Source organism: Limosilactobacillus pontis DSM 8475 (genome assembly GCF_001435345.1).
Taxonomy (GTDB): Bacteria; Bacillota; Bacilli; order Lactobacillales; family Lactobacillaceae; genus Limosilactobacillus; species Limosilactobacillus pontis.
The window spans coordinates 29,810-81,340 of the sequence record NZ_AZGO01000037.1 but is presented as its reverse complement, the minus strand read 5'-3'; the positions used below and the strand labels follow the sequence as shown (position 1 = coordinate 81,340).

General features: G+C 55.8%; 53 protein-coding genes, 1 tRNA gene and 1 pseudogene. 37 read left to right on the top strand and 18 right to left on the bottom strand.

Annotated elements, in window-relative coordinates; all coding sequences use genetic code 11:
* From FD34_RS08745 to budA, 3 genes are all read left to right on the top strand, one after another.
* Positions 1 to 201: hypothetical protein (locus tag FD34_RS08745; protein WP_235805969.1), on the top strand; the 201-nt coding region annotated here is incomplete at its 5' end.
* A 47-nt stretch (positions 202 to 248) separates the two neighbouring features.
* Positions 249 to 322, top strand: a tRNA-Thr gene (locus FD34_RS02580).
* 71 nt (positions 323 to 393) lie between these two features.
* A complete protein-coding gene (gene budA, locus FD34_RS02575; RefSeq protein ID WP_057806524.1) occupies positions 394 to 1,110 on the top strand; it encodes an acetolactate decarboxylase in 717 nt (238 codons plus the stop codon).
* A 54-nt stretch (positions 1,111 to 1,164) separates the two neighbouring features.
* Here budA and FD34_RS02570 read toward each other — a convergent pair whose 3' ends face one another.
* From FD34_RS02570 to FD34_RS08740, 5 genes and pseudogenes are all read right to left on the bottom strand, one after another.
* Positions 1,165 to 1,965 carry an SDR family NAD(P)-dependent oxidoreductase gene (locus FD34_RS02570; protein WP_057806522.1) on the bottom strand — a complete coding sequence of 267 codons (801 nt, stop codon included), beginning with the start codon at positions 1,963 to 1,965 and terminating at the stop codon, positions 1,165 to 1,167.
* Between the two features lie 75 nt (positions 1,966 to 2,040).
* Complete coding sequence (locus FD34_RS02565) at positions 2,041 to 2,595, bottom strand: hydrophobic protein (protein WP_235805968.1); 555 nt, start codon at positions 2,593 to 2,595, stop codon at positions 2,041 to 2,043.
* A 13-nt stretch (positions 2,596 to 2,608) separates the two neighbouring features.
* A pseudogene (locus tag FD34_RS02560) lies at positions 2,609 to 3,493 on the bottom strand (chloride channel protein).
* A complete protein-coding gene (locus tag FD34_RS08865; protein WP_240088101.1) occupies positions 3,469 to 3,735 on the bottom strand; it encodes a chloride channel protein in 267 nt (88 codons plus the stop codon). Before FD34_RS08865 ends, FD34_RS02560 begins: the two are co-directional and overlap by 25 nt.
* Complete coding sequence (locus tag FD34_RS08740) at positions 3,686 to 3,949, bottom strand: hypothetical protein (RefSeq protein WP_235805967.1); 264 nt, start codon at positions 3,947 to 3,949, stop codon at positions 3,686 to 3,688. The genes FD34_RS08865 and FD34_RS08740 overlap by 50 nt, the downstream gene beginning before the upstream one ends.
* 108 nt (positions 3,950 to 4,057) lie before the next feature.
* Between FD34_RS08740 and FD34_RS02555 the strand changes: the two genes are divergently transcribed.
* The 4 genes from FD34_RS02555 (at position 4,058) to FD34_RS02540 (ending at position 10,495) form a co-directional block, all read left to right on the top strand.
* Positions 4,058 to 5,215: a cation:proton antiporter gene (locus FD34_RS02555; protein WP_057806520.1), complete on the top strand. Its 1,158-nt coding sequence runs from the start codon at positions 4,058 to 4,060 to the stop codon at positions 5,213 to 5,215.
* A 129-nt stretch (positions 5,216 to 5,344) separates the two neighbouring features.
* Positions 5,345 to 7,660 (top strand): RNA polymerase recycling motor HelD, encoded by a 2,316-nt coding sequence (gene helD, locus FD34_RS02550; RefSeq protein ID WP_057806518.1) that lies wholly within the window; start codon positions 5,345 to 5,347, stop codon positions 7,658 to 7,660.
* 76 nt (positions 7,661 to 7,736) lie between these two features.
* A complete protein-coding gene (gene ndk / locus FD34_RS02545) occupies positions 7,737 to 8,180 on the top strand; it encodes a nucleoside-diphosphate kinase (protein WP_057806516.1) in 444 nt (147 codons plus the stop codon).
* 95 nt (positions 8,181 to 8,275) lie between these two features.
* Positions 8,276 to 10,495 carry an alpha-galactosidase gene (locus FD34_RS02540; RefSeq protein WP_057806513.1) on the top strand — a complete coding sequence of 740 codons (2,220 nt, stop codon included), beginning with the start codon at positions 8,276 to 8,278 and terminating at the stop codon, positions 10,493 to 10,495.
* A gap of 195 nt (positions 10,496 to 10,690) precedes the next feature.
* Here FD34_RS02540 and FD34_RS02535 read toward each other — a convergent pair whose 3' ends face one another.
* Genes FD34_RS02535 through FD34_RS02525 form a run of 3 tightly spaced genes read right to left on the bottom strand, consistent with a single transcriptional unit; the run spans position 10,691 to position 13,006 of the window.
* Positions 10,691 to 11,053: a hypothetical protein gene (locus FD34_RS02535; protein ID WP_057806512.1), complete on the bottom strand. Its 363-nt coding sequence runs from the start codon at positions 11,051 to 11,053 to the stop codon at positions 10,691 to 10,693.
* Positions 11,043 to 11,492, bottom strand: coding sequence for a hypothetical protein (locus FD34_RS02530; RefSeq protein WP_057806510.1), 450 nt, complete (start codon positions 11,490 to 11,492; stop codon positions 11,043 to 11,045). The genes FD34_RS02535 and FD34_RS02530 overlap by 11 nt, the downstream gene beginning before the upstream one ends.
* On the bottom strand, positions 11,489 to 13,006 hold the full coding sequence (locus tag FD34_RS02525; protein ID WP_476737613.1) for a Y-family DNA polymerase: 1,518 nt from the start codon (positions 13,004 to 13,006) through the stop codon (positions 11,489 to 11,491). The genes FD34_RS02530 and FD34_RS02525 overlap by 4 nt, the downstream gene beginning before the upstream one ends.
* A gap of 287 nt (positions 13,007 to 13,293) precedes the next feature.
* Here FD34_RS02525 and trpS point away from each other — a divergent pair, with 287 nt between their 5' ends.
* The 5 genes from trpS (at position 13,294) to FD34_RS02500 (ending at position 18,336) form a co-directional block, all read left to right on the top strand.
* Positions 13,294 to 14,316: a tryptophan--tRNA ligase gene (trpS, locus tag FD34_RS02520; protein ID WP_057806506.1), complete on the top strand. Its 1,023-nt coding sequence runs from the start codon at positions 13,294 to 13,296 to the stop codon at positions 14,314 to 14,316.
* Between the two features lie 167 nt (positions 14,317 to 14,483).
* Positions 14,484 to 15,425, top strand: a complete 942-nt coding sequence (locus tag FD34_RS02515; RefSeq protein WP_057806504.1) for a Ppx/GppA family phosphatase — start codon at positions 14,484 to 14,486, stop codon at positions 15,423 to 15,425.
* Positions 15,418 to 16,671, top strand: a complete 1,254-nt coding sequence (locus tag FD34_RS02510; RefSeq protein WP_057806502.1) for a hydroxymethylglutaryl-CoA reductase, degradative — start codon at positions 15,418 to 15,420, stop codon at positions 16,669 to 16,671. Before FD34_RS02515 ends, FD34_RS02510 begins: the two co-directional genes overlap by 8 nt.
* Positions 16,671 to 17,633, top strand: coding sequence for a hypothetical protein (locus FD34_RS02505; protein WP_057806500.1), 963 nt, complete (start codon positions 16,671 to 16,673; stop codon positions 17,631 to 17,633). Before FD34_RS02510 ends, FD34_RS02505 begins: the two co-directional genes overlap by 1 nt.
* 4 nt (positions 17,634 to 17,637) lie before the next feature.
* Positions 17,638 to 18,336 carry an NAD-dependent protein deacylase gene (locus FD34_RS02500; protein WP_057806498.1) on the top strand — a complete coding sequence of 233 codons (699 nt, stop codon included), beginning with the start codon at positions 17,638 to 17,640 and terminating at the stop codon, positions 18,334 to 18,336.
* A 103-nt stretch (positions 18,337 to 18,439) separates the two neighbouring features.
* On the opposite strand, the gene FD34_RS02495 is transcribed toward FD34_RS02500, so the two are convergent.
* From FD34_RS02495 to FD34_RS02470, 6 genes are read right to left on the bottom strand one after another with little or no spacing between them, the layout of a single operon-like run.
* A complete protein-coding gene (locus FD34_RS02495; protein WP_057806496.1) occupies positions 18,440 to 19,279 on the bottom strand; it encodes a transporter substrate-binding domain-containing protein in 840 nt (279 codons plus the stop codon).
* A 14-nt stretch (positions 19,280 to 19,293) separates the two neighbouring features.
* The gene (locus tag FD34_RS02490) at positions 19,294 to 20,157 is read right to left on the bottom strand and encodes a transporter substrate-binding domain-containing protein (RefSeq protein WP_057806494.1); all 864 of its coding nucleotides are present in this window, start codon (positions 20,155 to 20,157) and stop codon (positions 19,294 to 19,296) included.
* A 17-nt stretch (positions 20,158 to 20,174) separates the two neighbouring features.
* Complete coding sequence (locus FD34_RS02485; protein ID WP_057806492.1) at positions 20,175 to 20,873, bottom strand: amino acid ABC transporter permease; 699 nt, start codon at positions 20,871 to 20,873, stop codon at positions 20,175 to 20,177.
* A gap of 19 nt (positions 20,874 to 20,892) precedes the next feature.
* Positions 20,893 to 21,564, bottom strand: a complete 672-nt coding sequence (locus FD34_RS02480; RefSeq protein WP_057806490.1) for an amino acid ABC transporter permease — start codon at positions 21,562 to 21,564, stop codon at positions 20,893 to 20,895.
* Between the two features lie 14 nt (positions 21,565 to 21,578).
* Complete coding sequence (locus FD34_RS02475; protein WP_057806488.1) at positions 21,579 to 22,322, bottom strand: amino acid ABC transporter ATP-binding protein; 744 nt, start codon at positions 22,320 to 22,322, stop codon at positions 21,579 to 21,581.
* Positions 22,323 to 22,335: 13 nt separating this feature from the next.
* The gene (locus FD34_RS02470; protein ID WP_057806486.1) at positions 22,336 to 23,346 is read right to left on the bottom strand and encodes a uroporphyrinogen decarboxylase family protein; all 1,011 of its coding nucleotides are present in this window, start codon (positions 23,344 to 23,346) and stop codon (positions 22,336 to 22,338) included.
* A 760-nt stretch (positions 23,347 to 24,106) separates the two neighbouring features.
* On the opposite strand from FD34_RS02470, the gene FD34_RS02465 reads away from it, so the two are divergent.
* From FD34_RS02465 to FD34_RS02395, 15 genes are all read left to right on the top strand, one after another.
* Positions 24,107 to 24,955, top strand: coding sequence for a DUF72 domain-containing protein (locus FD34_RS02465; protein WP_152936790.1), 849 nt, complete (start codon positions 24,107 to 24,109; stop codon positions 24,953 to 24,955).
* Positions 24,956 to 25,032: 77 nt separating this feature from the next.
* Positions 25,033 to 27,063: a methionine--tRNA ligase gene (gene metG / locus FD34_RS02460; protein WP_057806483.1), complete on the top strand. Its 2,031-nt coding sequence runs from the start codon at positions 25,033 to 25,035 to the stop codon at positions 27,061 to 27,063.
* Between the two features lie 8 nt (positions 27,064 to 27,071).
* A complete protein-coding gene (locus tag FD34_RS02455) occupies positions 27,072 to 27,887 on the top strand; it encodes a TatD family hydrolase (protein WP_057806481.1) in 816 nt (271 codons plus the stop codon).
* Complete coding sequence (gene rnmV / locus FD34_RS02450) at positions 27,874 to 28,440, top strand: ribonuclease M5 (RefSeq protein WP_057806480.1); 567 nt, start codon at positions 27,874 to 27,876, stop codon at positions 28,438 to 28,440. Before FD34_RS02455 ends, rnmV begins: the two co-directional genes overlap by 14 nt.
* Entirely contained in the window at positions 28,437 to 29,330 is an 894-nt protein-coding gene (gene rsmA / locus FD34_RS02445) for a 16S rRNA (adenine(1518)-N(6)/adenine(1519)-N(6))-dimethyltransferase RsmA (RefSeq protein WP_057806478.1), read from the top strand. Before rnmV ends, rsmA begins: the two co-directional genes overlap by 4 nt.
* Before the next feature lie 93 nt (positions 29,331 to 29,423).
* Entirely contained in the window at positions 29,424 to 29,657 is a 234-nt protein-coding gene (locus FD34_RS02440; RefSeq protein ID WP_057806476.1) for a Veg family protein, read from the top strand.
* 133 nt (positions 29,658 to 29,790) lie between these two features.
* On the top strand, positions 29,791 to 30,642 hold the full coding sequence (gene ispE / locus FD34_RS02435) for a 4-(cytidine 5'-diphospho)-2-C-methyl-D-erythritol kinase (protein WP_057806474.1): 852 nt from the start codon (positions 29,791 to 29,793) through the stop codon (positions 30,640 to 30,642).
* A 140-nt stretch (positions 30,643 to 30,782) separates the two neighbouring features.
* Entirely contained in the window at positions 30,783 to 31,697 is a 915-nt protein-coding gene (locus tag FD34_RS02430; RefSeq protein ID WP_057806472.1) for a metal ABC transporter solute-binding protein, Zn/Mn family, read from the top strand.
* 1 nt (position 31,698) lies between these two features.
* Complete coding sequence (locus FD34_RS02425) at positions 31,699 to 32,364, top strand: ABC transporter ATP-binding protein (RefSeq protein ID WP_057806470.1); 666 nt, start codon at positions 31,699 to 31,701, stop codon at positions 32,362 to 32,364.
* A 4-nt stretch (positions 32,365 to 32,368) separates the two neighbouring features.
* Complete coding sequence (locus FD34_RS02420) at positions 32,369 to 33,169, top strand: metal ABC transporter permease (RefSeq protein ID WP_057806468.1); 801 nt, start codon at positions 32,369 to 32,371, stop codon at positions 33,167 to 33,169.
* 129 nt (positions 33,170 to 33,298) lie between these two features.
* A complete protein-coding gene (purR, locus tag FD34_RS02415) occupies positions 33,299 to 34,129 on the top strand; it encodes a pur operon repressor (RefSeq protein ID WP_057806573.1) in 831 nt (276 codons plus the stop codon).
* 19 nt (positions 34,130 to 34,148) lie between these two features.
* Positions 34,149 to 35,516 (top strand): bifunctional UDP-N-acetylglucosamine diphosphorylase/glucosamine-1-phosphate N-acetyltransferase GlmU, encoded by a 1,368-nt coding sequence (glmU, locus tag FD34_RS02410; RefSeq protein WP_057806466.1) that lies wholly within the window; start codon positions 34,149 to 34,151, stop codon positions 35,514 to 35,516.
* Between the two features lie 111 nt (positions 35,517 to 35,627).
* A complete protein-coding gene (locus FD34_RS02405) occupies positions 35,628 to 36,614 on the top strand; it encodes a ribose-phosphate diphosphokinase (protein WP_057806464.1) in 987 nt (328 codons plus the stop codon).
* Positions 36,615 to 36,755: 141 nt separating this feature from the next.
* Entirely contained in the window at positions 36,756 to 37,472 is a 717-nt protein-coding gene (locus FD34_RS02400; protein WP_057806461.1) for a hypothetical protein, read from the top strand.
* A 61-nt stretch (positions 37,473 to 37,533) separates the two neighbouring features.
* A complete protein-coding gene (locus tag FD34_RS02395) occupies positions 37,534 to 38,430 on the top strand; it encodes a linear amide C-N hydrolase (protein WP_057806454.1) in 897 nt (298 codons plus the stop codon).
* Between the two features lie 64 nt (positions 38,431 to 38,494).
* Here FD34_RS02395 and yidA read toward each other — a convergent pair whose 3' ends face one another.
* From yidA to FD34_RS02380, 3 genes are read right to left on the bottom strand one after another with little or no spacing between them, the layout of a single operon-like run.
* Positions 38,495 to 39,322, bottom strand: a complete 828-nt coding sequence (gene yidA / locus FD34_RS02390) for a sugar-phosphatase (RefSeq protein ID WP_057806450.1) — start codon at positions 39,320 to 39,322, stop codon at positions 38,495 to 38,497.
* Entirely contained in the window at positions 39,322 to 40,698 is a 1,377-nt protein-coding gene (locus tag FD34_RS02385; RefSeq protein WP_057806446.1) for an HD domain-containing protein, read from the bottom strand. Before FD34_RS02385 ends, yidA begins: the two co-directional genes overlap by 1 nt.
* Positions 40,699 to 40,703: 5 nt before the next feature.
* Positions 40,704 to 41,525 carry a lipoate--protein ligase family protein gene (locus FD34_RS02380; protein ID WP_057806444.1) on the bottom strand — a complete coding sequence of 274 codons (822 nt, stop codon included), beginning with the start codon at positions 41,523 to 41,525 and terminating at the stop codon, positions 40,704 to 40,706.
* Positions 41,526 to 41,611: 86 nt separating this feature from the next.
* Here FD34_RS02380 and FD34_RS02375 point away from each other — a divergent pair, with 86 nt between their 5' ends.
* The 8 genes from FD34_RS02375 (at position 41,612) to FD34_RS02340 (ending at position 49,393) form a co-directional block, all read left to right on the top strand.
* Positions 41,612 to 42,037, top strand: coding sequence for a YwiB family protein (locus FD34_RS02375; RefSeq protein WP_191980194.1), 426 nt, complete (start codon positions 41,612 to 41,614; stop codon positions 42,035 to 42,037).
* 45 nt (positions 42,038 to 42,082) lie between these two features.
* Positions 42,083 to 42,631, top strand: a complete 549-nt coding sequence (gene rpoE / locus FD34_RS02370) for a DNA-directed RNA polymerase subunit delta (RefSeq protein WP_191980193.1) — start codon at positions 42,083 to 42,085, stop codon at positions 42,629 to 42,631.
* A gap of 172 nt (positions 42,632 to 42,803) precedes the next feature.
* Positions 42,804 to 44,414, top strand: a complete 1,611-nt coding sequence (locus FD34_RS02365) for a CTP synthase (RefSeq protein ID WP_057806440.1) — start codon at positions 42,804 to 42,806, stop codon at positions 44,412 to 44,414.
* A 295-nt stretch (positions 44,415 to 44,709) separates the two neighbouring features.
* A complete protein-coding gene (locus FD34_RS02360; RefSeq protein WP_057806439.1) occupies positions 44,710 to 45,990 on the top strand; it encodes a UDP-N-acetylglucosamine 1-carboxyvinyltransferase in 1,281 nt (426 codons plus the stop codon).
* A 93-nt stretch (positions 45,991 to 46,083) separates the two neighbouring features.
* Positions 46,084 to 46,329, top strand: a complete 246-nt coding sequence (locus tag FD34_RS02355; protein WP_057806437.1) for a type B 50S ribosomal protein L31 — start codon at positions 46,084 to 46,086, stop codon at positions 46,327 to 46,329.
* 117 nt (positions 46,330 to 46,446) lie between these two features.
* Positions 46,447 to 47,754, top strand: a complete 1,308-nt coding sequence (locus FD34_RS02350; protein ID WP_057806435.1) for a PTS transporter subunit EIIC — start codon at positions 46,447 to 46,449, stop codon at positions 47,752 to 47,754.
* Positions 47,747 to 48,637, top strand: a complete 891-nt coding sequence (locus tag FD34_RS02345) for an alpha/beta hydrolase (RefSeq protein WP_057806433.1) — start codon at positions 47,747 to 47,749, stop codon at positions 48,635 to 48,637. Before FD34_RS02350 ends, FD34_RS02345 begins: the two co-directional genes overlap by 8 nt.
* A 48-nt stretch (positions 48,638 to 48,685) precedes the next feature.
* Positions 48,686 to 49,393, top strand: a complete 708-nt coding sequence (locus tag FD34_RS02340; protein ID WP_057806431.1) for a class A sortase — start codon at positions 48,686 to 48,688, stop codon at positions 49,391 to 49,393.
* Between the two features lie 81 nt (positions 49,394 to 49,474).
* Here the strand turns inward: FD34_RS02340 and FD34_RS02335 are convergent, their stop codons facing one another.
* Positions 49,475 to 49,939 carry a low molecular weight protein-tyrosine-phosphatase gene (locus FD34_RS02335; RefSeq protein WP_057806430.1) on the bottom strand — a complete coding sequence of 155 codons (465 nt, stop codon included), beginning with the start codon at positions 49,937 to 49,939 and terminating at the stop codon, positions 49,475 to 49,477.
* A gap of 136 nt (positions 49,940 to 50,075) precedes the next feature.
* On the opposite strand from FD34_RS02335, the gene FD34_RS02330 reads away from it, so the two are divergent.
* Positions 50,076 to 50,636, top strand: a complete 561-nt coding sequence (locus FD34_RS02330) for a LemA family protein (RefSeq protein ID WP_057806428.1) — start codon at positions 50,076 to 50,078, stop codon at positions 50,634 to 50,636.
* Between the two features lie 10 nt (positions 50,637 to 50,646).
* The coding region (gene htpX / locus FD34_RS02325) for a zinc metalloprotease HtpX (RefSeq protein ID WP_057806426.1) at positions 50,647 to 51,531 on the top strand (885 nt) is incomplete at its 3' end.

The following is a 51,531-nucleotide window of genomic DNA, read 5'->3' as shown; positions in this document are numbered from 1 at the left end:
GTCAACCTCCGTTCTAGGCTAGCCGTACAGGGCGCCGAGAAGCTTATTTCCCAGCCCCTTTCGTCGTCCTTAAGCTATCGTGCGGGGTGGCTAAACTATGAACAATTAAAGGGGAGAAGATGTCGCCAGGACGGACGCCTGCTCAAGCTGATGGACAGGCAGGAGAACGTCGAATTGACCAACCATACCATAACGCAATAATCACCTACAATTTGCCTTTTAACCATTGCTTCAGTTATACTTTAAACGCCGCCTTAGCTCAGATAGGTAGAAGCACATCCATGGTAAGGGTGACACGGCAGTTCAATTCTGCCAGGCGGCTTGGCAGTGGGAGAAACGTCGGTACTGGCGCTTCTCCCTTTTTAATAATTCCAATGAAGGGATCTGACAACAATCACAACATTATACGAACACGGTACGTTGGCCGCGTTGATGGCCGGAAACTTTGCCGGCACGATCACCGTGGGCGACCTGCTAAAGCACGGATCAACCGGGATCGGTACCTTTGATGGTCTCGATGGCGAGGTGGTTATCCTGGATAATGAGGTGTATCAGGCAGTCGCCAGCGGCCGGGTAAACCACATCACCGATCTGGACGCGACGATGCCGTTTGCCGCCGTCCATTTTCCAAAAGATCTGCAGCCCCTAACGCTGAAGGATGTTAATTTTACCCGGGTGAACCACGACCTGGTGGCAGCCCGCCAGCTCGACAACGTCTTTGCCTTCCTGCAGCTGCATGGAACCTTCATGCGAGTGCGGATCCGGATTGCCCCCAAGCAGCAGCGACCGTACCCGACCCTGCTGGCAGTCGCCCAGCACCAGCCCGAGTTTAGCGCGATAGACATCACTGGAACCATCCTCGGCTACTACGCCCCGGCGATCTTCGGCACGATTACCGCGGCGGGTTGGCACCTCCACTTCATCAGTGATAACCGCCAGTTTGCTGGCCACCTCCTGGACTTTGCCGCCCCGCAGCTGACGGGGAGCCTGGAGGTGTTCGACAGCCTAGAGCAGCATCTGCCGATCGAAAATCACGCCTTCCGGGAGAGCACGGTCGATATGCGGACCTTGCGCGAGGGAATCGCCAGGTCCGAGGGGAGCGCAGAGTGAAACATTGAATACAAAAAGGAGAAGCGTCGTTGGGCGCTTCTCCTTTTGTATTGACTATGGCCGCTGGCCGAGGCCACCTTCCAGGGTGATCGTCTCCCCGGTCATGTACTTGAAGTCCGGTGAGGCCAACTGGACACAGACCCGACCGATCTCCTTCTCGGCATCGCCAAAGTGGCCCATTGGTGGGACGTGGACGTTGGCCTTGAAGGCGTCCGGGAAGGCTTCCTTGAACTGTTCCAGCTTGGCCGTCCAGGCAAGCGGGCAGACAACGTTGGCGTTGACATTATCCTTGGCCCATTCCGTGGCGGCCACCCGGCTCATCCCCCGAATGCCCTCCTTGGCGGCAGCATATGCGCACTGCCCGTAGTTGCCGAAGAGCCCGGCACCGGATGCGAAGTTGATCACGCTTCCCTGGCTCTTCTTGAGGTGGGGGTAGCAGGCCCGCATGTAGTAGAAGGCGGCGTACAGGCCGGAGTAGATGGCGAGGTCAAACTGGTCGGTGGTGTGATCGGCCAGGGTTACTCCGGAGGCCGAGGCCTGGGCGTTATTGATCAGGACGTCCAGTTGGCCAAATTTCTGGATGGCCTGGTCGACGACGTTTTGCACGACTGCCGCGTTGTTTGCGTGGGCGTTGATGTCGGCAACCATCGGCAGAACCCGGATTCCGTATTCCTTCTCCAGTTCCTCCTGGGCGGCCGTCAGCTTGGCCTCATTGCGGCCGGTGATGACCAGGTTAGCCCCCTCCTTGGCGTAGGCAGTTGCGATCCCGTACCCGATTGAACCACTCTGGCCGTTGCTGAGGACGACCCGACCGGCTCCGGTGGCCAGGGCTACCTTATCTTTTAGAAAACTCATCTGTTCTGCCTCCGTATAAAATTATTTGTACCATTATTTTACCATTGGCAGGCCGATGGAGTGGTTAAACCTTTGTTAACTTTTCCGGTGGCGCCGGACGACCGCCTGCCGGATCTTCGGGTATCTGACCAGCAGGGTGATGCCATAGGCAAAACTGGTGGCGACGGTCAGCACCCAGACGAACCACTCGTTGCTGAAGCTAAAGAAGGCAATCGAGGAGAGGTCCTTCAGGATTTCCTTGATCAACTCCTGAAAGACCGCGTCCCCACTGATGCTGGCCTGGTCGGCGAACTCGATGGCAATGTCGATGACGAAGACGATGATCCAACCGAACAGGTAGGGCCAGTTGCACTTGACCTTGATGATCTGGCGCCCGTAAGGATCCTGTTCGTGGGTGTCGGTGACGGTCACCCGCGAGGCCTGGAAGAGCCCGATTAGGATCCCGACGACCAGGAGAAGGGTGGTCAGCAGTAGCTTATGGTTGAAGTCTTCTTCGGCCAGGGAGCAGATCATCATGACGAGCGCGTAGCCGGGGATAATCACCAGATTCTTCCGGGTGACGGGCTCGTCTTCAAAGGTCCCGCGAACAAACGAATAGATTAATAAGGCAAGTAGGATACTCATCCACATGGCGATTCCCTCCTTAGCTCTTGAATACCATCTGCTGGCGGAGGGCATTGTAGATCGACGGCCGGGCGCCGAGCAACATGCTAACGTAGTAGGCGATGAAGGTCAGCATCATCATTGGGAAGATCTGCTGGATTGACCCCACCATCTCGGTAACCAGCAGAATCGCAGAGAACGGCGCCCCCTCGGCAGCCCCGAAGTAGGCGGCCATGCTGATAGCGATGATGTTTAAATAGCAGCTGGCGGGGATGATGCCGGCGTGGATCATGATGATTCCGGCGATCGCCCCCAGGACGCTGCCAAGGACGAAGATCGGCATGAAGATTCATCCGGGCACCGTCGACCCGTAGGCCAGCATGGTGCCGCAGGACGAAGAAGAAGGTCATCATTTCCATGAGCGGCGCCCAGTCAGTATGCAAGCTCGTGTCGGCCACGTACATGATGAAGTTGTGGTTTCCGCCGAGAATGTGGGGGTTCCAGAGGCCGACGGGATAACCAACAGGAGGGGCAGGATGCTGTGGTAGTAGTTGGGCAGCAGGGGGAACTTCCGGTACCAGTACTTGAGACTAAAAATGAAGTACTGGAAGGGAAAGGCTAAGCCCCCTAGGACGAGACCGAGCACGATCAGCCAGGGGTAGGCCCGCACTGGCAGCTCCAGCTTGATCGGCAGGTAGAGGCAGGGCTTGGTACCGAAGAAAAGGAAGGTGACGGCATCGGCTGCGATTGCCGCGATGAAGGCGGTTACCCAGACCTTGTTCTTGAAGTGGTGGGTAATCTCTTCAAGTAGGAAAACCGTTCCAGCTAATGGAGCACTGAAGGCGGCGGACAGGCCAGCCGCCACGCCGCATTGGAGCAAGAGGTGTTCATCCTCCTTACTCAGCCTGAAGACTTTCTCGGACATCCCCTGGCCAATGCCAGGCGCCAATTTGGATGCAGGGGCCCCTCCCGACCGAGGAAGAGACCCGGACAGATGGTCAGCAGGCCGCTGACGAACTTGCGCCAGAGGACGGTCCACCACTTCATCCTGTGCTGGCCGAGCAAGATTGCTTCGATCTGGGGTACCCCGGAGCCGACCAGGTCGGTGAGGTCGATTTTAATCAGTTGACCGATCAGCCATGAGACAAGGATGGTACCCCAGGACATAGGGAATCAGCCAGACTGGGTGATGGTTGAGAAAGGGATAAACGACGGTCAGTAGGTGGAGGGCCTGGTCGATGATCCAGCGAAAAACGCTGACCACGAGGCCGGTAGCCAGCCCGACCGCGATGCCGGCCCAGATATACTTGAGAAACGGGGCCGAGAATGGCTTGGCAAGGACATCCGTGGCCCGGTGATAGTGCGTATGTGAATTATTCAATGGATTCACCTTTCCTTAGTATAAAGTTGCAATCCCATTATAGTTCACCCGACGCGCCATGGGCGGCTATGTTAAAATGAAAGTTAAATTATTTATAGGAGGTATCTTATGGAGTTTATCGCGACCTTAGCGGGTCTGCTACTGGCAACCCAGGTAGTGGCCCACCTCTGCCGACGGGTAGAGATCCCCGAGGTGATCGGCCAGATCCTGGTGGGGATCATCGTCGGTCCGGCCCTCCTCAACTGGGTGCACCTCGACGGGATGATGAATGAGTTTCAGGAGATTGGGGTCATTATCCTGATGTTTATCGCGGGGCTAGAGAGTGACCTGTCCCTGCTCAAGAAGTATCTGCGCCCGGCCGTGATCGTTGCGGTTATCGGGGTCATTGTACCGGTGCTCGTGATGGGCGGCGCCAGCTACCTGTTTGGCTTTACCAAGATGGAGTCCCTCTTCATCGGGGTGATCTTCTCGGCCACCTCGGTCAGCATCTCGGTGGCGGTCCTGCGGGAGTTCAAACGCCTCGATAGCCGTGAGGGGGCCACGATCCTGGGGGCCGCGGTTGCTGATGATATCATCGGTGTGATCATGCTGAGTATCATGATCAGCATGATCAATGGGAGCCAGGGCGGTCACACCAATATGCCGCTGGGGATGGCCCTCCTCCTCCAGGTCCTCTTCTTTGGTGGGACCTACCTGGTGGTTCGCTGGTTAGCACCGTACCTGATGCACCTCAGCGAACGCCTACTGACCGTGGCCGCGCCCTCGGTGATGGCGATGATCATTTGCTTGGGAATGGCGGCGCTGGCCGATTACGTTGGCCTCAGTGGGGCGGTCGGCTCCTTCTTCGCCGGGATTGCTGTGGCTAATACCCACCGCAAGGAGACGATTGACCGGAGCTTTATTCCGATCGGCTACGCCCTGTTTATCCCGCTTTTCTTCGTCAGCGTTGGCCTCAACATGCGCTTTGATAACCTGCAGCGCTCCTTTGTCTTCGTGATCGTGATGACGATCCTGGCCTGCCTGACCAAGCTGGTCGGCTGCGGGGCGGGGGCCAAGTTGTCCGGCTTCAACCTGCCGAGCTCCTATGTTGTCGGCAGTGGGATGGTGGCCCGGGGTGAGATGGCCCTGATCACCGCCCAGATTGGTTACGAGGCCCACCTGATGTCATCGATGTACTACTCGGACGTGATCACCGTGATCATTCTGGCCACGGTTCTGGCCCCGTTCATGCTCAAACACGCTTTGAAATCTGCCCATGAAGAATAACGAATCAAAGAGACTGCGCAAAAATCGCCAGTCTCTTTTTATGTTATGTGGGTGAGGGCGTCGTCGGCGACGGAACAGTAACGAGATGTTACAATATAATATTGCAAATAAGGAGAAAAGAGGCTAAGCATGGGAGAACGAGAAGAAAGACAACAGGAACAAAGCCGTGTCGACCGGGTAGTTAGAGAGATCAAACGCCAGGTGGCTGAGACGACCACTGCCGTTGAGGCCGCCCACAAGGAAACCCGGGCGGTCGAACGCAACTACAGTGAAAACGCCTCGATTAACCGTTACGAGGTTGATGACATTGCCGAGTCGCGGTCGATGCTGGAGCAACAGCGGCAACTGGTCTCCCGGGCCGCCGAGAGTGAGACGATCCTGAAACACCAGTTGGCAACACTAAAGGGCCTGCAGGGGTCGCCGTACTTCGGCCGGATCGACATTGTAGATCCTGGTGAAAGCGAGCCGGAGTCACTCTACATCGGGACCGCTTCACTGATGAACGACGACAAGACCGACTTCTTGGTCTACGATTGGCGGGCCCCGATCGCGGGGGTCTACTACAACGGGACCCTCGGCAAGGTCAGCTACAAGACGCCAGCCGGCACTCAGCAGACTGAGTTGGTCAAGAAGCGGCAATTTACCATCAAGGACGGCCAAATCACCAACATGTTCGACACCAATGAGACGGTCGGTGATGAGCTCCTCCAGGCGGCCCTGGGTGAACAGAACGACCAGTACATGCATAACATCGTGGCCACGATTCAACAGGAGCAAAACGATATCATCCGCGACACCCACAGTGACCTCCTCCTGGTCCAGGGGGTTGCGGGGTCCGGGAAGACCTCGGCCATCCTACAACGAATCGCCTACCTCCTCTACCACAGCCGGGCCGTCCTAAACGCCGACCAGATCGTTCTTTTTAGTCCCAACAACCTCTTCAGTCATTACATCTCCGAGGTCCTACCCAGCCTGGGTGAGCGCAACATGCGTCAGGTGACCCTGGAGGGCTTCGTGCGTCGGCGCTTCGAGGGCTTGAAGGTCGAAGGTCTATTTGAACGTTACGAGACGCGCCAGGCTCACCCGGATGCCGACCAGACAATCGCCAACTTCATGGAGGGAACGGCCGTGATGGACCAGGTCCGCCAGTACGTGGCCAAGCTGACCGATGCCGACCTCCAGTTTGCAGACTTGCGCTTCAATGGCCGGGCCTTCTTCAGCGCCGACCATATTCGGGAGGTCTACGAGGCCCTGCCGTCTGCCATGCATCTCGCCGACCGGATGGTACAATTGAAAAATAAGCTGATTCGCGAGCTCCAGCACCGGGTACGGACCGAGGCCAAGCAGGATTGGGTGGCTAAGGAGCTCGACGACCTGACCACCCAGCAGCTCCACCGTCTTTACGGCAAGAAGACGGTTGATGACTTTGCCGACGAGGATGCCCAGTACACCTACCTGTCCCGGCGGTGGGCCAAGCGTAGGCTGCGGATCATTGCGGATGCCATCTACAATAACTACTTCCTCGACTTTTACAACCAGTACGAACGTTTTCTCCGTCGGGTGGAGGTGCCGGATTCGATCAGCACCCGGGACTGGACAAACATGATTCTGACCTACCAGGACGAGATCGAGTTTCACCGGCTAGAACTGATGCACGCCGCCCCGCTGATGTACCTGCGTGACCTGATCACCGGCAGCGGGCAGAACCGGTCCTTCCAGTACGTCTTCATCGACGAGATGCAGGACTACTCCCTGGCGATGATGGTTTATCTGCGTCACGCCTTCCCCCAGGCCTGCTTCACCGTCCTTGGTGATAGTGAGCAGGCCCTCTTCAAGCCCCTCCAGCTACCGGAGACGATGCTCAAGGAGCTTAGCAGCGTTCTTGACGCCAAGCACCCGAACCTGATCGCCCTGCGGCGGAGCTACCGGTCAACCAAGGAGATCGCCGACTTCGCCAAGGCCCTCCTGCCCGATGGTGATCAGATCATCTCCTTCACCCGGCACGGCGCCACGCCACATCTGCTGGTTCGCTACTCGGCGGAGAGCACCCGGCAGGCCCTGCTTGATGAGGTGGCCACACTCCGCCAGGACAACGAGACAGTGGCGATCCTGACCAAGAATCGCCAGCAGGCCCAAGAGGTCTACCAGACCCTCCACCGGCAGAAGGTGGCGGATCTTCACCTACTCAGTGAGCGAGACAGTGCTCTGCCGACCGGGATCCTGGTCCTGCCGATTTACCTGGCCAAGGGGCTAGAATTTGATGCTGTCATGGCCTACGATGTCTCGGCTGCCAATCTGGCTAACACCGATGCGGTCGGGATGGTTTACACGATGGCCTCACGGGCGATGCACCAGCTGACCCTGCTGAGCAACGGTCCGGTCAGTCCGGCTTTGAACGCTAAGGCCTGTCAGAAGCTGGTAATTGAGCACGAAATTGTCAAATAAAGTAGCTGAAAGTGCTTTCAACCGTGGATGGGATATGATAATCTAGTGATAGTGATTTGAAAAGGAGAGGTTCGTTATGGTTAAAGACGAATACACATTGGTTTTAGTAAAGCCTGATGGTGTCAAGACCCGGCACATCGGCGAGATTATCACGCGGATTGAACGCAAGGGTTGCAAGATCGAAGCCCTGAAGATGATCCAACCAACCGAAGAACTGCTGCGCCAGCACTACGCTGACAAGGTCGATAAGCCATTCTTCCCCGAACTACTCGAGTACATGACTGAGGGACCGATCGTCGGCATCGTCGTTTCCGGGACCAACGTCATCAAAGCCATCCATAACATGGCCGGGGCTACTAACCCGGTTGAGGCCGAGTGGGGGACCATTCGTGGGGACTACGGTCGTGAGTGGCCAGATGGCAACCTGCGGAATATCGTCCACACGTCCGATGAACCGGCCAGCGCTACCAAGGAGATCAAGATCTGGTTCCCAGAATTTAAGTTTACTCAGCCAGACTGATCCTGGTGATGAGTTGGCGCCGAACCATTTAGAACAATTATTTCCATCAGAGGCGCTTTACAGCGTCTTTTTGTTTATCAAGGGGGACTTAGAAAATGAGTATTCATGTCAACGAAGAACAGCAGCTTTTTCACCTGCAGACGGCCAAGACCAGCTACATCTTTAAGATCTTAGAGAATGGGGCGGCCGGTCAGCTCTACTACGGGCCACGGATTCCGGTCAAAACTGACTATGCCAACCTGGCCAGCCGGGAGGAGCACGACTGCACCAGCACCTTGACCGTTGAGCAGGGGGATTTCCAGCTGGAGTTGATCAAGCAGGAATATGCTGGTCTGGGCAAGGGGGACTACCGCTATCCGGCTTATCAGATCACCTACCTGAACGGCTCACGGACCTCGGAGTTTGTCTACCAGGGCTATGAGATTACGGACGGCAAGCAGCGGCTCGCCGACCTGCCATCCAGCTTCGATGACCAGGGCGATGATGCCCAGACCCTGACCGTCAAGTTCAAGGATGAGCTGGCCAACGTATTGCTCGACCTGCATTACACAATCTTTGAAAAGGAAGATGTGATCGTCCGCAGCGCCACCTATACTAACCATGGTGAGCCGGTCACCCTCAACCGGGCCCTGAGTACTCAGCTGGACCTGCCAGACAGTGACTACGACCTCTTGCAATTCTCCGGGTCCTGGGCACGGGAACGCCACCTCATCCGAACCCACCTGCGTTCCGGTATCCAGAGCATCAGCAGTCTGCGGGATGCCTCCAGCCACCAGCAGAATCCGTTCTTCATCCTGGCCCGGCCCCACACCGACAACAACCAGGGTGCCGCGATCGGCTTTAACTTGATCTACTCGGGTAACTTCCTCGATTCCGTCGAGGTCGACCAGTTTGACACCACCCGGGTTCTGGTGGGGATTAACCCGGACGAGTTTGCCTGGCACCTGGACGACGGTGAAAGTTTCCAGACGCCGGAAGCCGTGATGTCCTACACGACCGCCGGGCTGAACCAGTTGAGTCAACAGATGGGGGCCTTCTACCGGGACCACCTGGTCAACCCCCGCTTTGCCCATGAGGATCGGCCAATTCTGATCAATAACTGGGAGGCCACCTTCATGGACTTTACTGAGCAGAAGCTAATGCCAATCGTCGACAAGGCCCACGAGCTTGGCATTGAGATGTTCGTCCTCGATGATGGTTGGTTTGGCCACCGGGACGACGATAAGTCCAGCCTCGGGGACTGGTTCGTCGACGAGAAGAAGTTCGCTGACGGGATTGACGGCTTCGCGGATGCAGTCCATGCCAAGGGAATGAAGTTCGGCCTCTGGTTTGAACCCGAGATGATCTCGATTGACAGCCAGTTGTACGAGGATCACCCGGACTGGATGATCGCTACGCCGGGACGGCAGAGCACCCCGGCCCGGAACCAGTTTGTCCTCGACATGAGTCGGCCCGAGGTGGTTGACTACCTGTTCGACCACATCAGTGCCATCATCAAGAAGACCAAGCTAGACTACATCAAGTGGGACATGAACCGGAACATCACCGAGATGTACGGCGACCGGCTGCCAGCTGACCGCCAGCTGGAGTTTGCCCACCGCTACATCCTCGGCGTTTACCAGCTATATGCCCGGCTGATTAAGGCCTTCCCGGACGTCCTGTTTGAATCCTGTGCCTCCGGTGGTGGCCGTTTTGACCTCGGGATGATGTACTACGCTCCCCAGGCCTGGTGCAGTGATGACACCGACGCCATTGAGCGGATCAAGATCCAGGACGGGACCTCGTACGGCTACACCCAGTCGATGTGGGGTGCTCACGTCTCGGCCGTGCCGAACGACCAGGTTGGCCGGCTGACCTCACTTGATACCCGGGCCACGGTGGCCTACTTTGGTGACTTCGGCTATGAGCTGGACATCACCAAGCTGCCGGAAGACCAACTGGCAACGATCAAGAAGCAGGTGGCCTTCTACAAACAGTACCGGCACCTCTTCCAGTTCGGTAAGTTCTACCGGCTGGAAAACCCGGACACCAACAACGCCAACGTTTACGGCTGGCAAGTGGTCAACGATGACCAGAGCGAGGCGATCGCCGCCCGCTTCCAGATCTTAAACGGTGCCAATCCGGCCTACATCCGGGTCTACTTCGCTGGTCTCGACCCCGAAAAGACTTACACGGTTAACGGTGGTCAGGAGAAGTTCTCCGGTGCCGAGTTGATGCACGCTGGTTACTTTGTGCCGCGGATCATGGACCGGACCAAGCCGGAGAAGGATCCATCCGACTCCAGCAGCCGTCTGTTCGTGGTCAAGGAAGCCTAATTGAATAGTAAAAGGCCCAAGCTGGTTTTGCGCCAGATTGGGCCTTTCTTATCCATTATGCAAATCGCTTGAATACGTTTTTGAGTGGGCTTATGAAAGTCTGCTCAGGGACCAGGGCGAGGCCGACCTCATTTTGCCACAATCAAAGGAGGTGACAACCACCAAGCGTTAACCCTGAATGTTCGCCTTGGTTGCCTACTTGTAGCGGCGAACGATGTCGTCGCGGATAATCCGGCTACCATACTGAGAACGAAGGTTAGCGAGGCGGCGCCGGGAGAAGGCATGACAGAGGACGGGGATATCCCACTCCTTTTGCAGGCTCATCAGGACCTGCAGGTAGTCGTCGTCATCGTACCGGTCGAAGGAGAGGTGACCAACGATTGCGGTGGTGATCCCGGTGCCGACCCGCTTCTGGGCCTCGATAGTGATCACGTAGTTGCGGCTGGGGGTGACGATTGATGTCCAGAGGTTGAGCCGACCGGATGAGTGTTGTTGGAAGTCGGCGATGACCTGGTTACCCTGCTTGATCGCTGCCCTAATCTCGTTGTCAGTTGCCATGGGAATCCTCCTCCCGGGAGACGTCACGGATATTGCGGAGGGGAATGCGGGGCCCTTCCGTAAAGTAAGCCACCTGCTGAGCCCAGTCGACCCGGGATAAGGCACCCCGGTAGTGATCATAGTAGCCGCTCTCCCCGTTAAAGTAGGTGAGACTCAGCGTTACGGCCTCGTCCACCGGTAGCTCACGGAAGAAGTCAAAGACCGCCTGGACCTCTTCCCCGGTTGGGTAACGCTTGTTAGCGTAACGCTGGGCCGTCTGATCGAGCAACTCCCGGTAGCCGGTGAGGGCCGCAAAGGGGGCAAACTGACCGGCCCGGTCCTGCTTGGTCATCGCTATGTGGGCCCGGGAAACGTGGCGAGGTACATTCATGATGTCATTGTAACGGCTGGTGTCATTGAACTGGGCCTGTTCGGCTGCCCACTGTTGCCTGTCTGTCATGCCTGATGCCCTCCAATCTCCTTGTTGCGTTTCTTGGCCACGGCCCCGTCCTTGAGGTCCGCAGCCCGGATGATGGCGTTCTTACCAAAGCCCTGCTGCATCTTCAGAATCAGTTTCTGCAGCTTATAGTCCTGGTCACGCTGGGCTTGTTGTTTTTCGGCCGCCTGAACCGCCTGCTCGGGGTCGGCAAAAAGATCAAGCTGCTCGGTATAGGTCCGCTCCTGGGCCTGCTGGCGGTTGACTAGGTGGTTGGCGGTGACGGTGACCCGGCGGATGGTGAGCTGGTGGTGGAAAGATTGGTCGTAGGCGGCAAGGAAGTGGTCGACCAGCTCGCTGGGCGCGGCGGTTGGGACCTTGAAGCTGATTTTGGCGTGGTCGGGGTGGGGGACGTCCCGGCCGTAGAAGTCCTTACTGACGGCGCCGTGGTAATCATGTCCGTCCTGCAGGTTCTGGGCGTCGTAGTTGGCGGTTAGGGAAAACTCGTCAGCCACCAGGTCCCGCTTGACCATCTGCAGGCAGAGCATATTGGCCATCTCCCGGACAACGATTCGTCCCTCTGCGAAGGTGTAGGGGCGGGGGAGGACGATGCTGGAATAGAGGCCGTGGTTGGTGGAGTGGTAGTGCTTGATATCGTCGATGGTTGCTGACTCGTGCCCCCAGGCGTGGTCGATCAGCAGCTCGGCGTTCTTGCCAAACTCCCGGTAAAGGGTCTCCTCGTTCTGCGGTTCGGAGAGGGTACCCAAGGAGCAGCGGGCAATGTCACCCATCGTGTGCAGACCGAGCTTGGCTAGGCGCTTGGCATAGCCGCGGCCGACCCGCCAGAAGTCGGTGATCGGCTGGTGGGCCCAGAGGTAGTGGCGGTATTTCTGCTCGTCCATCTCAGCGATCCGGACCCCGTCGCGGTCGGCCGGAATCCGTTTGGCGACGATATCCATGGCCATCTTGGCCAGGTAGAGGTTGTCACCAATTCCCGCGGTTGCCGTGATCCTGGTCTCGGCCTGAATTACCTGGATGATCTCTTTGGCGAGGTCGTGTGCGGTCGTGTGGTGGCTGGCCAGGTAGTCGGTGACGTCCATCATGACCTCATCAATCGAGTAGGGATGGATCTTGGCCGGTGGCAGGTAACGGAGGTAGATCTCGTAGACCTTGGCACTGCGTTGGAGGTAGAAGGCCATTCGGGGTGGGACGACCTTGTACTCGATCTTGAGGCTGGGGGAACGGAGGAGTTCGTCGCGGTAAATTGATCCCCAGGGGGCCAGGCGGTGGTCGCTAGCTTCCTGAGCCCGTTGACGGTTGAGTGCGGCCACCCGTTGTTCGACCTCAAATAATCGCGGCCGGCCGGGTAGACCGAACTTCTTAAGGGCCGGAGAAACGGCCAGGCAGATTGTCTTGCTGGTCCGGCTGGCATCTGCCACTACCAGGTTGGTGTTGAGCGGGTCATAGCCCAGGTCAGCACACTCCGCGGAGGCGTAGAATGATTTAAGATCAATTGCCAGGTAGGTTGCCATTGTCAGTCGTCCTTTCCGTGAAACGCTGTTTTCATTATACCGGACGAACCGTCGTCGAACAAGTGTTTGTGATCCTGGCTTGCCTTTTATGGAGAAAGTCGCTAGAATATAGACATTAAGTAGCACGAGTTTCAGCGAGGGACGGCAGGTGAAAAGGTCCCCAGGGTGCGAACTGGATTTCAACGAGAATCAAATTCAAGTGGCAATTTATTTGCAATTTAGGTGGCACCGCGCGCAAGCGTCCTATTAGTCAATGGCTAATGGGGCGCTTTTAATTCAAGGAGGAAATAACGATGACGGAAAAGAAACACGTAATTTTGACTGGTGACCGGCCAACAGGGAAGCTCCACATCGGACATTACGTTGGCTCCCTCAAGAACCGGGTGGCCCTACAAAATACCGGCAAGTACGATACCTACATCATGATCGCCGACCAGCAGGCCCTGACCGATAACGCCCGCGACCCGGAGAAGATCCGGCACAGTCTCCACCAGGTGGCCCTGGATTACCTAGCCGTCGGGATCGACCCGAAGAAGTCAACGATCCTGGTCCAGTCCCAGATTCCGGCCCTGAGCGAACTGACGATGCACTACCTGAACCTGGTCACGGTTTCTCGCCTGAAGCGGAACCCGACCGTTAAGACCGAGATCAAGCAGAAGAAGTTCGGTGAGAGCGTTCCGGCCGGTTTCTTCATCTACCCGGTCAGCCAGGCGGCCGATATCACCGCCTTCAAGGCCGATACGGTGCCGGTTGGTGATGACCAGGAGCCGATGCTGGAACAGACCCGGGAGATCGTTCGGACCTTCAACCGGATCTACCAGCAAGACATTCTGGTAGAACCAGAGGGTGTCTTCCCGCCAAAGGGTGAGGGCCGGATTCCAGGCCTCGACGGCAACGCCAAGATGAGTAAGTCCCTGGGCAACTGCATCTACCTGTCTGACGATGCTGACACTATTCAAAAGAAGGTCATGTCCATGTACACCGACCCAACCCACATCAAGGTCAGTGATCCTGGCCACGTTGAGGGTAACACGGTCTTCACCTACCTGGACATCTTTGACCCGGACAAGGACCACGTGGCCGAGCTGAAGGAGCAGTATCAAGCTGGGGGCCTCGGTGACGTTAAGATCAAGCGCTACTTAAACGATGTTCTCCAGGCCGTCCTGGAGCCGATCCGCAAGCGGCGTGAGGAATACGCGGCTAACTTGGACTACGTCGATCAGGTCCTGACGGCGGGCTCCGCCAAGGCCAACCGGGTGGCTAACCAAACCCTAAAGGAGGTCCGGGACGCCATCGGGATCAACTATTTTGACTAATTAAAATGATTATGGGCTGTTCCGGTATTTATTTGCCGGGACAGCCCTTTAATGTAAAGAAAATTTCTTACCGCGGGCCACTTATTAGTGTTTCACGGCGCGGAACATGGTAACATAAAGAGGATGTTTTCTAAGAAAAAATAAAATGAAAAGCGGAGGTGAAAATAGTGGAAAACCTCGCGATTGTTGACCTCGGCTCTAACTCGGCCCGGATGGCGATCACCGAAATCGCCCCGGATGGCCGTTTTCGCGAAATCAAGCGGGTCAAGGAGAATACCCGCCTGTCCGAGGGGATGGGCCGCGAAAAGATGCTACAAGAGGACGCCATGAACCGGACCATTGCCGCCCTAAAGCGCTTCAAGCAGATCTACGAGTTCATGCCCCATATTCAGGTAAGGGCGATTACGACGGCGGCGGTACGTCAGGCCCAGAACCGGCAGGAATTTCTCAACCGGGTCCAAAAGGAAGTGGGAATCCGTCTTCAGGTCCTTTCGGGCAAGAAGGAAGCCTATTATGACTACTTAGGCGTGATTCGGACGATGAAGTTGAACCACTGTTTGATTCTGGATGTCGGTGGTGCAAGTTGTGAACTGGTCCTGGTCCAGCAGCGGCGGGCGCGGGACCTAATTTCGATCCCGGTCGGCGCTGTCACGTTGTCGGAGCAGTTCCACCTCAACGGCTACGTCCGTTCAGCTGACCTGTTCCGGGCTCAGGTAGCGATGAACGAACGTCTAACTAAGATTCCCTGGCTACGGTATGCAACCCGGGTGCCAATTGTCCTCCTGGGCGGGGCCAACCGGACCCTGGCCCGGATGACCTGGTCCTACCACCATCGTCACCGGTGCCAGCGATCGATCCACGGTTACCAGCTCTCCTCCCGGGTGGTCTTTGCCACCTACCGGGAGCTGTTGAACCGCAACCTGGCTCAGCGCAAGCGGATGCCCGGCTTGGAGCCGGAGCGGGCGGACATCATTGTCGGGGGAATGCTCCCCCTGGTCAGCCTGCTCCAACGCAACAGTGACGGTCGGGTGATCTTCTCAGAGAGTGGGGTCCGGGAAGGAATCATCACGGAATACGTCAACCAAAGGAAGCGAGACCACAATGAGTAATTGGCAACACGGCTTTTACAAGGTCGATCCCCAGATGCGGCGCCAGCGGCTGGCCCAGGGATTACACCTGCCCCAGTCGGTGACCGCCCTGTTAGCTGATCACGCGAGTGCCCTGGGTAACGAGCTGGTAGAAAACTACCTGACCGACTATGGCCTGCCGGAGGGGGTCGGGCTCAATCTGACCGTCAACGGCCATGAGTATGTCGTCCCGATGGTGGTCGAGGAACCATCCGTCATCGCCGCCGCCAGCAATGGCGCTAAACGGGTACAGGCCTCTGGCGGCTTCACGGCGCCCCATCAGCACCGGGAGCTGGTCGGCCAGGTGGTCCTGACCGACGTCGCTGATGTGTCCGAGACGGTAGCCAAGCTGACGGCCCAGCGTGACCACCTGCTGGCTTTCGCCAACGCGGCTCACCCGTCGATGCAGCGGCGGGGCGGTGGTGCCCAGTCGCTGACGGTCCGGACCCCCGGCGACTTTGTCAGTGTCGACCTGGGAATCAATGTCTGTCAGGCAATGGGGGCCAACAGTGTCAATACGATGGCCGAGGCGGTCGGCCGTGAACTGAGTGCCCAGGGCTACCACGTTCTGGTGGCGATTCTCAGCAACCTGGCGACCAATAGTCTACAGACGGTTAGCTGTGACGTCGATTTCAACCAGCTGGCCACCAAGCAGCTACCCGGGGATCGGGTGGCCGAACGGATTGCCAAACTCAGTGACCTTGCCCAGGTTGATCCCTACCGTGCCGCCACCCATAACAAGGGGATCATGAACGGAATTGATGCCGTCATGATCGCCAGCGGTAATGATTGGCGGGCCATCGAGAGCGGCGCCCATGCCTACGCCACCCGCGACGGCCACTACCGGGGATTGAGCACCTGGACCGTCCGTGATGGGCACCTCCACGGTGAGTTGACCCTACCGCTACCGGTCGGAGTGGTCGGTGGCTCGATCGGGTTAAACCCGTTGACCAAGGCTAATTACCAGATCAGCAAGATCCAAACGGCCGAAGAGTTGGCAGCCGTGACTGCTAGCATCGGCCTAGCCCAAAACCTGGCCGCGCTACGGGCCCTGGCGACGACCGGGATCCAGGCGGGCCACATGAAGCTCCAGTACCGGTCACTGGCGGTCAGCGTTGGTGCTACCCCAGCGGAGGTCCCGCTGGTCGTGGCCCAGCTGGCCCAACAGAGCCACGTTGACCAGGAAACGGCCCGTCAGGTACTAGCCAAGATTAGAAAGGATAAATAATGAGCGAAGAAGAAATCAAGTTAAACGCGACCAACCAAGCCCTGCTGGATGAGGTCAACGCCCTCTATCCGGAAGGGACGGTCTTTGTACAGTTCCACGGTAAGAAGTCCGGTTACGTCCGGCACGACCAGGCGACCCAGAAGACGTTGCCCGGCGGCCTCTTCATCATTGTGACCGACCTGACGGCGCCGAACTACACCGCCTCCCATGAACTGCTCCACCTATTAATGCTGCTCAAGGGCTTCCCCCAGATCTTCTTCCAGCTGTCGCTTGGTGACAAGGAACTCGATGAGCAGATGATGATCATGTCTACGGACCTCTACAACGTGGCTATTCACCGGGTCGTGGTCGCCGAACAGCGCAAGCACGGCCTGATCGATGACCAGATCGAAGAGGAATACTGGAGGGGTGTTGAGCACACCCTGACCAAGGAGGGGGCGAAGGATGATGACGAACGGACCCTGCGCCTGCTGACGGGCCTTGACGCCCTGGTCTTCTATGGTGATCACTTCGCTAAGTTTGCCGACCGTTTTGAGGAAAACTACCCGGTAGCCCTGGAGGCGGCCCAGAAGATCTACAAGCAGATTACGGCTAAGCCGATCAAGTCGCCATTTGACATGCGGCGGACGATCATCAAGATCTATTCACTATTCGACGCCCAGATGCAGGAATGGGGACTGCCGGCCCTGCACAACAACGAGTACACGACCGTCTCCCCAGTGCTGAGTGAACGCCAGCTCCGCCTCGAGATGCGGCAGGTCTTCGAGATCTTCCACTCCGACATGAAGGAGCGGGGGACGACCAAGCGGGCCTACGTCGGTTTACGGCGCAGCGACCGCCAGAACTCCTTTACCCTGGCAACCCCGGCTGGCAACAGCCCTGAGTACTTCAAGCGGGTCTATGACATGCCGGTCAAGAAGTTCCTGGAAGAACACAGCGTGCCATATATTGTAAGGAAGTGAGCTCATGGACGCGCAAATTCAGCAAATGTTTGATGATGCCAAGCGGATCGTCTTCCTGACGGGGGCCGGGGTATCGACCGCTTCGGGGATTCCCGACTTCCGTTCGGCTAACGGGCTCTATACCCAGGACAAGAACGCCGAGTACTACCTGAGTCACCGCTACTTCAGCAGCGACCCGGAAGGTTTCTATGAATTCTGCAAGAAGAACCTCTACTTCCCGGATGCCAAGCCGAACGTGATTCACCAAAAGCAGGCGGCCCTGACTAACCAGGACCGGGCGACGGTGATCACCCAGAACATCGATAACCTCTATGAGGAGGCGGGGGCGACTCACCTGATCGACTTCCACGGCAACCTTTACCACGTCTACTGCGAGCAGTGCGGTGAGACGGTGCCGGTGGCCGATTACCTGAAGAGCCGGCTCCACGAAAAGGACGGCGGCCCCCTGCGGCCCGACATCGTCCTCTACGATGAGGGAATCAAGCAGGATGACATCATGAACTCGGTCCGGGCGCTGCAGGCGGCCGACCTGGTGGTCATCGTCGGCACCTCGATGAAGGTCTACCCCTTTGCCGGCCTGCTCGAATACCGGAACCGGGATGCCCAGGTCCTGGCGATCAACCAGCAGGAGCTGCACCTGCCGTGCGATTTCACGATGGTCCAGACTGACGCGACGAAGTTCTTTGACGAGCTGCGGGTTTAAAATGATAAAAATCGGGACATGAATCTGTTGAAGGCTCATGTCCCGATTTTTCATATCTGCTGGGATGCTTTATTAACTTTGGCGTTTGGACGTTTAGTGATTTTTAGTTATGGGCGTTAAATTCCTTCTGGGCACCCGGCAGCTTGAAGGTGTTTTCGTAGAGGTACTTCTTGGTCAGTTTCTTCAGGTAACCATCGTCGTGGAGCTTCTTGAGTTCCTTGTTCATGGCCGCCGTTAGCTTCTTGTTGGCCGGACTCTTGTGAAGGAGGAAGTAGGAGCTCTCTAGGCCGATCGACTTGGAGGCGGTCAGGTTCTTGCCAGCCGCGGTCGTCTGGACGGACTTGTAGGCGGCGTACGGGTAGACGGCGACATCGTACTTCCCGGATGCGACCTGCTTGAGGGCATCCCCGGTCGTCTGGTCACCGATCCCCTTGAGGTTGAGCTTGTTGTTGGGGTGTTGCTGGTTGTAATTCTCAAGCAGGCTATAGCGGGCGTCACTGGTTGAAACGGGAACCACGGTCAGCTTCTTCTTGGCCACCTCGGCCAGAGAGTTGGCATGCTTGCCGTTTTTGCGCTCGACCAGGCGGAGGTCATCGAGGCCGTTTGCCCGGGTGTGGTAGTAGTTGTTGAACCGTTGCTTGTTGTACCAGAAGTTGGACATGGCGACGTCGTACTTCCCGGATTGGAGGCCGGCGAAGACCGCGTTCTGGGAGGTAAAGGTCGTCTTAAACTTGTATTGCGGTAGGTCGCGGTCAATCTTCTTGATCAACGCGCCGTAGTAACCGCCGGCCCCGTGGTCGGTGTTGATGATATAGGGGAAATTGCCGTTCGGGGCAGCGACGGTGACGGTGGTGGCAGCAGATGCGGACCCGGCGGCAGTGAAGAGACCGAGGATGGTCAGACCAGCCAGGGCGGCCCGGCTAATAAAATGGGATAATTGCATGATTAAAGACTCCTTTACTTGTTGAATTCTGCGTTATAGGCTTTCTTGGCATTTGGGAAGGCGAAGGTGTTCTCGTGGATGTACTTCTTGGTCAGGTGCTCGAGGTAGCCGTCACGGTAGAGGTGGTCAATCTCCTTGTTCAGGGCTGCGGTCAGCTTCTTATTCTGTGGACTCTTGTGGACCAGGAGGTAGGCACTCTTGAGGTAAATTGACTTAGAAACCGCCAACTTCTTGCCGTCCTTGGTGTTTTGGACCTCACGGAAGGCAGCGTAGGGGTACATGGTGACGTCGTACTTGCCCGAGGCGACTTGGCCGAGGGCGTCGGCCGTTGACTGGTCACCGAACGGCTTTAGGTCAACCTTGGGACTGTGGGTATCATTGTAGGTCTTGACGACGGAGTAGAGAGCGTCGTCGGTGGCCAGTGGTACCATCGAGAGCTTGTGTTCGGCGACCGGCTTCAGTGAGGTGGCGTTCTTCAAGTACTTGGCCTGGGGACTGTTCTTCCGGTAGATGATCCGGACGTCATCCAGACTGGTGGCCCGGGTGTGATAGTAGTTCTTAAACCGGGATGCGTTGTACCAGGAGTTGTTCAGGGCAACGTCATACTTGCCCGACTGGAGACCGGAGAAGACGGCGTTCTGGGAGGTAAAGGTCGTCTTGAACTTATATTGAGGCAGGTCGTGGTCAATCCGCTTGATCAGTTCTCCGTAGTAACCTTCGGGGCCGTGGTCGGTATTGACGATGAACTCGGGGTTGCCATTGGGGGCGGCGACGTTGACGGTGGTTTCCTTGGCGGCGTGTGCTGTGACTGGGGCTAAGAGGGTCCCGGCAGCCAGGCCGAGGACGGACAGAGTCGTGATGAGTTTACTTATCTTCATAATCAATTCTTCTTTCTTTAGTTCGGGACGTAACGACGACGGAGCTGGCTCTCAATCAGCTGGAAGATCTTGGCGAAGATCCAGCAGATGACGATGTAGATGACCAGGGCGTCGGTGTAGGTCTCCAGGTACTTGAAACCGATCGAAGAGACGATGTTGGCCTGGCCCATGATCTCTACCAGGCCGATGTTGTAGATCAGGGCGGTATCCTTAATCAGGTCGAGGAAGATGTTGGTGAAGTTGGGGATCAGGTTGGTGATCAGCTGCGGGACCACGATCTGGGTCATGGTCTTAAAGGGGGGCATGCCGACCGCGATCCCAGCCTCGTATTGGCGGGGGTCCACCGAATGGTAGGCTGATCGGATGCTCTCCGAGAGGTTAGCCATTGCGTTCAGTCCGTAGGCGGAAAAGGCGATAACGATGGCGGGGAGACCATCTGGGTTAGTGTTCCAGCCCCAGCTGCGCATCAGGACCAGGAGTTGGGGCAGCCCGTAGTAAACCACGTAGAGTTGGACCAGGATCGGGGTTCCCCGGATAAACGAGACCAGGACGGCTAGAACCTGGGCGAGGACCGGAATCTTCTTCTCCCGGGCGATGGCGACGAGAATTGCCAGGATCAACCCGACCAGGGTGGCCACCACCGCAACCAGGAGGGTAAGCGGGGCGGCTGCCAGGATCTGGCCGAACGACGCGCGGGCAAAGTTTAAATCGAACAAGTTGCGTTCCTCCTTTCAGTTAGGCACGAATGGCGGCGAAGCGGTTCCTGATCAAGCGAAAGAGCCCCTCAATGATCAGGACGATGACCCAGTAGGTGAGGGCCAGCAGGATGAAGATCCGGAGCTGGTGGATTCCTGCCGTCTGGTTGGACAGGTTGGAAGCCTCATTGTAGAGGTCGTAGAGGCCGAGCACATAGACCAGGGAGGTGGCCTTGAACAGGCCAATCACCAGGTTCTCGATGTTCGGTAGGGCGATCATTGTGGCCTGGGGGATCAAAATCTGCCAGAAGGTGGTCCGATCCGGCAGGCCGATCGACCGGGCGGCCTCCAGCTGGCCGGGGTCCACGGACAGGTAGGCGCTCCGGAAGGCCTCAGACAGGTAGGCGCTCCAGCCCAAGGACAGGCCGAATACCCCGAAGGTTAGCTTGGTCCAGCCGTCGATGTTGATGCCGATGCCCTTCAGGAGAACCGGCAGCCCGTAGTAGGCCAAAAGCAACATCAAGAGTGGTGGGGTCCCCCGGATCAGGCCGAGGTAGACGTGGGCCACGCCCCGGGCGACCCGGTTTTGCCGGAGGTCTAGCCAGGCGAGGAAGATCCCCAGAATGGTCGCAAAGACAAAGGACAGGACCAGGAGGTAGAGGGTGTTGGGAAGGCCACGGAGGATGACGCCGAGAATCTTAGCGTTGTTCATTGGTCACTACCTCCTTAGTTGGCGTCGTTGAGGGCGGTGAGAAACTGGGCCGTCCGTTTATTCTGCGGGTGGTCGAACATTGCCTGTGGGGCACCTTCCTCGATGACCTTTCCTTCATCGAAGAAGACAATCCGGTCGGCCGCCTGACGGGCAAAGCCGAGCTGGTGGGTGACGATGATCATCGTCTGCCCCGCCTCCGCCAGCTTGCGCATGTCACCGAGGACCGATCCGACCAGTTCAGGGTCGAGGGCGGAGGTTGGCTCGTCGAAGAGGATGATCTCTGGGTTTAGGACCGTCGCCCGGGCGATCCCGATTCGCTGCTGCTGCCCACCGGACAGCTGGGCGGGGTAGAGTTGGGCCTCCTGACTGAGCCCCAGACTGGCCAATTCATGTTTGGCGATGGCTTCGGCCTTGTCCTTGGCCATCCCCTGGGCGTAGATCAGGCCCTCAGTGATGTTTTGCAGGGCCGTCTTATTCTTGAAGAGGCTGTAGTTTTGAAAGACCATTGCGGAGTGGCGCCGGACCCATTGACCCTCCTTCTTGTCTGGCTTGGCCAGGTCGATCTGGTGACCGGCGAAGTCCATCTGTCCCTGATCGGCGTGCTCCAGGAAGTTGAGGTTACGCAGGAAGGTTGTCTTCCCGGAACCGGACGGGCCGATCATGACAACGATCTCGCCCTTGTCGATCTGGAAGTCAATCCCCTTCAGGATCTCCCGTCCATTGAATGATTTGTGTAAGTCGTTAACGGTTAGTAGCAAGATGATTCCTCCTCTAGTCGTGTGCTGCTTCAATCGCCCAGCGCAGGTGGTCGTAGTCGATATCCCGTGGCACCGTGCAATCGGCACCGAGTAGGACCCCCTGCTTACCGGCTTCGGCGATCAGGGCGTGGACCTTGTCCTGGATCTGCTGTTTATTGCCGCGGTACAGGACCCCCTTAGTGCTGTTATCAAAGCCTCCCATCACCGGTCGGTCGCCGAAGAGTTTCTTACCCTCTGCCAGGGTATAGCCATCGGTCTCGGTGGCCCAGTTGATTACCTGGAGGGGGTAGTTGACAAACCAGTCCAGGTGGTTGTCGGCCCCGTCAAAGCCGCAGATGTGCAGGATGTTGAGCGGGGAGACGGCGTTGATGGTGTTCTGGACGTCGATGTCGACCGGTTCCATCACCTCTTCGAAGAACTTCGACGTCTGGGTGCGCGGATCCTGGATTTCCTGGGTGCTGTAGTAGATACCGTCGATGTTGGAAGCTGTCATCAGGGCCCGGGCAACCTTCTTTTGGTCGTCACCGAGGACCTTCAGGACGTGGAGGATCAGCTGGGGGTCTGCTTCATACATATCGGCGAAGCGCTTGTCGGCCAGCAGGAGGGGTTCCTTATAGTGTTCGATCAACGCCCACTTCAGGAGGAAGAGTGGGGAGAACATGGTGACGAAGGTTGGCCGCTCGCCGGCGATCTCCTTTTGCTGGTTTGCCAGGGCCACCTGCCCAGTCAACCAGGGGTCGTCGTCTGCGATGGGCCGCAGGTTGTGGAGGTCGGACATGTCTTTTGGATCCTTGACCCCGTGGAACGGGTAGGGGAAGTAGCCGTCGAGCATCGTTTTAGCGAAGTCAACGTCTACGGCCTGGTAGTAGCTACGGTGGCCGGTCAGGTTGGTGGTTAAGACGCTGGGGTTGGTGGCCGCATTGGTAAACTCGTTATCGGCGAAGTGACGCCAAAACGAGGTTGGCACTTGGTCAACGGTCTCGTTATGCAGGGCCTTCAGGACAGTTTCACGATTCAAAACCATAAATAATCACTCTTTCTTTTGAATACAAAAACGCCACCGATCACGTGACATGATCGGTGGCGTTTACCTATTTTATGCGGGATCCTCGATGAGGAATATAAAAAAGTCAACCTCAAAGAAGACGGCCAGCTGAACTCATGTCAGTTTGTCCGAATGTACTTGAAGGTTGACAACAAATAGCAGACATAATGGTGGTCAGTGACATGGGCTCAGCTCCTTTCAAACTTGTTGCTCGTATTCTAAACTAATAGATTGACGCCTGTCAACCTATTTTCACTAATTTTTGGTTAGCTAAATTAAAAAGCCCCGCGAATTGCGGAGCTGGGGGCGTTAAATTATTCGAAGAAGACGACCTTACCATCCACCTTGAATGGCAATGCCACTGAGCCCTTTGGGTGGCCATCCTTCTTAAAGTGACGTGTTACGTTACGAATTGCATTGGTGTTTAGTAGCATTGTGATCGCTCCTTTCTTTGTTATTCAACTGTAAAATATCATGTTTTCTAAGACATTTACAGTCAAAAATGCCAGTCTGAGAAAGTCTCTCATCGTTGTTCAACCAAATTTTGTATAATTTGCGTGGGAAACTGGAGACGGTTGCATAAAACCCACCACCTGGGCCCTGAGTCACCCTCCAAAGACTGCATATAAATTTATTTTACCGTGAATAAGAATTCGCTAAGCAAACCGGCCGGCGTGGCTTTTTGATTGCAATGTCATCACGCGGCCCTTAGGATAGAAACGAAGATGGAGGGATGACGATGAAAATAACCATCGGCTTGACGACCTGGACCGAGCACCCGGCCCTGATTAACGATAAAGAGCGTCCGGTTACCCTAAATGAATATGCCCAGCACCTGCCCACGGTAGAAGTGGACACCTTTTTTTACGCGCTGCCGCAGATAGCCACCATTCAGAAATGGCTGGCCCAGGTTCCGGAGTCGTTCCAGTTTATTGTGAAGGCTCATCGGGGGATGACCCTTCACGAACGTGGCCAGGAGAAGGGGGAACTCGAGCAGGTCTTCCACCGTTATAAGCAGATCGTGGCACCCTTGGTAGCGACCGGTCAGTTGAAGACGGTTCTCTTCCAGTTTCCACCGTACTTTGACGCCTCGCCCGAAGACATCGAGTACCTCCGTCTGGTCCGCCTCTGGATGGGGAAGTTGCCGGTAGCCATCGAGCTGCGTAACCAAACCTGGTACCGGCCGGGGACACTGAAATCGTTCTTGTCCTTCTGCCGGGAGCTCCACTTCACCCTGGTGGCCGCCGATGAGCCGCACGGGATTGTTGCCTCGGTGCCCTTTGTCCTAGCGACAACCAATCTAGACCTGGTGATGATGCGCCTACACGGTCAGAACACGGCGGGTTGGACCAACCAGGGGAAGAGCTGGCGCAAGACCCGCACTCTGTATAAGTACTCTGCCGACGAGCTAGCGGCCTTTCGTGACCAGATCAGGGGGCTGGCCCCGCAGCCGGCCGAACTCTGCGTCATCTTTAACAATAACTCGGGCAAGGACGCGGCGCCCAATGCCCTGCAGCTGCAACGGCTACTCGGTGTCCACTTCACCGACCTGGCCCCGCGTTCCCCCGAGCAGATTGACCTCTTTTAGCCTGGCGACGAGCGGCTAATATGCTATACTAAAATGTAAAACTAATCTTAGAAATTCATTAGAGAGAGGGGCCTCATATGGCAACTGAAAAACCGACTTATTACATTACAACACCAATTTACTATCCATCTGGTAAGCTCCACATTGGTAACTCCTACACCACAATTTCCTGTGATGCGGAGGCACGCTTCAAGCGACTGAATGGCTATGATGTTTTCTTCCTGACTGGGACCGATGAACATGGCCTGAAGATCGAACAGAAGGCGGATAAGCTCGGCATGCAGCCACAGGAATACGTTGACCAAATGGCAGCGAGCATCAAGAAGCTCTGGAAGACGCTGAAGATCACCAACGACAAGTTCATTCGGACGACCGACGATTACCACGAAAAGGCCGTTCAGAAGATCTTCCAGAAGTTTGTCGACCAGGGTGACATCTACAAGGGTGAATACACCGGCTGGTACTCCGTAGACGATGAGGAGTACTTCACCGAAAGCCAGCTGGCTGAGGTTTACCGCGATGATAACGGTAAGGTGATCGGTGGGAAGGCCCCGTCCGGCCACGAGGTTCAGCTGGTCAAGGAAGAGTCCTACTTCTTCAAGATGAGTAAGTACGCCGACTGGCTGATGAACTACTACAAGGAGCACCCGGACTTCATCGAGCCCCACACCAGGATGAACGAGATGGTCAACAACTTCTTAAAGCCGGGCCTGGAAGACCTGGCCGTTACCCGGACTTCCTTCAACTGGGGGGTCAAGGTGCCAAACGATCCGAAGCACGTGGTCTATGTCTGGATCGACGCCCTGTCCAACTATATTACCGCCCTCGGCTATGGCAGTGACAATGACGAGCTCTTCAAGAAGTTCTGGCCGGCTGATGTTCACATGGTTGGTAAGGAGATCGTTCGTTTCCACACCATCTACTGGCCAATCATGCTCCATGCCCTGGGGTTGCCCCTGCCTAAGCACGTCATCGGTCACGGTTGGCTGACGATGAAGGACGGCAAGATGTCCAAGTCCAAGGGGAACGTGATCTACCCAGAGACCCTGGTGGACCGCTACGGCCTCGATGCCACTCGCTACTACCTATTGCGGGCAATGCCGTTTGGTAACGATGGGGTCTTCAGTCCCGAAGACTTTGTCGACAAGGTCAACTTCGACCTGGCCAATGATCTGGGGAACCTTCTGAACCGGACGGTGGCCATGATTAACAAGTACCAGGATGGTAAGCTGGTCGCTGACAATGATGCGACGACACCATATGACGCCGACCTAGAACAGACCGCGGCCGACGTGATCGATGAATACAAGGACCTGATGAATAAGACCCACTTTGCTGACGCCCTGGCAGCGGTCTGGAAGCTGGTATCCCGGGCAAACAAGTACATCGACGAGACCGAACCGTGGGTACTGGCTAAGGACGACAGCAAGAAGGCAGAGCTCTCCGACGTGATGACCCACTTGGCTAAGAGCCTACGGGTAATCGCCGCCCTCTTGCAACCGGCAATGCCGGATGCGCCAAAGGAGATCTGTCGGCAACTTGGCCTGTCTGAGGAACCAATTGCCTTGACAAGTCTGGCATTCAATGACTTCCCGGCTACCGCTCAAGTAGTCAAGAAGGGGACGCCGATCTTCCCACGGCGGGACGTCAAGGAAGAGGTCGAGTTCATCAAGAGTAAGATGACAACGAACGAGAAGAAGAAGGGACGTAAAGCAATGGAAGAAGCAAAGCAAAAGGTACAGGCGAGCGCTAAGCAGGAAGAAGAAAGCACCGGTAAGAAGGCCATCCGGATCGACGCCTTCGATAAGGTGGAACTGAAGGTGACCAAGATCACAGCCGCCGACCACGTTGAGGGGGCCGACAAGCTGCTCAAGTTCCAGATGGATGACGGAACCGCGGAAGGCCGTCAGATCCTGTCTGGAATTGCCAAGTGGTACCCAGACCCATCCGTATTGGTCGGCAAGAACGTCGTCATCGTGGCCAACCTGAAGCCACGGAAGATGCGGGGCGAGCTCAGCCAAGGGATGATGCTCTCCGCCGAGAAGGATGGGGACGTCAAGGTGGTCATCGCCCCTGACGACCTGGTTCCGGGCATGAGTGTCGAATAAGGTAATCAATGAGTAAGCATGCAAGCTGGCGTCAGGTCTATGACTCCCACACCCACCTGAACGACGGCCCCTTCTATGATGATGTGGCTGCCTTCATCGCCCGGGCCGACCATTACGGCGTCACAACGATGAACATTGTTGGTTCTAACCGGCAGTTAAACGACCGGGCAATTGATCTGGGACACCGTTACCCCAACCTTCACCCAATCGTTGGCTGGCACCCGGAGGACCTGGCGACCTTCAACGCCGCCGAGGAGGACCACCTAAAGACACAGTTGGGTGATCCAACGGTGGTGGGGGTCGGCGAGATTGGCCTGGACTACTACAATGACCAGCATTCGCCCCATGACCAACAGTGGGCCTTGTTTGAACGGCAGCTCCAGTGGGCCCGCGACCTAGGTCTCCCCGTCTCAATTCACTGTCGGGATGCCCTAGCAGACACCTACGCGATCCTGAAGAATGCCCACCTTGCCGAGTTCGGCGGGGTCATGCACAGCTTCAACGGCAGTCCAGACTGGGCGAATAAGTTCATGGAGTTGGGGATGGCGATCTCCTTCAGCGGGGTGGTCAGCTTCAAGAACGCCACTGACGTCCACGTCGCCGCCCTGGCAACACCACTGGATCGGATGATGGTGGAGACCGACGCTCCTTACCTGACCCCCAAACCATATCGGGGGAAGCAGAATGAGCCAGCCTTCACCAAGTTTGTGGTCGACGCGATCGCCGCGTTGAAGGGTGTCGATGCGGAACGGGTGGCCTACCACACTTACCACAACGCCGCCCGGTTATTTCTCAAGGATGGAGTTCAAGATGAGCAAGATTAAAGAAGTTATTGTTGTTGAAGGCAAGGATGACACTAAGCAGATTCATAAGGCCGTTGATGCCGACACCTACGAGACCAACGGGTCGGCTCTATCAAACGCTGACTTGGCCCGGCTGAGGAAGCTCCAGGCTAGCCGGGGGCTGATCGTCTTCACCGATCCGGACTTCAATGGAGAACGGCTGCGCAAGATGATTAGTGCCGCCGTGCCGGGGGTCAAGCACGCCTTTATCCGCCGTGACCAGGGGGTGCCAGACGAGGCTCACGGCAGTCTGGGGGTGGAGCACGCCACCCCGGCTACTATCAAGGCCGCCCTGGCCCACCTCTATACTCAGACGAGTGAACCACCGGAGGACCCCTTCACGATTCGTGACCTGCAGGCGGCGGGCCTGACGGGAAATTCCCACGCCCGGCACCGGCGGGAACGTCTGGGGGCCATCCTCGGAATTGGCTACGGTAACGGAAAACAGCTAGTTCACCGGTTGAATATGTTTCAGATCACGCCTGCCCAATTTACGCAGGCCATGACAAAGATTAGGCAGGAGGAGAATGGATGAGTCAGTCACCAGAAATCGGTAGTCGTACCCGGACCAGGGCGATCATGGAGAAGTACGGGATCCGGACCAAGAAGAGCTTTGGGCAAAACTTCTTGACGGACCTGAACGTCTTAAACAATATCGTCGCCGCTGCAGACATCACCAAGAATGACAACGTGATCGAGATTGGTCCAGGGATCGGGGCCCTGACGGAGCAGCTGGCCCAGGCGGCCGGGGAGGTCCTGGCCTTAGAGATTGACGCTGACTTGATTCCGGTGCTGGGAGAGGTTCTGGCGCCCTACGATAACGTGACCGTTCTCAACCAGGACGTCCTAGCGGCTAACCTGCCGGAGCTGATTCAGCAGCAGTTCAGTGACCCGACCAGGCCGGTGAAGGTGGTGGCCAACCTGCCATATTACATCACCAGCCCGATCCTGATGAACCTGTTAGCCAGTCCGGTCAATTGGGCAGCTATCTGCGTCATGATGCAGAAGGAGGTTGCCCAGCGACTGACTGCTAAGCCGGGGACCAAGCAATATGGGGCGCTGACCTTAGCAATCGAGTACCAGATGGATGCCAAGATTGCCTTTGAAGTCTCCCGGAAAGTCTTTGTGCCGTCTCCCAACGTTGACTCGGCCATCGTCGTTTTGACCCCGCGTCAACAGCCCCTGGCCGTCCAGCCGTTTGATAAACAGAAACTCTTTGGCTTCATCCGGGGGTGTTTCGCTCACCGGCGCAAGAGCCTCTGGAACAACCTCCAGGGTGTCGTTGGCAAAGATAAAACGACTAAGGACCGGCTAGCTGCAATCCTGGATGACCTACAGATTTCACCCCAGCTTCGGCCCGAACGGCTATCGTTTGCCCAGTTCATTGAGCTGGCCAACGCCCTCCATGCGGCGAAGCTTTTGTGAGATCCGACCTTGACCCACTAGCCACTGTATGATAAAATATTGAATTTTACACATGAATCCGGTATAATGTTCAATACAGTGAGGTGAAAGTCGATGCCAAACAGTATTGCTGAAATCAAAGAATTGCTGAATGCCCGAATTGGCCAGAAGGTAATTGTAAAGGTTCAGGCTGGTCGTAAGCGGGTGAACACCCTTCACGGGACACTCGCTAAAACCTACCCAGCAATTTTTATCGTTCACCTGAATAGTAGTGAGGACGACCTGCAACGGGTCTCATACACGTACACCGATTTATTAACACACAACGTTTCGCTTGCTTTTGAATAAGATTAGTCCGTACCAAACGCGCTTTTTGGTACGGATTTTTTGTTAGCCGTCGGGGCCCGTAGTACTTGTCAGCACCGCGGCACCATTAGTATAATCAAAATAAAATCTTTTACGGGAAGGAGTGCTGTTCACGATGCTTGTTACAGAGAAGGCCCCGGCAAAACTTAACCTGAGCCTGGATACCCCGATGCGGTATTTCGATGGGTCACCGCGCTGGGATATGGTGATGACCTCAGCAGACCTGGCCGATTACGTCACCGTGGAGACGCATCCTCGGCCCGCGGCGATCAAGGTTTACACTGATAGTGGCTTTCTACCCAATGACCAGCGCAACCTGGCCTATCAGGCGGCCCACATCCTGCGGAGCCGCTTTCACCGGCGGGAGGGCGTGACCATTCGAATTAAGAAGAATATTCCCGTGGCAGCGGGACTCGGCGGTGGTTCATCCGACGCGGCAGCAGTCTTGCGGGCCTTGAATCGAATTTGGCGGCTCGGCCTCAGCAAGCAAGAGTTGGCCAAGGTAGCCCTGACGATCGACTCGGACGTCCCTTACTGCGTCTATAGTCAGTTAGCCCACGTGACCGGCCATGGTGAGCAGATCGAACTACTGCCGGCTCATCCCCACTACTGGGTGGTGATCGCAAAGCAGCAGACCAGTGTCTCCACTCCGCAGATTCTTCGCCAGATCAACTACGAGCAGCTGGATCACCTGGATAACGACCGCCTGATCGCCTGCTTGAAGGATCAGGACTGGCAGAACGCCGTCAAGTACATGGGCAACGTCTTAGAACCAGTGACGATGCGGAGCCACCCGGAAATCCGCCGCCTGAAGGATAAGATGGTTAGCCTTGGCGCAGACGTGGCCCAGATGAGTGGGACCGGGCCGACGGTGTTTGCCATCTGTCACACGGAATCGCGGGCGCGGCGAATCCAAAATAGCATTCGCGGTTTCTGCCGGGATGTCCATGTCGTGACCCTGTTATAGATAATTGAAGGTTGGAACCCCATGCGGTAGGCACCAACCTTTTTTGATTGGGGCTTGCACTGTGGCGCGATTTTCGGTAAGATGATTCATGTTGTAAATAGTAGCGATTACTATTTGCTTTGAGAGAAGGGTGAAATTTTATGGGAAGAAAGAAGTATTGGCTGGGGGTTAGCGGCTTGATTGTGGCCCTGCTGGTGATTCTGGGTTTGTCCCTTGTTCCGTGGCGAAACATTCACCGGGAAAGACGGCCGATTCGGGTGATCACCAGCCTGGACTTTTATGGTGAGGTGGCCCAAGAAGTGGCCGGGAAGTATGGTCAGGTGACGGCGTTAATCAACAACGCCTCGATAGACCCACACGACTATCAACCGGGGACCAAGCAGGCTCAGAGGATGGCCCAGGCTAACGTGGTGATTCAAAACGGCCTTGGCTATGACCACTGGCTGACCAAGCTGACCCAGTCAGCGGGGGGACAGCACGACGCGGTGGTTGACGTCGGTCAGGAGGTTGCCGGCAAGTGTCCCGGGGCCAATGAGCATGTCTGGTATGATCCACAGACGATGGGACGGCTAGCCAATACACTGGCGGAGCGCTACGGGAAAATTGACCCTGAGCACCGGGCCTACTACCGGCGCCGTGCCCAGCAGTACCACCGGTCATTGGCACCGCTCAATCATGAAATCGCTAAGGTTAAGGCTCATGTGGGTGCTAAGCGGGCCGTGGCGGTCAGCGAACCGGTTGCCGATTATGCCCTTGAATCGCTGGGCTACCAGGTGATCGACCCCCACTTTGAAAAGGCTATCGAGGATGGTAACGATCCGTCACCTCAGGATATTCAGGAGCTCCAGCGGGCGATTGTTAACCACCGGATCGCCTTCTTTGTCGAGAACAGTCAGGCCAGCGACCGGGTAATCGACAACCTGGTTCACCTGGCACATGAACACGGGGTCCCCGTCCTGAAGGTGACTGAGACCAAGCCTAACGGCGTCAGCTATGTCCAGTGGATGACAAAACAGTATCGGCAACTGGCGCGGATACAGCAGGAAGGAGAATAGGATGGCAGTTATATCAGTAGAAGACCTCAACGTGGCTTATGGCAACCACCAGGTCATTACGGATCTGAGCTTCACGGTCAACGAGGGGGACTTCATGGTCGTGATCGGTGAAAACGGGGTTGGCAAGACCACCCTGGTGCGGGCCCTGCTGGGGCTACTCAAACCGCGCAGTGGGGAGATCGATATTCCCGCTAACACCAAGATCGGCTACGTTCCCCAGTTTCGCAATATTGACGAGGAGTACCCGCTCTCGATCCGTGACTTTGTCTCTCTGAACAGCGGTAAGGGGATCATTCCCTGGCTGAATAAGCGGGAGCGGGCCCGTGTTGATCGGATGATCCGGATGACGGACCTGACGGCAATTGCGGACCGCCCCCTCGGCCTGGCATCCGGAGGGGAGAAGCAGCGGGCTTACCTGGCACAGGCCCTCCTGCAGTCGCCCCAGCTGTTGATTCTCGATGAGTCGACCGCCAGTCTAGATAACGAGATGAAGTACGAACTGCTCGACCTGGTGACCCGCTTCCAGCAGGATAACCTGAGCGTGATGTTCATTACCCACGACTGGGACTTGGCCCGGCACTTCGGCACCCGCTTCCTGCAGATGAAGCCAAATGGCTATAACGAGGGACCGATCAACGAGTTGCCCGAACATGAAGAGGAGGAGTGACAGAATGTTAACATTAGCTTTCATGCGGCATGCCTTCATTGCCAGTGCCTTCATCGCGGTGGTCAGTGGAATTATCGGGGTATTCGTGGTGGCCCGGCAACTGTCGTTTCTGACCCACACCCTGTCCGAGATCGGTTTTGCCGGGGCGTCGTTTGCGGTGTTCGCCGGCTGGCCGGCCCTGGACGGGATGATCCTTTTCACCATGCTCAGCTCGGTCCTGGTCGGTCAGATGAGCATCAAAGAGTCCCGGCGTGAGGCCGTCATCAGTGCGGTCTCGGCCCTGTTTATCGGGCTGGGGATCCTCTTCCTCTCCCTGAGCAGTCAAACCGCCAGTTCGGCCACCAGCATCCTCTTCGGGAGTGTCGTCGGCATCAGCATCAATGAGGTTCACCAGCTGATTGTCCTCTCAATCGTGGTTCTGCTGATCACCCTGGCGATTTATCGCCAGCTAAAGTTCAGCTCCTTTGACCCGATCGGCGCCCGGGTGGTCGGTATCAATGAGACCCTGATCTCGGTGATCTTCCTCCTCTTACTGGCCCTGAGTGTCAGTGTAGCGGCCCAGATTGTCGGCTCGCTTTTGATCTTCATCCTCCTGACCCTACCAGCTGCCAGTGCCAAGTACTTCACTCACGGGGTAGCCAAGATGGTTGTTTTGGCGATCCTCTTCTCCCTGCTGGGCACCTGGCTGGGCTTGCTCCTGGGTTACCTGACCAACTGGCCGGTTAGTTTCTTCATCGCGGTGATCGAGGTTGTGATTTACGTGGTGGCCTTGATCTACCAGAACTACTTTGTCGAGGCCAATTAAATTAGTCATAAGCAGGTCGCTATGCAAAAGTCGGCGGCCTGTTTTTATTTTTAAATAGTTCAGCTAAACACGAACATTTTATGTTAGAATTAACTAGAATTAATACTTTTTGAAAGGCAGAGAAGAATGATGAAAGTACGTCGAAGCAACCGTTTGGTAGATATGACACGTTACCTGATGGAACATCCCCGCACCTTGGTATCCTTGAAGGTCTTTAGCGAACGCTACGGATCCGCTAAGTCCTCAATCAGTGAAGACCTGAGTATCGTCAAGCACACCTTCCATACCTGGGGAGAAGGGCGCCTTGAGACCATCCCGGGAGCCAGTGGTGGGGCCGTTTTGACACCGTTTTACTCCAAGGAGAACGCACAGCGAGCCATTGATAACCTGGTGGCGGCGGTCAACGATGATTCCCGCCTCTTGCCAGGAGGGTATGTCTACCTGTCTGACCTGATCGGTCGGCCGGATATTCTCCGACAGGTTGGGCGCCTGATTGCCACCCAGTATGTGGATAAGGACGTTGACGTGATCATGACGGTCGAGACCAAGGGAATTCCGATTGCCCAGAGTGTGGCCATGTACATGAATAAGCCCTTTGTGATCGTCCGCAATAGCTCGCACATCACCGAGGGACCAACCGTCAGTGTTAACTACGTCTCCGGGTCCGTCCGCCGGATCAAGAAGATGGAACTCTCCCGGCGGACCCTGTCGGCGGGGGCCAATGTGGTGGTCGTCGATGACTTTATGAAGGGTGGCGGTACCCTCAACGGGATGCACTCCCTGATTAAGGAGTTTGATGCTAACCTGGTTGGGATGACCGTCCTGGCCGAGGGAAACGCGACAAACGGTAAGCGGCTGGTTGACAACTGCACGGCATTAATTAAAGTAGATGCTGAAGACGGCGAGACAAAGTCGATTACGGCCCGTCCCGGCAACTTCATGACAACGGTATTTGATTAGGAATGGAGAACGATTAACGATGACAAAACGCAACGCAATTATTTTAGCTGCTGGTAAGGGGACCCGGATGCGGTCCAAACTATACAAGGTCCTGCACCAGGTCTGCGGTAAGACGATGGTCGACCACGTCCTGACCCAACTGGAGAAGGCCCACATTGAAAATATCATTACGGTCGTTGGCTTCGGGGCTAAGACGGTTGAGGAGAGCCTCGGCCACCGGACCCGCTATGTCCTGCAAAAGCAACAGCTGGGGACCGGTCACGCAGTTATGCAGACCAAGGATATTCTCGGTGACATTGATGGTGAGACCATCATCGTTAGTGGTGACACGCCGCTGTTTAAGGCAGAAACCTTCGAGAAGCTGTTCCAATACCATGAACAGCGGCACGCGGCGGCCACCATTCTGACCTCGACCGCCCCGGACCCGACTGGCTATGGCCGGATTGTCCGCAATGATGTCGGCATCGTGGAGCGAATCGTGGAACAAAAGGACGCCAATGCCCAGGAACAGGCGATCAATGAGATCAACACCGGGGTCTACTGCTTCGACAACCAGAAGCTCTTTTCAGCACTGAGCAAGATCAACAACGATAACGCCCAGGGCGAGTACTACCTGACCGACGTTATCGGCATCTTGAAGGGCGAAGACGAGATCGTGACCGCCTACAAGGTGGACGACTTCGACGAGTCGATGGGGGTCAACGACCGGGTTGCCCTCGCCCGGGCTAATCAGGTGATGCGCGACCGGATCAACAAACACTGGATGCGGGAAGGGGTCTCCATGATCGATCCATCAACTACCTACATCGACGCCGATGTTACCCTGGGTAAGGATACCGTCCTGGAAGGCAACGTCGTCCTTAAGGGCAAGACCGTAGTTGGCAACGATTGCTACATCAGTGCCGGCTCCCGGATCATCGACTCCACCATTCATGACGGGGTCAAGATTACCTCCTCGACCCTGGAGAGTGCAGAGATGCACAACGGTAGTGATATTGGTCCTAACAGTCACCTGCGTCCAGAGGCTGAGATCGGCGAGAATGTCCACATCGGAAACTTCTGTGAGGTCAAGAAGGCCTACATCGGTGAGGGGACCAAGGTCGGCCACCTGACCTACATTGGTAACGCCACCTTGGGTAAAAACATCAACATCGGTTGCGGGGTTGTTTTCGTCAACTACGACGGTACCAACAAGCACCATACCAACGTGGGTGACCACGCCTTCATTGGCAGCAACAGCAATCTGGTGGCCCCGGTCAACATCGCTAAGGACGCCTTCATTGCCGCCGGTTCGACGATCACCGACAGTGTTGAACAATACGACATGGCCATCGCACGGGCCCGGCAGGTCAACAAGAAGGACTACGCCAAGAAGCTGCCGTGGTAATCCCCGGCTTTTGCTTGCTTTTTAACAGGTGGCTCTATATGATAGAAAAGGATAGAACATATCTTCATTAATGAGCTGTCAGTAGCTATTTTATATATTGCGGAGGATCTAATGACACAGCATTATTCTGACTCTAACTTAAAAATCTTTGCGTTAAATTCTAACCGCCCGTTGGCAGAGAAGATTGCGGAACACGTCGGCGTTGAACTGGGTAAGTTATCTGTCGACCGGTTCAGCGATGGTGAAATCCAGATCAACATCGAGGAGAGTGTCCGCGGTGACAACGTCTACGTCATCCAGTCCACTTCCGCTCCCGTCAACGATAACCTGATGGAGCTTTTGATCATGGTGGATGCCCTGCGGCGGGCCAGTGCTAAGACCATCAACGTGGTGATCCCATACTATGGTTACGCACGGCAAGATCGGAAGGCGCGGAGCCGGGAACCAATTACGGCTAAGCTGGTTGCTAATATGCTTCAAAACTCCGGGGTCGACCGGGTCATCGCCCTCGACCTGCACGCTGCCCAGATTCAGGGCTTCTTCGATATTCCAGTTGACCACCTGATGGGGGCTCCGCTGCTGGCGGAATACTTCATCAAAGAAGGGGTGGCTGACGATGCCGTTGTCATCTCACCGGACCACGGTGGGGTGACCCGTGCGCGGGCCCTGGCTGAATTTCTGAAGTCGCCAATTGCCATCATCGATAAGCGGCGGCCACGGGCTAACGTTGCCCAGATCATGAACATCATCGGGAACGTCAAGGGTAAGACGTGTATCATGATTGATGATATGATCGACACAGCCGGGACGATCACCCTGGGCGCCCAGGCCCTGATCGACGCGGGGGCCCAGGAGGTCTACGCCTCATGTACCCACGCCGTCCTGTCTGGTCCAGCCATCGAACGTCTGGAGAAATCACCGATCAAGGAGGTCGTGGTGACTGACTCCATCAAGCTGCCGGCAGAGAAGCAGATCAAGAAGATCAAGCAGGTATCCGTGGCACCGTTGATTGCGGATGCCATTAAGCGGATCAACGAGAACCGGCCGGTTAGTCCACTGTTCAAGCGGGTTTTCCAGAGCGCCGAATTAGAAAAGTAAGATATTCAAAGAAGACGCAGCCGTGCGAAGTGGTTGCGTCTTTCTTAAATCTGAGATACTTTGGCTAAGGATTTGACCATCCATGATATAATATCAGTGAGTGAAATTATCCAAATCTGCTAGATTAGGGGAGGATTAATTATGAACAAGGTAGTTAAAAAGACAATTGTGGGGACCGCCGCCCTGACGGTTTCCCTCATGCTGGCGGCCTGTGGTCAGCAGAGCAGCACGGCCAGCTCGCCGTCGAGCAGTTCGTCTTCTAAGGCCCGCTCCGCAGAAAACGAATCAACCAAGGCATACCGGTCAGCTAACCGCCTGATTCGCAACCATGACTACCAGGGTGCTTATGATAAGTTGAACGCCGTCAACAGCCGTTCCGGCCAGGCCGACAAGTTGAATACGGACCTGCAGAACTACATCAGTGCTAAGTCCGCCTATGACAGCGGCGACTACGACCAAGCCGCCAGTAATCTGAAGAATCTGAAGTCGACGAGCCCGGCCATGCGAGATGCTTACGCTGACTTGCAGAACAAGATTACGAGCGCCAAGAAGAACAGTTACAGCACGAGTAGCTCTAGCAAGCACAGCAGTTCGGCCACGACGTCCAGCAACAGCAGTCAGCGTGGCACAGCTGCTAACCAGGCCGTGGACAGTCAGGCCAGTGACCAGGTTGTCGATCAGTTTGCCAACAAGATGGGCTTCACCGGTGAAAAGGGGTATGAGATCATCCCAACCGCTAAGAACGGTAATCTCTACCGGTTTGAGGTTCGGCAGAATAACCAGGACAACACGGTTGCCAGCATGATTGGAATCTACCAATACAATGGCCAAACCGGTGCGGTAACGAAGCTGCAATAACGAATGGTCCGGTAGCAGTGATGCATGCCGGACCCTTTTGAGTATGGGGAGGCGGACTTTGATGTGCACCGTAATGACAATTGACCAGCAGCACCTGCTGGGGCGGACGATGGACTTTCCGCCACGGACGCCCTGGCACCTGACATACTTGCCGCGGGGTTACCAGTGGCGGGCAGCCCAGATGACCACCACCCATAGTAACAGCCGGGCTCTGCTCGGTGGGATGCGAGTTGTCGATGGCCACTGCCTGGTCGGCGACGCGGTCAACGATGCTGGCCTGGCCGGGGCCGAACTCTTCTTCCCAGTGGCGGCCGACTACCCAACCACCGTCCGACCGGGGACGCAGGGGTTGACGCCCCAGGACTTCATCATGTGGGCCCTGGGTAACCACGCCACGGTCCGGGAGCTGGCGGCCGACCTTGATCGGGTGACGGTGATTGATGCCCGCTGGTACGACGGCCAGCGCTACCCCTTTCACTGGCTGCTGATGGATCAAACGGGGACCTACGTGATCGAGCCGCTGGGCGACCGTCTCCATGTTCGTGCTAACCCCCTAGCGGTCTTTACCAACACTCCGGCCCTTGATGATCAGTTGGCGCGCCTGGCCACCTACCTGGAGCAACCGGTTACCGCCACGGTAACTCAGCTAGCACAGGCGATTGCGACCAGCAATAAGTCGCTGCCAACGGGTGGTAACTCGGTTCAGCGGTTCATCCAGGCGGCCTGCTGCCGGTGGGGACGGACCCCACGGGATGTAGCCGACTTGCTGGCTTTTCTGCGACTGGTAACGGTGCCCCACACCCCGGCCCACGCGCACAACTACACCCACTACCAGGCGGTGATTGACATTGCTGACCAGCGTTATGATTTCCACGACCTGCATTCTGGGGTGGTGGTCAGCTGGTGCCTGACGAAATTAATGATGGAATCGCCAACCACACCGCGGCGGTTTGAATAGTAATAAAAACAAGCGATCGGCTTTTGGCCCGGTCGCTTGTTTAGTTAGGTGAAGATTTCAATGGTTACTCCTGACCAAGGACATACTTGTCGACGGCCTCGGCAACTCCGTCATGGTTGTTATCGGCAACGGTCACGTCGGCCACTGCCAGGGTCGCAGGGATCGAGTTGCCCATCGCCACACCGATCCCGGCAAACTCGATCATCGAGTTGTCGTTTTGGGCGTTGCCCAGGGCCATCACCTCGTCCTGCTTGATGCCCAGCTGTTCGCTGAGGGTCTTCAGGGTCTTACCCTTGCTGGCGTCCGGGTGCATGAATTCCAGGTAGAAGTCCTCACTGCGGACAATCGAGAAGCGGTCACGCAGGTCCTGGGGCAGGTCGGCCAGAGCACGGTCGATCTTGTCCTTGGTGTCAACCATCATTGCCTTAGCGATGATGTATTGGTCACGCTCGCGGGCCATCTGATCCATCGACCGGTAGCGAACCGGCATGCTGACCAACTCGGACTCATAGATGGTGTAGTAGCTGAGGTCCTGGTTGGTGGTGTAGATATAGTCCCGGGTTTCAATCTGGGAGTGGATACCCTCCTTGAGACAGTAGTTCACCCAGTCGGCGTAGTCATTGAAGGCGATGCTGTGGTCGACGATGACGTTACCACTGGTTGACTGGGCGAGGCCACCGTTAAAGCTGACCACGTACTCGTCATCCTTGTTGGCGACCCCGAGCTGTTCCAGGTAGGCCTCGACCCCGGTCATTGGCCGTCCGGTGCAAAGGACTACCTTAACCCCGGCCGCGCTGGCCTTCTTGAGGGCCGCCACCGTCTTGGGGGTGATCTGCCGCTGGTCGTTGATCAGGGTGCCGTCGATATCAATTGCGATTAGTTTGATTGCCATTACTTATTCTCCTTTGGTTTAATAATGTGATTGTTCTGGATATAGTGTTGGAACTGCTCGTAGATTGGCTCAAAGATCTCGAGATCCTCATGTCCCTGCAGCATTTCCTTAGGGAAGAAGAAGCGTTGGTCACCGGCTTCCCGGCCCGAGACGCTGGCTACCAGTGTGCTGACCTGGGAGAGCTCGATGAACTCGCCGTTGGGTTGGACCAATTCAATCTGGGTCTGCGGCTTGGAGGCCTTCGGGTTGTAAGTATCGTAGGGCAGTTTGAAGCTATCGTTGACGGCCGTGTAGTAGCGCTCGTCGAAACCGGCCGTCTGAATCAGGTTGCGCAGGGTCGGCAAGAGGTTGGCTGTTTGCTGGTCGTAGATCGCCGACTTGAAGGGCCGCCGGTTAAGAAAGCGGTCGGCCAGGTCATTTAAGACGTCGTCGCTGGAGTGAGTCCAGTGGTTGAAGTAGGTGGTCAGTACCCCGTCATCGAGGGCCAGGTAGTCGTCGAGGGTGAAACGCTTGTTGAAAAATGGCATCAGCATGTAGGGGGTGAACTCCGGCGCAAATTCGTTGGGGTGTTCGTAGATGTGCTTGGCCCTCATCAGGAGGTGGTCTAAGATGACCTCCATTGCCCGGGAAACCGGGTGGAAGTAAACCTGAAGATACATCTGTAACCGGGAGATGATGTAGTCTTCGACGGCGTGCATCCCCGAAATCTCAAAGGCAATCCCGTCCTTGACTGGCCGCATGACGTGGAGGACCCGGTCAAGGTCGAACTTGCCGTAGTTGGTTCCGGTGTAGTAGGAATCCCGCTGGAGATAATCCATCCGGTCGGCATCAACCTGGCTGGAGATCATCTGGACGACCTGCTGATTTGGGTAGGTATGGTCGATCACGCTAGCTACCTGGTGAGGGAAATCGGGGGCGACCCGGCGGAGGATCTTATTGATGTTAGTCTCCGGGCTAGTGATCAGCTGGCGGGTGATCTGCTCATGGTTGGTGTGGAAGATGTGCTCAAAGGTGTGTGAGTAGGGGCCGTGACCGAGATCATGGAGTAGGGCTGCACAGAGGGCCACGGGCCGTTGACTGTCGTCCCACAGGCCGTCACCGGGATGCTGGCTCGGGTAGTTGCGCTGGAAGTTGTTGCACATCTGCCGGGTGATTTCGTAGACCCCCAGGCAGTGACCGAAACGGGAGTGCTCGGCCCCGTGGAAGGTAAACGACGAAGTCCCCAGCTGCTTGATCCGGCGCAGTCGTTGAAACTCTGGTGTGTTGATCAGGTCCATGATGATCTGATTATCAACGATGATTTGCCCGTGAATTGGGTCACGGAAGACCTTTTCCCGGGGGAGCTTCTCCGCATTAAAACGTTCAAAGTGTTCCACGTGAATCACCCCTTGTGCAGTCGTTCCTGGAGCCTCGTCATTGCCACTAGTTCGTCGTTGGCCAGCTTGATGAAGGATGGCGACCAGGTGAGCTGGTGGAAATTGTCCTGGCCATGGTCGGGGAAGACATTGAGCAGTCGCTGCTTGGTATCTTCGACGGTCAGTGGCTGGTGGAGAAGGTCCGCCAGGGTGGTCATTGCGGTCGGCCAGATGTCGGGGAAGTGCCACTTGTTGGCGACACCTTGGAGACCCCGGCTGTAGAAGTCGCGGATGAGTTCGCCCCGGCCTAACTGGTTACCATTGACACTCAGGTAGAGCATGACCACGACTTCGCTGGCGTTACGGCGCTGAGAGATGCCACCGATCTTCTGCCGGTTAACGCTCAGGTCAAAGCTACCGGGGCAGTAAGAGTGGGTGATCTCACCGGTCTCAATGGTCAGCTCTGGGAAGGCGGCGGCAACGACCTCCTCCATCCGCTGGTAGGCCGCATCGATAGTCAGCTGGTGATCCTCAAGGTGCCAGGGGAAGAAGAGGGAGAAGTTCAGGACGCCACCGTCGCTGACGACGGCCAGGCCGCCGGAGTTACGCATGAAGTAGTGCTGCTGGTGGTCATAAAGGAAGCTCAGGGCAGCATTGAGGTGGGGCAGGCGTTGGTCCTTGAGACCGAGGATGACTGAGTCCTCAAGCGTCCAGAAGTGGAGCAGGGGGGCCGGCAGTTCTTCGCTTAACCGCAGGAGGGCGTTGGTATAGGCAAATGAGGTTAGGTTGTTGGCCGGCTGCAGGGGCTGGTCGAAGTATTCAACGTGTTGTTGGGTAAAATTTTGCATAGGCTAACTTCTTTTCTTTAATATTATGTACAGTCTATTATACTAAATGTGACGGATAAATATCAGCATTCGAGAAAGAAGGGATCATGATCAAGAAAAAGGTACCAGTAAAAGTCAGCCTGAAGACGACCATGGAACAGGATGGCCAGCAAGAGACGTTTGCGTTTGAAGAGGACGGCGAGTTCATCGCCTTAAACGACAAGTACTACTTGCGCTACCTGGAGCACCAGAATGGTCAGACCACCCCGGTGCAGTTTCGCCTTAATGATGGGGAGGTTCATATCCATCGGCAGGGGGCCACGGAGACCTGGCTGGTGTTTGACCCCAGCCAGCCGACCATTACCCGCTACCGGACGGCATACGGGATAATGCAGCTGCAGGTAGTCACCAGTCGTTTGGAGTGGGAACTGGATCCGGCCGTTCCCGCGGGCCGGCTCTCCCTGAGCTATCGGCTGCGGGGCGGTGGCCAGGAGATTGGAAGTTACCAAATTGAATTGCATTTTACGGCCTAGTATTGTAAGATGTAGTTTAGACTTTTTGAAGGGATGTGCACCAATTTGGATTTAAAGGTTTTTGACGGCCAAGACAAATCAGAGCTTTCAATGATTGAAGTGGCACACGCTATTTTGGCTGATCACGGTGAGGCAATGGCGTTTGTTGACTTAACCAACGAGATTCAGCAATACTTGGGTAAGAGTGACGAGGAAATCCGTGAACGGCTTGCCCAATTCTATACTGATTTGAACATTGACGGCAGTTTTATTTCCCTTGGTGACAATACCTGGGGCCTGCGGGCATGGTACCCATACGAGTCCATCGACGAAGCCACGGTTGGTGAAAACGAGGACGACGAGGACCGGCCAAAGAAGAAGCGCCGTAAGGTTAACGCCTTCTTGGCAGACTCTGACGATGACGACGATGTGATCGACTACGATAACGACGATCCCGAGGATGAGGATCTCGATGACACCGACGATGACAATAATGATGACGACGCCGACAACGACGACTACAGTGACGATGATGATGACCTGGATGATGGTATCGAAGGTCAACTCTCCGAACTGCATGACGAAGACGATGATGATGACGAGGACGACGAATAAAATCTGGCAGTGATTGCTTGACTATTGGCCGTGGACCTTGTATTATCTTACTTGGGCGCCTGTATTACAGGCCAATCGTTCGTAAATAATAAAGCTCCCTGTTTCAGCTGAAATAGGGAGCTTTTTATTTATTGAACCCGCTCAAATATCTTAAAGGGAGTAAGAAAGCGCAATGACGAAATACATTTTTGTAACCGGTGGGGTTGTTTCATCACTAGGAAAAGGGATTGTTGCCGCATCCCTTGGTCGCCTACTGAAGAACCGGGGCTTAAAAGTGGCCATTCAGAAGTTTGACCCATACATCAACGTTGACCCGGGGACGATGAGTCCATACCAACACGGGGAAGTCTTCGTCACCGATGACGGGACGGAGACCGACCTGGACCTCGGTCACTACGAACGATTCATCGATAACGACTTGAATAAGTATTCCAACGTCACTACGGGGAAGATCTACTCCGAAGTGCTGAAGAAGGAACGGCGGGGTGACTACCTCGGGCGGACCGTTCAGGTGATTCCGCACATCACCAACGCCATCAAGGACAAGATCAAGCGGGCCGGTGAAAGTAAGGATGCCGAGGTGGTCATCACCGAGATCGGGGGGACCGTTGGTGACATCGAGTCTCAGCCGTTCATGGAAGCCATCCGGCAGATGAAGGAAGAGGTTGGTGCTGATAACGTCTTGTACATCCACACGACCCTGGTACCATACCTGCGGGCTGCTGGTGAGATGAAGACCAAGCCAACCCAGCACAGTGTTCGCGAGCTACGCGGGCTCGGGATCCAGCCGAATATCCTGGTCGTCCGGACTGAGAAGCCGATCACTGAGGAGATGCGCAACAAGATTGCCCTCTTCTGTGACGTGGACCCGAAGGCGGTAATCGAATCCTTGGACGTCAACACCCTCTATGAGATTCCGCTGAACCTTCAAAAGCAGGGGATGGACCAGTTGGTTGTTGACCACTTCGGCCTGGACGTGCCGGTGGCCGACATGCATGACTGGACGAACATGGTTGACCACATTGAAAACGGCCTGACTAAGACGGTCAAGATCGCCATGGTCGGCAAGTACACCGACCTTCAGGATGCCTACATCTCCGTCAATGAGGCCCTGCGCCACGCCGGCTACCCGGTTGACGCCAAGGTCAAGATCGACCACTTCAACGCCGAACACATCAACGAAGATAACGTGGCCGATACCCTGAAGGACTACGACGGGATCCTGGTTCCGGGGGGCTTCGGTAACCGGGGTGTCGAAGGGATGATCACCGCGATTAAGTACGCCCGAGAAAACGACGTGCCATACTTGGGGATCTGCCTGGGGATGCAGACCGCCTGCATTGAGTTTGCCCGGGATGTCTTGGGCTACAAGGATGCTAACTCAACCGAGTTTGACCCGAACACCGAGCACAACATCATTGACCTGATGGCTGACCAGGAAGACGTTGAAAACATGGGTGGAACCCAGCGGCTAGGCGCCTACCCATGCAAGCTGAAGGCCGGGACGGTAGCAGCTGCAGCTTACGACAACCAGTCGATGATCAGTGAACGACACCGTCACCGTTACGAATTCAATAATGCCTACCGTCAAGAGATAGAGGACCACGGCCTGGTTATCTCCGGGGTCAACCCGGACCGCAACCTGGTCGAGGTCGTTGAGCTGCCAGATAAGAAGTTCTTCGTGGCTGCCCAATACCACCCAGAATTCAAGTCGCGGCCGAACCATCCTGAGGGTCTGTTCAAGGCCTTTGTCAAGGCGGCCGTGGAAAACCACGAGGCCTAACACTAACAATAACTAAATAGGGGGAGCAAGACTGTGATTGAGGTCTTGTTCCCCCTTAATCATTCCCCGGGGAATTATAATGATTCTAAGCGAAAATCGCTGGTGAATTGCGCAAACTAAGAATTAATAAGAGCATGCTTTTAATTTTCTTAAGATTATTTAGAAAAGGTTGTAATTTAGTAAACATTTCATTATCATTACAGTTGACTGTTTTCTAAGTAAAATAATCACTAACTAATTTTAAAAATAAAACCTAAAAAAACGAATTAAATCTTTTAAGCGAGGAAACACAGAAATGAAAAGAATGATCATTCAAGGAGGAAACCGACTTTCGGGTGAAGTCACCATCGGCGGTGCTAAGAACAGTACCGTTGCCTTAATCCCAGCAGCAATCTTAGCCGACACACCAGTGCAATTTGATACCGTGCCGGATATCTTGGATGTTCACAATTTGATGATTATCTTAAAGTCGATGAATGTTAAGTCTAAGTTCAACCATGGGGTCTTAGACATTGACCCGACCCAAATTGTGGAAGCCGAGTTACCGAGCAAGGCGATCAAGAGCCTGCGGGCCTCTTACTATTTCATGGGTGCGTTACTGGGCCGCTTCCACCGGGCAACCCTGACCTTTCCCGGCGGTGACAACATCGGGCCGCGGCCAATCGACCAGCACCTCAAGGCCTTCAAGGCGATGGGTGCTGAGGTCAGTGAGGATGGCGGGACCGTCCACCTTGATGCCACTAAAAATGGCCTGCATGGGGCCCGGGTCTTCCTGGACATGGTCTCCGTTGGGGCCACGATCAACGCCATCCTGGCGGCTGTTCGTGCTGACGGGACCACGATTATTGAAAATGCGGCCCGTGAACCGGAAATCATTGACTTGGCAACCTTCCTCAACAACATGGGGGCCAAGGTCCGTGGTGCGGGAACCGGGACCATCCGGATTACTGGGGTAAACACCCTACAGTCGATGAATACCCACACGATCATTGCCGACCGGATTGAGACGGGTACCTACCTGTCACTGGCGGCGGCCATGGGTGATGGCGTCATGATTCATAATGTGATTCCTGAACACCTGGAGTCCTTCACCAATAAGATGATCGAGATGGGGGTCGACCTGCAGATTGATAGTGACAAGATCTATGTACCTAAGGTGACCCACCTCAAGGGGATCCACGTCAAGACCCTGCCATTCCCAGGCTTTGCCACTGACCTCCAGCAACCACTGACGCCACTGCTTTCCCTGGCTGAGGGGGATAGCATGATCGTGGATACGATCTACCCAAAGCGGGTTAAGCACGTTACCCAATTACAAAAGATGGGTATGAACATCGAAGCCCATGACGGGACGATCATCATTAAGCATACCGAACAACTTCATGGGGCCAACGTCGAGGCTGGTGAAATCCGGGCCGGGGCGGCCCTTACCATCGCTGGTTTGATGGCGGATGGTACAACAGTGATCAACAACGCCGGCAACATCCTGCGGGGTTATGACCGAATTGTCTGGAAACTGAACCGGCTGCACGCCAACGTGGCAATCGAGGACGATACATCGGTAAAAATCGACTAGGCGGTTGCACGCGGCAGTGATCCGTGTTATCCTGTTAGGGTTGATTATCTATGTTTCAGGCAATGATTCATGGCAAAAGGAGCGTATTAAATTATGAAACAAGGAATTCATCCAGATTACCACCCAGTAGTATTTGAAGACTCATCTACTGGTTACAAGTTCATTTCTGGTTCTACTGCTACTTCTAAGGAAACGGTCAAGTGGGAAGACGGTAACGAATACCCACTGATCCGGGTTGAAGTTACTTCCGACTCTCACCCATTCTACACTGGTAAGCAAAAGTTTACCCAAGCCGATGGTGCGGTCGACAAGTTCAACAAGAAGTACGGTCTCAAGTAATCTTACTTGCTTGTTACCAACTAAAGCGTCCTGCGTTTGCGGGGCGCTTTTTCTACTTTAAACGATGGATGATGGCGGTATAATCAGTAAAAGAACTTCGAGAAACAAGGTGGTTAAATGCAGTCCAAAGTTGTCAACATGCTTGTCCGTTTCAACCAGCATTCCTTTATCCAGGCCGTCCGCCAGACCCTAGTGGTGCTCTTCCCGGTGACCCTAATCGGGGCCCTGGCCCAGCTGGTGGTCAAGAGCTGTCTGGATGCCAACGGTTTCTTTTACAACATCTTCGGTATCGGTAGCTGGCTCCCCTTGACCTGGCTGAAGACCCTCCAGTTTGTCTTCACCAGCGTCACCCAGATCTTCTTTAACCTCCTGGGAGTACTAGCTTGCTTCATCTGTGCCTATAACACGGCCCGATTTTACCGTAGGGATGCGCAGATGGCTGGCTTGACCGGTGTTTTCGCCCTCCTGCTGGTGGCCTATCGCTATGGAAAGAATCCCCAGGTAGCACTTGACTTCCACATGACCCTACTCAGTGGGAAGAGTCTGCTTTTCGCCCTCCTGATCGGCTACGGAGTTGGTCAGCTTTACCGGTGGAAGGGGCCGGGAGAGCTGATGGTGAAGAAGATCACCTGGCTGGATGTTCGCCGTCAGGCCTTTGCCTCCCTGTGGCCCTTATTGATCACCACCTTACTAGCGATGCTGGTGTCTTTGGCGATCAACTCGGGGCGTTTCTACCATGCGTATTCCCACACCTATACGGCCCTCACCAGTGCCAGCCAGGAACTACGGAACGTGTGGCTGGCCCTATTGTTGTCACTGGTCCTGGCCGTGATGGACTGGATAGGGCTCGGGGTTCCATCCAGTTATAACATGCCGTTGAACACGCCCGCCTACATGGCCAACCTAAACTACGCCTTGGTCCACGGCAGCGCCTGGCACGTACCCTACAAGTTTTTGGGTAGTACCCTTTATAATTCATTTGCCAACTTTGGTGGGGACGGGTTGGTTCTGGCCTTGGTGGTGGCGATCCTGCTCTTCCCGGGTAACACTAGTCTGCACCGCGTGGGACGCTGGACGGCCCTACCAACGCTCTTTAACTTTGACTACAGCTCCCTGGTTGGCTTGCCGGTGATCCTAAACCCGGTCTTTCTCCTGCCCTTCTTGTTCCTGCCCTTGATCAACATCGGGATTGCGGCTGGGGTGACAGCCCTAGGACTGATCCCAGCAACCCCGTATCCGGTGCTGTTAGGGACACCGGGCCCGTTGATCGGGTTCGTGGCCACCAACGGAAATTGGGCTACGTTAATCTTCACGCTGGCCCTCCTGCTTTTGGACATCGTCTTATACCTCCCCTTTGTCCGCTTGAATTTTCGGGTTGAGGATCAGCTGGGACGGGCCACATTAGGTGGTGAAGACGATGCATAATTTACGAAAACAGCTGACCCGGCGAAGTCGCCACGTATTGTTGGCCCTCATCGGCTTGATCGTAATCCTGGCCTTGCCAACCTACTTTTGGATGAAGAGCGCCAACGCCAACCTGGCTGCCCAACGAAACTCCCGGATGTCACCGGTGATCATGATCCCAGGGAGTTCTGCGACGATGAACCGTTTCAACCAGCTGGTCGAGATATTAAACAAGCGGACTGCCAAGAAGCACAGCCTGTTACGACTTGAGGTCGAAAACAACGGTAAGATTAAGTCAACTGGCTGGATCAACCGCGGCGATACGGAACCGATCATCGTGGTCGGCTTCCAGAATAACCATGACGGCTACCAGAACATCAAGAAACAGGCCAAGATGTTCAACCGTGCGTTTGCCCTGCTGAGCGACAAGTATAACTTCAACAATTTTAAGGCCTTCGGGCACTCCAACGGGGGCTTGATCTGGACCTTGTGGTTAGAAAAGTACTACCACCAGTACAGCGATCAGATCACGATCACGCGTCTAATGACCCTGGGGACGCCCTATAACTTTGCCGAAACCTCGATCAACCAGCCTACTCAGATGTTTCATGACCTGGTCAAGGGGCGTAAGAAGATCCCCAAGACCCTCGACGTCTATTCAGTCGCCGGGACCGAGAGCTATGACTCCGACGGCCTGGTCCCCGAGCAGAGTGTGGAGGCCGGTAAGTATATCTACCAGAAACAGGTTAACCACTACACCACGATGACGGTCACCGGGAGTAAGGCCCAGCACTCGGGCCTGCCGCAGAACAAGCAGATTGTCAACCTGATCAGCCACTACCTGCTGGACAACGAGCAGGGGCCTAAACCCGGTCCCAACAATCCAAATAATAGTGGCAGCTAGGCAGGGAGTGTATACTAAGAAATAGTAGTGATACGAGGAGGAGAAAAAGTGAAGAAACAGCAACGTTCACGCGGTTGGCTCCGCTGGGTCGCCATTGTCATCCTGCTGGTGGTGTCGGTCTGCCTGATCTTCAACCAGCAGATCAAGGAACACCTGGTGGGCAGTTACCGACCAACGATCACCAGGCAGTCGATCAAGCAAGACCGGCAGAAGAAGGCCACTTATAACTTCAACGACGTTAAGGACCTGAACTTCCAGACGGTCGCCCAGGCCCGGGCTAAGAAGCAGCCGATTAACATCATTGGTGAGATCACTGTACCGGCCATCGACATGACCCTGCCGATTGCCAACGGGGTCAACAACACGACCCTGGCGTTGGCCACTGGGACCATGCGCCCGGATATGCAGATGGGGCAGGGTAACTACGCCCTGGCGGGTCACAACATGGCCAACGGGAGTAAGATTTTATTCTCGCCGCTTTACTACCACGCCAAGGTTGGTCAGATGGTTTATATCACCGACCTTGACCGGGTTTACGAGTACCGGATCAGCCAGCGGCAGTTTATCGACGCCACCGACGTCCAGGTGGTCAATAACACGCCGCAAAAGATTATCACCCTGATCACCTGCGATGCCACGGGGGCCCGGCGGCTGATGATCCGCGGTGATTTCGTCAAGTCGGAGCCGTTCAAGCAGGCGCCGACGAAGGTCCAAAAGAACTTCAGTACCAAGTACACGACCGGGCGCGCGTCGTGAGGACGTCCGCACCGTTGTCTTAAATGAAAAGCCATCCCCAACTAAAGCCGGTTTGTACGGTTGGTTGGGGATGGCTTTTTCTTATTTGAGTTGTTTTTTGATGATATCAAGCCAGTAGGGGAGGGCGACCTTCAGGCTCTGGTAGGTGTCCTCAAAGCGGTGGGTATACCAGGGATCGGGAATCTCGGCATCCGCCTTGCCCGGTACCGGTTCGTTGGCCAAGCTGATCTTGTTGACGTCGGTCACTGGGGCAACCCGGCGCAGGTTGTAAAGGTTCATGTTGTCCATGCAGATGATGTAGTCCGCCCAGGCGAAGTCACGACTGGTGATCGGTCGGGAGACTAGCCCCGCAGTTGGCAGCTGGTGGCGCTGCATGACTTCTAGAGCGCCGGGGTGGGGGCCGTTACCCTCCTCTTCACTACTAGTGGCGGCGGAATCGACGTGGACCTGATCACTGAGCCCGTCTTCGGTAACCATCTGTTTGAACATCGCCTCGGCCATCGGTGACCGGCAGATGTTACCCAGGCAGACAAATAATACGTTCATAACTAACACCTCACTTTAGTACTACCATTATCATACCGGAAGTTGTAAGGATTTGCTAAAGGGGTGCACCAATTAATTCCCTTGCCTGGGGCAATTTGGTAAAATAGAAACAAACTAAACTGAAGGAGGAAGAAAGATGACACTGATTATTGTGATTGTGGTCATCGCGATCATTGTCGGGATCTACGTGGCCCTCTACAACAGTCTGGTCCAGCTCCGGGTTCACGCCCAGGAGTCGTGGAGCCAGATCGACGTTCAGTTGCAGCGGCGAAACGACCTGATCCCCAACCTGGTCTCCACCGTCAAGGGCTACAGCAAGTACGAGGCTTCAACCCTGGAGAAGGTTACCCAGCTGCGGACAGCCCTTAACAACGTGCCTGATGATGACCGGGCCCAGAAGATGGAAGTCTCCAACCAGCTTTCCGGGACGCTGAAGACCCTGTTTGCCGTTTCTGAAAACTACCCGGACCTGAAGGCGAGCACCGAGTACCAACAGCTGATGGAGGAGCTGAGCAACACCGAAAACAAGATTGCCTACGCCCGTCAGCTCTACAACTCCACGGTGGCTGCCCTAGATGCCAAGATTCAGAGCTTCCCGAGCAATATCATCGCCAAGATCCATCACTTCACGACGATGGACTACCTGCAGGTTCCAGAGACGGCTAAGGAAGTTCCCCACGTTTCCTTTGATGATTAGGGTGATTTAGATGCTATACCAACAGATTGCACGCAATAAGCGTAAAACCATCCTGGTGATGTTTGGTTTCTTCCTACTGGTGGCCCTGATCGGGGCGGCAATCGGCTACCTCTTCGCCCGGTCCGCGGTGGCCGGAATCATCATCGCCGGGGTGATTGCTGTCATCTACATGTCGGTGATGATCGGTCAGTCGACCGACGTGGTGATGAACGTGAACAACGCCCGCGAGATCCATTCGGCTAGTGAGGCCCCGGAGCTCTGGCACGTGGTCGAGGATATGGCGATGGTGGCCCAGGTACCGATGCCCCGGGTCTTCATCATTGATGACCCTAGTCCCAATGCCTTTGCGACTGGAAACGACCCCCAGCACGCGGCGGTGGCGGCTACCACGGGCCTCCTCCAGATGATGAATAGGGAGGAGCTGGAAGGGGTGATGGGCCATGAGATGAGCCACGTCCGCAACTATGACATCCGCCTGCAGACGATTGCCCTGGCTCTTTCTGCGGCGATCTCCGTGTTGGTGAACTTTGCCGGTAATTTCTGGTGGTTCGGTGGACGGGGCAACGACCGGGACGACAACAGTGCCGGTGGTATCTTTGCTGTCTTCGGCTCGATTCTCCTGATTATCCTGGCCCCGCTGGCGGCGACGATCGCCCAGATGGCCCTGTCACGGAACCGGGAGTATCTGGCGGATGCCGGTTCAGTTGAACTGACCCGGAATCCACATGGCATGATTGCGGCCCTGGAGAAACTCAAGGGGGCCCAACCGATGAAGGCGGCTGATCCAAACAGTTCAGCCCTCTACATCAGTGACCCCGAGCGTAACGCCAAGTACCGGCGATTTGCCCACCTCTTTGACACCCACCCGCCGCTGGACGACCGGATCAAGCGGCTG

Excerpts from the sequence above, each read along its gene's own strand:
- FD34_RS02570 (WP_057806522.1), bottom strand. The coding sequence starts at position 1,965 with ATGAGTTTTCTAAAAGATAAGGTAGCCCTGGCCACCGGAGCCGGTCGG.
- FD34_RS02565 (WP_235805968.1), bottom strand. The coding sequence starts at position 2,595 with ATGTGGATGAGTATCCTACTTGCCTTATTAATCTATTCGTTTGTTCGC.
- FD34_RS08865 (WP_240088101.1), bottom strand. The coding sequence starts at position 3,735 with ATGTCCTGGGGTACCATCCTTGTCTCATGGCTGATCGGTCAACTGATT.
- FD34_RS02555 (WP_057806520.1), top strand. The coding sequence starts at position 4,058 with ATGGAGTTTATCGCGACCTTAGCGGGTCTGCTACTGGCAACCCAGGTA.
- helD (WP_057806518.1), top strand. The coding sequence starts at position 5,345 with ATGGGAGAACGAGAAGAAAGACAACAGGAACAAAGCCGTGTCGACCGG.
- ndk (WP_057806516.1), top strand. The coding sequence starts at position 7,737 with ATGGTTAAAGACGAATACACATTGGTTTTAGTAAAGCCTGATGGTGTC.
- FD34_RS02540 (WP_057806513.1), top strand. The coding sequence starts at position 8,276 with ATGAGTATTCATGTCAACGAAGAACAGCAGCTTTTTCACCTGCAGACG.
- FD34_RS02535 (WP_057806512.1), bottom strand. The coding sequence starts at position 11,053 with ATGGCAACTGACAACGAGATTAGGGCAGCGATCAAGCAGGGTAACCAG.
- FD34_RS02530 (WP_057806510.1), bottom strand. The coding sequence starts at position 11,492 with ATGACAGACAGGCAACAGTGGGCAGCCGAACAGGCCCAGTTCAATGAC.
- trpS (WP_057806506.1), top strand. The coding sequence starts at position 13,294 with ATGACGGAAAAGAAACACGTAATTTTGACTGGTGACCGGCCAACAGGG.
- FD34_RS02510 (WP_057806502.1), top strand. The coding sequence starts at position 15,418 with ATGAGTAATTGGCAACACGGCTTTTACAAGGTCGATCCCCAGATGCGG.
- FD34_RS02505 (WP_057806500.1), top strand. The coding sequence starts at position 16,671 with ATGAGCGAAGAAGAAATCAAGTTAAACGCGACCAACCAAGCCCTGCTG.
- FD34_RS02500 (WP_057806498.1), top strand. The coding sequence starts at position 17,638 with ATGGACGCGCAAATTCAGCAAATGTTTGATGATGCCAAGCGGATCGTC.
- FD34_RS02495 (WP_057806496.1), bottom strand. The coding sequence starts at position 19,279 with ATGCAATTATCCCATTTTATTAGCCGGGCCGCCCTGGCTGGTCTGACC.
- FD34_RS02490 (WP_057806494.1), bottom strand. The coding sequence starts at position 20,157 with ATGAAGATAAGTAAACTCATCACGACTCTGTCCGTCCTCGGCCTGGCT.
- FD34_RS02480 (WP_057806490.1), bottom strand. The coding sequence starts at position 21,564 with ATGAACAACGCTAAGATTCTCGGCGTCATCCTCCGTGGCCTTCCCAAC.
- FD34_RS02470 (WP_057806486.1), bottom strand. The coding sequence starts at position 23,346 with ATGGTTTTGAATCGTGAAACTGTCCTGAAGGCCCTGCATAACGAGACC.
- FD34_RS02465 (WP_152936790.1), top strand. The coding sequence starts at position 24,107 with ATGAAAATAACCATCGGCTTGACGACCTGGACCGAGCACCCGGCCCTG.
- metG (WP_057806483.1), top strand. The coding sequence starts at position 25,033 with ATGGCAACTGAAAAACCGACTTATTACATTACAACACCAATTTACTAT.
- FD34_RS02455 (WP_057806481.1), top strand. The coding sequence starts at position 27,072 with ATGAGTAAGCATGCAAGCTGGCGTCAGGTCTATGACTCCCACACCCAC.
- rnmV (WP_057806480.1), top strand. The coding sequence starts at position 27,874 with ATGAGCAAGATTAAAGAAGTTATTGTTGTTGAAGGCAAGGATGACACT.
- rsmA (WP_057806478.1), top strand. The coding sequence starts at position 28,437 with ATGAGTCAGTCACCAGAAATCGGTAGTCGTACCCGGACCAGGGCGATC.
- FD34_RS02440 (WP_057806476.1), top strand. The coding sequence starts at position 29,424 with ATGCCAAACAGTATTGCTGAAATCAAAGAATTGCTGAATGCCCGAATT.
- ispE (WP_057806474.1), top strand. The coding sequence starts at position 29,791 with ATGCTTGTTACAGAGAAGGCCCCGGCAAAACTTAACCTGAGCCTGGAT.
- FD34_RS02430 (WP_057806472.1), top strand. The coding sequence starts at position 30,783 with ATGGGAAGAAAGAAGTATTGGCTGGGGGTTAGCGGCTTGATTGTGGCC.
- FD34_RS02425 (WP_057806470.1), top strand. The coding sequence starts at position 31,699 with ATGGCAGTTATATCAGTAGAAGACCTCAACGTGGCTTATGGCAACCAC.
- FD34_RS02420 (WP_057806468.1), top strand. The coding sequence starts at position 32,369 with ATGTTAACATTAGCTTTCATGCGGCATGCCTTCATTGCCAGTGCCTTC.
- purR (WP_057806573.1), top strand. The coding sequence starts at position 33,299 with ATGAAAGTACGTCGAAGCAACCGTTTGGTAGATATGACACGTTACCTG.
- glmU (WP_057806466.1), top strand. The coding sequence starts at position 34,149 with ATGACAAAACGCAACGCAATTATTTTAGCTGCTGGTAAGGGGACCCGG.
- FD34_RS02405 (WP_057806464.1), top strand. The coding sequence starts at position 35,628 with ATGACACAGCATTATTCTGACTCTAACTTAAAAATCTTTGCGTTAAAT.
- FD34_RS02400 (WP_057806461.1), top strand. The coding sequence starts at position 36,756 with ATGAACAAGGTAGTTAAAAAGACAATTGTGGGGACCGCCGCCCTGACG.
- FD34_RS02395 (WP_057806454.1), top strand. The coding sequence starts at position 37,534 with ATGTGCACCGTAATGACAATTGACCAGCAGCACCTGCTGGGGCGGACG.
- yidA (WP_057806450.1), bottom strand. The coding sequence starts at position 39,322 with ATGGCAATCAAACTAATCGCAATTGATATCGACGGCACCCTGATCAAC.
- FD34_RS02380 (WP_057806444.1), bottom strand. The coding sequence starts at position 41,525 with ATGCAAAATTTTACCCAACAACACGTTGAATACTTCGACCAGCCCCTG.
- FD34_RS02375 (WP_191980194.1), top strand. The coding sequence starts at position 41,612 with ATGATCAAGAAAAAGGTACCAGTAAAAGTCAGCCTGAAGACGACCATG.
- FD34_RS02365 (WP_057806440.1), top strand. The coding sequence starts at position 42,804 with ATGACGAAATACATTTTTGTAACCGGTGGGGTTGTTTCATCACTAGGA.
- FD34_RS02360 (WP_057806439.1), top strand. The coding sequence starts at position 44,710 with ATGAAAAGAATGATCATTCAAGGAGGAAACCGACTTTCGGGTGAAGTC.
- FD34_RS02355 (WP_057806437.1), top strand. The coding sequence starts at position 46,084 with ATGAAACAAGGAATTCATCCAGATTACCACCCAGTAGTATTTGAAGAC.
- FD34_RS02350 (WP_057806435.1), top strand. The coding sequence starts at position 46,447 with ATGCAGTCCAAAGTTGTCAACATGCTTGTCCGTTTCAACCAGCATTCC.
- FD34_RS02345 (WP_057806433.1), top strand. The coding sequence starts at position 47,747 with ATGCATAATTTACGAAAACAGCTGACCCGGCGAAGTCGCCACGTATTG.
- FD34_RS02335 (WP_057806430.1), bottom strand. The coding sequence starts at position 49,939 with ATGAACGTATTATTTGTCTGCCTGGGTAACATCTGCCGGTCACCGATG.
- FD34_RS02330 (WP_057806428.1), top strand. The coding sequence starts at position 50,076 with ATGACACTGATTATTGTGATTGTGGTCATCGCGATCATTGTCGGGATC.